The 46137-nt window shown below is 59.3% G+C and carries 41 protein-coding genes, 1 rRNA gene and 1 pseudogene; 32 read left to right on the plus strand and 11 right to left on the minus strand.

Going from position 1 to position 46137, the window contains the following annotated elements:
- Positions 1-99 (plus strand): 5S ribosomal RNA (rrf, locus tag HALO32_RS07835); the annotation flags it as partial.
- A gap of 162 nt (positions 100-261) precedes the next feature.
- Complete coding sequence (locus tag HALO32_RS07840; protein WP_151443241.1) at positions 262-462, plus strand: hypothetical protein; 201 nt, start codon at positions 262-264, stop codon at positions 460-462.
- Between the two features lie 101 nt (positions 463-563).
- On the opposite strand, the gene HALO32_RS07845 is transcribed toward HALO32_RS07840, so the two are convergent.
- Entirely contained in the window at positions 564-1364 is an 801-nt protein-coding gene (locus tag HALO32_RS07845) for a Tim44 domain-containing protein (protein ID WP_151443242.1), read from the minus strand.
- Between the two features lie 109 nt (positions 1365-1473).
- Between HALO32_RS07845 and HALO32_RS07850 the strand changes: the two genes are divergently transcribed.
- Positions 1474-2052 carry an isochorismatase family protein gene (locus HALO32_RS07850; RefSeq protein WP_151443243.1) on the plus strand — a complete coding sequence of 193 codons (579 nt, stop codon included), beginning with the start codon at positions 1474-1476 and terminating at the stop codon, positions 2050-2052.
- 7 nt (positions 2053-2059) lie between these two features.
- On the opposite strand, the gene yaaA is transcribed toward HALO32_RS07850, so the two are convergent.
- Positions 2060-2839: a peroxide stress protein YaaA gene (gene yaaA / locus HALO32_RS07855; RefSeq protein WP_151443244.1), complete on the minus strand. Its 780-nt coding sequence runs from the start codon at positions 2837-2839 to the stop codon at positions 2060-2062.
- Positions 2840-2949: 110 nt separating this feature from the next.
- Entirely contained in the window at positions 2950-3981 is a 1032-nt protein-coding gene (locus tag HALO32_RS07860) for an NADP(H)-dependent aldo-keto reductase (RefSeq protein ID WP_151443245.1), read from the minus strand.
- A gap of 222 nt (positions 3982-4203) precedes the next feature.
- Between HALO32_RS07860 and HALO32_RS07865 the strand changes: the two genes are divergently transcribed.
- Together HALO32_RS07865 and HALO32_RS07870 are read left to right on the plus strand one after the other, a co-directional pair.
- Positions 4204-4764 (plus strand): tetratricopeptide repeat protein, encoded by a 561-nt coding sequence (locus HALO32_RS07865; protein ID WP_225809841.1) that lies wholly within the window; start codon positions 4204-4206, stop codon positions 4762-4764.
- A 115-nt stretch (positions 4765-4879) separates the two neighbouring features.
- On the plus strand, positions 4880-5368 hold the full coding sequence (locus HALO32_RS07870) for a hypothetical protein (protein ID WP_151443246.1): 489 nt from the start codon (positions 4880-4882) through the stop codon (positions 5366-5368).
- Positions 5369-5475: 107 nt separating this feature from the next.
- On the opposite strand, the gene HALO32_RS07875 is transcribed toward HALO32_RS07870, so the two are convergent.
- The 6 genes from HALO32_RS07875 to HALO32_RS07900 all read right to left on the minus strand — a co-directional run bounded on the left by HALO32_RS07875 (position 5476) and on the right by HALO32_RS07900 (position 8757).
- A complete protein-coding gene (locus HALO32_RS07875) occupies positions 5476-6030 on the minus strand; it encodes an LOG family protein (protein ID WP_151443247.1) in 555 nt (184 codons plus the stop codon).
- 58 nt (positions 6031-6088) lie between these two features.
- Positions 6089-6610: a DUF501 domain-containing protein gene (locus HALO32_RS07880; protein ID WP_151443248.1), complete on the minus strand. Its 522-nt coding sequence runs from the start codon at positions 6608-6610 to the stop codon at positions 6089-6091.
- The gene (locus HALO32_RS07885) at positions 6594-6908 is read right to left on the minus strand and encodes a hypothetical protein (RefSeq protein WP_151443249.1); all 315 of its coding nucleotides are present in this window, start codon (positions 6906-6908) and stop codon (positions 6594-6596) included. The genes HALO32_RS07880 and HALO32_RS07885 overlap by 17 nt, the downstream gene beginning before the upstream one ends.
- Positions 6909-6997: 89 nt before the next feature.
- Positions 6998-7468, minus strand: coding sequence for a Cys-tRNA(Pro) deacylase (gene ybaK / locus HALO32_RS07890; protein ID WP_151443250.1), 471 nt, complete (start codon positions 7466-7468; stop codon positions 6998-7000).
- Positions 7465-7872, minus strand: coding sequence for an acyl-CoA thioesterase (locus tag HALO32_RS07895; protein WP_151443251.1), 408 nt, complete (start codon positions 7870-7872; stop codon positions 7465-7467). The genes ybaK and HALO32_RS07895 overlap by 4 nt, the downstream gene beginning before the upstream one ends.
- A 60-nt stretch (positions 7873-7932) precedes the next feature.
- A complete protein-coding gene (locus HALO32_RS07900; protein WP_151443252.1) occupies positions 7933-8757 on the minus strand; it encodes a hypothetical protein in 825 nt (274 codons plus the stop codon).
- A gap of 49 nt (positions 8758-8806) precedes the next feature.
- Here HALO32_RS07900 and HALO32_RS07905 point away from each other — a divergent pair, with 49 nt between their 5' ends.
- Positions 8807-9148 (plus strand): hypothetical protein, encoded by a 342-nt coding sequence (locus HALO32_RS07905; protein ID WP_151443253.1) that lies wholly within the window; start codon positions 8807-8809, stop codon positions 9146-9148.
- A 7-nt stretch (positions 9149-9155) separates the two neighbouring features.
- On the opposite strand, the gene HALO32_RS07910 is transcribed toward HALO32_RS07905, so the two are convergent.
- Positions 9156-9587: a hypothetical protein gene (locus HALO32_RS07910; RefSeq protein ID WP_151443279.1), complete on the minus strand. Its 432-nt coding sequence runs from the start codon at positions 9585-9587 to the stop codon at positions 9156-9158.
- Positions 9588-9633: 46 nt separating this feature from the next.
- Here HALO32_RS07910 and HALO32_RS07915 point away from each other — a divergent pair, with 46 nt between their 5' ends.
- Together HALO32_RS07915 and HALO32_RS07920 are read left to right on the plus strand one after the other, a co-directional pair.
- A complete protein-coding gene (locus HALO32_RS07915) occupies positions 9634-10812 on the plus strand; it encodes a MalY/PatB family protein (RefSeq protein WP_151443254.1) in 1179 nt (392 codons plus the stop codon).
- Between the two features lie 336 nt (positions 10813-11148).
- Positions 11149-12135 (plus strand): annotated as a pseudogene (locus HALO32_RS07920) (Rpn family recombination-promoting nuclease/putative transposase).
- Positions 12136-12494: 359 nt separating this feature from the next.
- On the opposite strand, the gene HALO32_RS07925 reads toward HALO32_RS07920, so the two are convergent.
- A complete protein-coding gene (locus HALO32_RS07925; protein WP_151443255.1) occupies positions 12495-13433 on the minus strand; it encodes a tetratricopeptide repeat protein in 939 nt (312 codons plus the stop codon).
- A gap of 451 nt (positions 13434-13884) precedes the next feature.
- Between HALO32_RS07925 and HALO32_RS07930 the strand changes: the two genes are divergently transcribed.
- The 24 genes from HALO32_RS07930 (at position 13885) to HALO32_RS08045 (ending at position 46050) form a co-directional block, all read left to right on the plus strand.
- Entirely contained in the window at positions 13885-14295 is a 411-nt protein-coding gene (locus HALO32_RS07930) for a DVU3141 family protein (protein ID WP_151443256.1), read from the plus strand.
- On the plus strand, positions 14292-16016 hold the full coding sequence (locus tag HALO32_RS07935) for a polysaccharide biosynthesis/export family protein (protein WP_151443257.1): 1725 nt from the start codon (positions 14292-14294) through the stop codon (positions 16014-16016). The genes HALO32_RS07930 and HALO32_RS07935 overlap by 4 nt, the downstream gene beginning before the upstream one ends.
- Positions 16016-16825, plus strand: coding sequence for an ABC transporter permease (locus tag HALO32_RS07940; protein ID WP_151443258.1), 810 nt, complete (start codon positions 16016-16018; stop codon positions 16823-16825). The genes HALO32_RS07935 and HALO32_RS07940 overlap by 1 nt, the downstream gene beginning before the upstream one ends.
- Before the next feature lie 154 nt (positions 16826-16979).
- A complete protein-coding gene (locus tag HALO32_RS07945) occupies positions 16980-17924 on the plus strand; it encodes an ABC transporter ATP-binding protein (RefSeq protein ID WP_151443259.1) in 945 nt (314 codons plus the stop codon).
- Positions 17925-18126: 202 nt separating this feature from the next.
- Positions 18127-19209: a chain-length determining protein gene (locus tag HALO32_RS07950; RefSeq protein WP_151443260.1), complete on the plus strand. Its 1083-nt coding sequence runs from the start codon at positions 18127-18129 to the stop codon at positions 19207-19209.
- A 163-nt stretch (positions 19210-19372) separates the two neighbouring features.
- On the plus strand, positions 19373-21205 hold the full coding sequence (locus HALO32_RS07955) for a coiled-coil domain-containing protein (RefSeq protein ID WP_151443261.1): 1833 nt from the start codon (positions 19373-19375) through the stop codon (positions 21203-21205).
- Between the two features lie 20 nt (positions 21206-21225).
- A complete protein-coding gene (locus HALO32_RS07960) occupies positions 21226-23592 on the plus strand; it encodes a hypothetical protein (protein WP_151443262.1) in 2367 nt (788 codons plus the stop codon).
- Between the two features lie 29 nt (positions 23593-23621).
- Positions 23622-23954 carry a hypothetical protein gene (locus HALO32_RS07965; protein WP_151443263.1) on the plus strand — a complete coding sequence of 111 codons (333 nt, stop codon included), beginning with the start codon at positions 23622-23624 and terminating at the stop codon, positions 23952-23954.
- 132 nt (positions 23955-24086) lie between these two features.
- Entirely contained in the window at positions 24087-25205 is a 1119-nt protein-coding gene (gene wecB / locus HALO32_RS07970; protein ID WP_151443264.1) for a non-hydrolyzing UDP-N-acetylglucosamine 2-epimerase, read from the plus strand.
- A 140-nt stretch (positions 25206-25345) separates the two neighbouring features.
- Positions 25346-26665: a UDP-N-acetyl-D-mannosamine dehydrogenase gene (gene wecC, locus HALO32_RS07975; RefSeq protein ID WP_151443265.1), complete on the plus strand. Its 1320-nt coding sequence runs from the start codon at positions 25346-25348 to the stop codon at positions 26663-26665.
- Positions 26666-26807: 142 nt separating this feature from the next.
- Positions 26808-30302, plus strand: coding sequence for a glycosyltransferase (locus HALO32_RS07980; RefSeq protein ID WP_151443266.1), 3495 nt, complete (start codon positions 26808-26810; stop codon positions 30300-30302).
- Positions 30299-32392: a glycosyltransferase gene (locus HALO32_RS07985; RefSeq protein WP_151443267.1), complete on the plus strand. Its 2094-nt coding sequence runs from the start codon at positions 30299-30301 to the stop codon at positions 32390-32392. Before HALO32_RS07980 ends, HALO32_RS07985 begins: the two co-directional genes overlap by 4 nt.
- Before the next feature lie 2 nt (positions 32393-32394).
- Positions 32395-34008, plus strand: coding sequence for a heparinase II/III family protein (locus HALO32_RS07990; protein WP_151443268.1), 1614 nt, complete (start codon positions 32395-32397; stop codon positions 34006-34008).
- A complete protein-coding gene (locus tag HALO32_RS07995; protein ID WP_151443269.1) occupies positions 34005-34886 on the plus strand; it encodes a hypothetical protein in 882 nt (293 codons plus the stop codon). The genes HALO32_RS07990 and HALO32_RS07995 overlap by 4 nt, the downstream gene beginning before the upstream one ends.
- Positions 34887-35232: 346 nt before the next feature.
- Positions 35233-35955, plus strand: coding sequence for a hypothetical protein (locus tag HALO32_RS08000; RefSeq protein WP_151443270.1), 723 nt, complete (start codon positions 35233-35235; stop codon positions 35953-35955).
- Positions 35956-35986: 31 nt separating this feature from the next.
- The gene (locus HALO32_RS08005) at positions 35987-37033 is read left to right on the plus strand and encodes a GSCFA domain-containing protein (protein ID WP_151443271.1); all 1047 of its coding nucleotides are present in this window, start codon (positions 35987-35989) and stop codon (positions 37031-37033) included.
- Positions 37030-37749: a hypothetical protein gene (locus tag HALO32_RS08010; RefSeq protein ID WP_151443272.1), complete on the plus strand. Its 720-nt coding sequence runs from the start codon at positions 37030-37032 to the stop codon at positions 37747-37749. Before HALO32_RS08005 ends, HALO32_RS08010 begins: the two co-directional genes overlap by 4 nt.
- A gap of 59 nt (positions 37750-37808) precedes the next feature.
- Entirely contained in the window at positions 37809-39410 is a 1602-nt protein-coding gene (locus tag HALO32_RS08015) for an aldolase catalytic domain-containing protein (protein WP_225809843.1), read from the plus strand.
- Positions 39407-40099, plus strand: a complete 693-nt coding sequence (locus HALO32_RS08020) for an acylneuraminate cytidylyltransferase family protein (protein WP_151443273.1) — start codon at positions 39407-39409, stop codon at positions 40097-40099. The genes HALO32_RS08015 and HALO32_RS08020 overlap by 4 nt, the downstream gene beginning before the upstream one ends.
- Positions 40096-40764 (plus strand): HAD family hydrolase, encoded by a 669-nt coding sequence (locus tag HALO32_RS08025; RefSeq protein ID WP_151443274.1) that lies wholly within the window; start codon positions 40096-40098, stop codon positions 40762-40764. Before HALO32_RS08020 ends, HALO32_RS08025 begins: the two co-directional genes overlap by 4 nt.
- Positions 40765-41081: 317 nt before the next feature.
- Positions 41082-41969, plus strand: coding sequence for a hypothetical protein (locus HALO32_RS08030; RefSeq protein WP_151443275.1), 888 nt, complete (start codon positions 41082-41084; stop codon positions 41967-41969).
- 174 nt (positions 41970-42143) lie between these two features.
- A complete protein-coding gene (gene galE, locus HALO32_RS08035; RefSeq protein ID WP_151443276.1) occupies positions 42144-43133 on the plus strand; it encodes a UDP-glucose 4-epimerase GalE in 990 nt (329 codons plus the stop codon).
- A 41-nt stretch (positions 43134-43174) separates the two neighbouring features.
- Positions 43175-44749 carry a hypothetical protein gene (locus HALO32_RS08040; RefSeq protein ID WP_151443277.1) on the plus strand — a complete coding sequence of 525 codons (1575 nt, stop codon included), beginning with the start codon at positions 43175-43177 and terminating at the stop codon, positions 44747-44749.
- A 119-nt stretch (positions 44750-44868) separates the two neighbouring features.
- A complete protein-coding gene (locus HALO32_RS08045) occupies positions 44869-46050 on the plus strand; it encodes a hypothetical protein (protein ID WP_151443278.1) in 1182 nt (393 codons plus the stop codon).
- Positions 46051-46137: the final 87 nt, after the last annotated feature.

Consider the following 46137-nt stretch of genomic DNA (forward strand, 5'->3'; position numbering starts at 1 on the left):
GCGGGAACCACCTGATCCCTTGCCGAACTCAGCAGTGAAACCGCTCAGCGCCGATGGTAGTGTGGGGTCTCCCCATGCGAGAGTAGGTCATCGTCAGGCACCTATTCAGAGAAAACCCCGAGTTCACTAGAGCTCGGGGTTTTTTCTTGTCTGGCTCCCGTTCCGTTACATGGTGTTGCAATCCGGATTGGAAAGATCGTCTTCCAGGGGCTAGGGTCTTGCACGACGCAATGGATTTCGACGTCTCAGGAGGAGATCAAGATGAAGTACGAGATGATGCGGAAGTTGGGCCTGGTGCTGTTGATCACCATGCTGGGCGCCGGCCTGGTCGGCTGCGAGGATGAGCAGGGGCCAGCGGAGAAGGCAGGCGAGAATATCGACGAGTCCATGGAAGAGATGGGCGAAAGTATGGAGGAAATGGGCGAGGAGATGGAAGAAGCCGCCGAGGACGCCCAGAATTGATCGCCAGCTTCGATGGCAGACATCAGGTGTGGCAGACAAAAGAAGAAGGCCGGGCAACTTGCCCGGCCTCATGTATATCGGCCTATCCGTTCGTGGCGGCGTCAGGCGCCGGGGTTCTGCTCGATTCCCTGTAGGTACCAAGGGGCGCCGTCGCGCAGATGGCGGGTGAGGTGCCAGGTCTCATTAAACTCGTTCTCCTCACCGTTCTCGGCGATGATGCCGTGGAAGATCACCGTGGCCTCAGCCTCCTGGCCCACTTCCCGTATGTCGCCGAGTTCGGCGAACAGCCGCACGATCTCGGTGCGATTGTTGGCCGGCTGTCGGTCGCGCTCTTCACGCAGCAGGTTGTAGAGCTCCGGCGTCACGTACTCCTGGATGCCGGCGAAATCGTTGTTGTCCCAGGCGCGCTGAAGGGTCATGAAATGCTCCTTGGCGCCGCCGAGGAAGCGCTCCCGGTCGAACCACTCGGGCTCCGAGGCGAAGGCGGTACCGCTGCTCAATGGTGCCTGCTCGGCCTGGAAGCGCTGGGGCCCTGCGGAGGCATCCGGCTGGCCGGGGCCAGTGGCCACGACTGGACGGCTCCGGGCGAACAGCTTGAAGAGCAGGAAGGCCACGCCGGCCACCAGCAGGATATCCATTATGCGCAGCTCGTCGAAGGCGCCACCGAAGAAGAGCGCGGCGAGCAGGCCGCCCGCGAGCAGGCCACCAAGCATGCCGCCCATTCGGGAGCCGGGGCGTGCCTGAGTGGCAGCAGTCTGGTTCTGGGTGGCCGCCGGTTGCTGCACCGTGCGGGATTGGCTGCCGAAGCTCTTGCCGCCACCCAGGCGGCGGGCATCGGCGTGGTCCACGGCCAGGCCGAAGCCCAGCACGCCGACCACGAGCATGACGAGAAGGTGACGCATCGGGGAGTTCTCCATCGGGGGAAGGGAATGAGAAAGGCTCGGAAGCGTCCATTCTAGCGGCTATGCTGGTCAGCCACGACAACTAACGCATAAAGAGAGGGGCCGCCCGATGCGCCTGACGCGAGAGAAAAGCCTGCTGCTGATCGTCGACTTGCAGGCCGGCCTGCTGCCTGTGATTGAACACGGTGACCAGGCAGTGGCCGAGGCCGTCTGGATGGGCGGCATGGCCGGGGAGCTCGATGTGCCCGTGTGGGTTACCGAACAGTATCCCGAAGGGCTCGGTGGCAGTGAGCCGCGTCTGCTCGAGGCGTTGCCGGGGCATCGCCTCTGGCACAAGGTTCACTTCGATGCCCATGCCGAACCGGCCTTCGCCGAGGCCATGGCCGCCAGTGATCGCCACCAGGTGGTGCTGTGTGGCACCGAGGCCCACATCTGCGTGCTGCAGACCGGACTTGGCCTGCTCGAGGCGGGCTACGAGGTCTACTGGCTGGTGGAGGCCTGCGCCAGCCGACGGGCTGATGAGGCGCGGCTGGCCAAGGAGCGCATGGTGCAGGCTGGTGCGGTGCCGGTGAGCGCCGATATGGTTGCCTACGAGTGGCTGCATCGCTGCGACGACGAACGCTTCAAACAGGCCCATCGTCACTTTCTCAAGGGACGCTCGGCGCGCCCTCTGGTGTTTTCCGGCTAGAAGGCTCTCACGCGCCCCCTTCGGCTCGAGTGAAGACCAGGGTATCGCCCTCCGACAGGGCCGCGTTCCAGGCGTAGCCCGCCACATCGAAGTCCTTGAGGCCCTCGGGGTCATCCAGGCGCTCGCGGATCATCCAGGCGGCCATCAGGCCGCGGGCCTTCTTGGCATAGAAGCTGATGATCTTAAGCTTGCCGTTCTTCTCATCCTTGAAGATCGGCGTGATCACCCGCGCCTCGAGCCGTTTGGTGTCGATTGCCTTGAAGTACTCGTTGGAGGCCAGGTTGACCAGCACCGGGCTGCCGCTCGCCGCTACGGCCCGGTCGAGTTCCCTGGTGAGGCTCTCCTTCCAGAAGGCGTAGAGATCCTTGCCTGCAGGATTCTCCAGCTTGGTCCCCATCTCCAGGCGATAAGGCTGGATCAGGTCCAGCGGTCGCAGCAGTCCGTAGAGGCCGGAGAGGATACGCAGGTGATCCTGGGCGAAGGCGTTGTCGTCCTCGCTGAAGGTGTCGGCCTCCAGGCCCATGTAGACATCACCCTGGAAGGCCTGGGCGGCGGGCTTGGCGTTATCGGGCGTGAAGGGGGTGTGCCACTCGGCGAAGCGTGCGGCATTGAGTCCGGCCAGCTTGTCGCTGATACCCATCAGCTCGCTGAGTCGCTGGGGCGAGTAGTCGCGCAGGATCTCGATCAGTTCACGGCTACGGTCGAGATGGTCCGGCTGGGTATGCTGGCTGGTAGTGGCCGGGGTCTCGAAATCCAGCGTCTTGGCGGGCGATATCACGCTCAGCATGGGGCGCTCCTGTGCCTGAAGGGATGGGCCTGATTGCAATGCAGGCCAGTATACCAAGCGGCCCGGGCGCAGGGGGCTATCACCCCGATAGCCCCTTGCGCTGGCGTCGGTCAGGGCGCGGGGTTGGGAATTCGCCGATGAACGGCCTCGATGGCGTCCACTACCTCGGCGTCGAGGCGAAGTGACTCGCTGGCCAGGTTGCTTTCCAGCTGCTCCATGGTGGTGGCACCGATGATGTTGCTGGTCAGGAAGGGTCTGGAGTTGACGTAGGCAAGGGCCATCTGGGCTGGATCCAGGCCATGGTCGCGGGCGATCCGCACATAGGCGGCCGTTGCCTCCTGGGCCAGCGGATTGGTATAGCGCTGGAAGCGCTCGTACAGGGTCAACCGGGCACCGGCCGGTCGAGCGCCGTTCAGGTACTTGCCGGAGAGCATGCCGAAGGCCAGTGGTGAGTAAGCCAGCAGTCCCACCCTTTCGCGATGGGCGACCTCGGCCAGCCCTACCTCGAAGGTGCGATTGAGCAGGCTGTAGGGGTTCTGGATGCTCGCGACACGAGGTAGGCTCAGGGTGTCGGCCAGGTGAAGGGCGCGCATCACGCCCCAGGGTGTGTCGTTGGAGAGCCCGACGGCGCGAACCTTGCCGGCATCCACCAGTTCCTTGAGCGCCGACAGGGTCTCCTCCAGCGGCGTGGTGTCTTCTTCCTCGTCATGCACATAGCCTAGCTGGCCGAAGAAATTGCCCTTCCGATCCGGCCAGTGCAACTGGTAGAGGTCCACGTAGTCGGTCTGCAGCCGGGTGAGGCTGTCGTCGACCGCCTGGTGAAGGTGCTCACGGGTCAGCCTCGGACCGCCGCGGATATGCGCGAGACCGGGACCCGCGGCCTTGGTGGCGATGATCACGTCGTCGCGGCTGCCGCGGCGCCTCAGCCAACTGCCGATATAGGCCTCGGTGCGGCCCTGGGTATCGGCCTCGGGAGGGACTGGATACATTTCGGCAGTGTCGATGAAGTCGATGCCGAAGGCCACGGCACGGTCGAGTTGCTCGTGGGCCTCTGCCTCGCTGTTCTGTTCGCCGAAGGTCATGGTGCCGAGGCACAGGCGACTGACCTCGATGCCGGTATCGCCTAGTGGTCGAGTCTGCATTCGTCGCTCCTGGCGGGGCTATTGAGAAGGCTTGAGCCGGCATGGTAGACGGGCCCGAGCAGCGCAGCAAATCCCGGGGTTGAGTCACTGTCGGGGCGCGAGTATGCTTGCCACCCCGTTGCCCCGGCGGAGTCCGCAGGGCCACTGTTTTCCGCAGGAAGTGATACCGGCCACAGGATGTTGCCGATACCAGTTCCGCACAATGGACGCAGGATTGTCGATATGTCCGAGGCATCCTCACTGTTCACCCGGCTCGAATACCGGCTTGCCCAGCAACTTTTCCATACTCGCTGGTTGCCTCGCTCGCCGCGAACTCAACGCTTGACCATGCACCTTTTCCAGCGCTGTGCCGACGCCGGTCATCGGGCGGCACTGTCACAGTATGGTCATATGCTCTTTCACCGCGGCGCCACTCCCCAGGACAAGGCCCGGGGCGCGCGCTACGTGCTGGAGGCGGCCCATGCCGGGGATGCCAAGGCCCAGTATCAGGCCGGCCAGATTCGTGAGCACGGCTGTGCCCAGTATCCCCGCCGCGAGGATCACGCCGTGACCTGGTATGCGCGGGCCGGTGAGGCGGGCCATGCCCTCGCGGCGACCCGCCTGTCCCGCGCCTACCGCAGCGGCGATCTCGGGCTGCCGGTGGATACCGAGAAGGCCGAGCACTGGCAGGCCCTGGCCGATCGACTGGTGGGATTGGCCGGCTCGCTGGATTCGGGTTTGACGGGCTCTGGTTCTCCGGGTTCTGATCCACTGGACAGGGCCGAAGGCGAAACGCAACACTAGGGACCTGTCGACCCAGACACAGATCGAGCCGCCTCTCCCGAGACGATCTGTCAAGTTCGACGAGACCCTAGCCTTCCATTGCCATCGGCCATCGCGACCAAGGACCCTCCCGCCCGTGACGCTACCCACACTGCTGGATATCGAGGCGTCCGGCTTCGGGCGCGGCAGCTACCCTATCGAGGTCGGCCTGGCCCGCGCCGATGGTAGTACCTGTGCCTTCCTCATCCAGCCGCTGGAGGAGTGGACGCATTGGGATCCCAAGGCCGAACTGTTGCACGGCATCAGCCGTGGGCGGCTGCAGCGCGAAGGCTACCCGGTGCGCCAGGTGGCCTGCTGGCTCAATGATGAACTGAGCGAGGTCGGCATCGCCTACAGTGACAGTTGGGGCTACGACAACACCTGGCTGTCGCTGCTTTTCCACCACGCCGGCATGCTGCCTGCTTTCCGCCTCGAGGCGCTTCGCATCCTGCTCAGTGAGGCGCAGCAAGCCCTGTGGAGTCGGACCAAGGAAGCCATCATCCGCGAGCAGGGCATCCATCGGCATCGGGCCGGTGACGATGCCCGCCTGCTACAGCTGACCTACCAGCGCACCCTTGGCATCTGACAACCGGCCACCCCTCGCCGCTGAGCGGCGATAAGGCCTCCTGTCAACAGCGATACCCTGCTACCCACGGGCGTTGAGCAAGCCGTTCGGCATGACGCCGCGGTGGACTAGCTGGGCAGGGCCAGACGGCTCTCCAGCGCATCCAGCAACTCGGCGGGCTCGGTGGCATCGATCAGCTCGGCTCGGGTGCGGCCATTGAGGAAGCCGTGCTTCACGGTGTTGTCGAGAAAGGCCAGCAGCGGGGCATAGAATCCGGCGGTATCGAGCACGCCGATAGGCTTGTCGTGCAGGCCCAGGTAGTGCCAGGTCCAGGCCTCGAAGAACTCCTCCAGGGTGCCGATGCCCCCGGGTAGCACGATGAAGGCATCGGCGTGGGCGGCCATGCTCGCCTTGCGCTCGTGCATGTTGCGAACCCGCACCAGTTCGCTCAGGCCGTGGTGGGCCTGCTCGCGCTCGACCAGGTGGTCGGGCATCACGCCGATGGCCTCGCCGCCGGCGGTCATCACCGCATCGGCCAGGGTGCCCATCAGTCCGACGCGCGCGCCGCCGTAAACCAGGCCGTGGCCGCGTTGGGCCAGCTCGACGCCGAGCCGGCGCGCGGCCTCGAGGAATTGCGGGTCATGGCCCTCCCGGGACCCCAGATAGACGCAGAATCTCGACATGCTCTTCTCCTTGGCAAGGCCTTATGCTCACAGCCACGCAGGGACGCGAAAGCCCGAGTCAGCGCAGGCAGTCGGCTATCCCATAGGTCGCGTCGAGCCATTGCCCGATGACGTTCTCGCCACAGAGGTGGTGGGCATACTGGGTGTGCAGGCAGCGCACCTGGTCGCGGTTGGTGATGCCGCCGATGCCGCGCTCGGTGAGCACGTCTTCATAGCCCAGCCGCTTGACCTCGGCCTTTTGGGCCTCGCTCATGAAGGCCCACCGGGCGGCCACATAGGCATCGTGACAACGGTGGTAGGCGGCCAGGAAGTCAGGGTCCTGCTGCAGGCGGGTCTCCAGCTGCTTGATCACCCCGGCGGCCTCGAGATGCGAGATCTCGACCTTCAGGCGCTCGGAGCAGAGCCAGTAGAGCGTCGGGAAGGGCCTGCCATCGACGATGGGTGCCATGCGCAGCACCAGCGGAGTGCCCTCACCGTCGGTGGCGGCCAGGGCCTCGATGCCGCGGGGGGCGCGGCCGAGCTGCTCGGCGATGATGGCCAGCTGCCGCGCGTCAGGTTCGAGGTCAGTGCGGATCACCATCGTCGTTATCCCGTATGAACTTGTTCGAGTTCCCCACGGCGAGGAAGAAGGCGCGGTTGAGCTGCTCGGGGGTGGGCACATAGTGCCATTCACGCTCGCAATACTCGCCGGCCCGCGCCATCAGCACATCGTAGAGGCGATTGAACGGCGCATCATAATCATAGGGGTCGGCACCGAACAAGCGGATGTGGGGGTAGTCGGCGAAACGCTCGATGAAATAGCGCTTCAGGTCGGCTTCGACGGCACGATGCCGGAGGGTGTCGTCCGGATCCAGCCAGAGGGTGTAGCGGATGGCCATAGGGGCTCCCGTCGGTGGATGGCGGTCTCGTTGTGACACCCTTGGCCAAGGTTCGGCTCGTGGGTGACCTCGGTATAGTGTTGAACGGTTCAGCGCCGTGCCAGGGGTACGCACCGAGCGCCTGTCAGCCTTGCCAGGTCGTTTGGTGCCAGGCTGATCTCCAGCCCGCGGCGACCGCCGCTGACGTGAAGCGACGCGAGATGCTCGGCGCTGGCGTCGAGGAAGGCGGGCAGGCGCTTGCGCTGGCCCAGCGGACTGATGCCGCCGACCACGTAGCCGGTGGCACGCTCGGCATCGGCGGTTTCGGCCAGAGTGGCCTTGCGGCCCCCGGCCGCGCGCGCCAGGGCCTTGAGGTCGAGCTGGGCGGAAACCGGCACCATGGCCATCACCAGGCGGCCGTCGTCGAGTCGGGCCAGGAGGGTCTTGAAGACTTCCTCGGGGGAGAGGTCCAGCGCCTGGGCAGCTTCCTCGCCATAGGCCGGGCTGCGCGGGTCATGCTCGTATTCGACCAGGCTGAACGCGACTCCTGCCTTCTCGAGCAGTTTCACGGCCGGGGTCATGCGTCTGCCGGCTCCGCCTGCAGGTGGGCTTCAAGGGCCTCGCGCAGCTTACCCTCGATGGGGACAGCCTTCTTGGTCTCGTGGTCGAAATGCACCAGCACGGTGTGGCCGAGGTTGGTCAACAGCCCGTCCTGGCGTGCCTCCTGGCTCACCGTGAAGGAGCTGTTGCCGAGCCGCGAGATGTAGGTGCGGATCTCGATATCGCGGCCGTACTGCAGCTCGGCCCGGTAGTCGACCTCCATGCGCGCCATGATCAGGTGCCACTTGCGCGGATCCAGGTCCGGCGTGAACAGCCGGAAGATATCGTTGCGGGCCAGCTCGAACCAGGCCGGTAGCCGGGTGTTGTTGACGTGGCCCAGGGCATCGGTGTCGTAGAAGGCGGGCTCGATGGTGCGGGTGAACATCGGGGGGAGGTCCTCTGATTTATTGTGAGCCTGATAGCTTTGCCCCGAGCAAGCGCTCGGTCAAGCCCTGGCGCGAGGGCGTGCAGCCAGGCGCGCGGCTCGCCAGGCCAGCAGGCGGGTCCAGGCCAGCAGCCAGGCGGTGGCGACCGCGAAGCCAGTCAGGGTGCCCAGCAACAGCCCCAGGCTGTCATAGGTCAGCGAGACGCACAGGGCGTACCAGAGCAGCGCACCGAGCCCGGCCGGGTAGTGCTTGATCACTGTGGCCACCGGGGCAGCGCCGTGGGTCAGGTGCAGGATCACCAGGAAGGGGTACATGGTCACCGGGAAGGCGGCCATGACCCCGGCCCAGGCGGCCGGCATCACGTGGGCGAGACCGGTGATCAGGAAGATGATCCCGGCGGCCAGCGCGGCGCGCAGGCCCAGCGCGCCCCAGCTGAAGCCGCCCCGGGCGCCGGTTGCGGTTTCCGGTACCCGACGGTATAGCTGGATGAACACGACGATCGCCAACAGGGTGGTCAGGGTGCCGGTCAGGCGCGTGAACTCCACCTGGGTCAGTAGCAGGCTCACCGCCAGCCAGGCGGCCAGCCCGCCCGCGGTGCCGGCGAGTACGCCGGCCAGGCCGTCGCGGCGGGCGCAGAGCAGATAGCCGCCGCCCAGCGCCAGGGTGGCGGTGAAGCCGGCCAGAGTATGCACGGCACTCTGGGTGGCGAAGGTTGGCGAGATCTCCAGGCCGATGAAGAACAGTGCAATGGCGGTGCCCAGCGGGTAGCCGGCAAGCAGGCCTGCCACGCGGGTACTCACCCGCTCGGCGATCACCGAGAGGCCGAGTACCACACCGATCGATACCAGCAGCTTGGCCAACTGCCAGCTCAGCGGAACTTCCATCCTGTTTTCCTTATCCCTTCGGGAGTGTCCTGGAATCTCGGAGGCTCACATGGCCGACCACGACCTTACCCCACCGCCGCGTCCCGAGGCCTGCGAGCTGTGTGGGCGCGCCGCGCCATTGACCCGCCACCACCTCATCCCACGAGCGTTGCATGGCAAGGCCCGCTATCGGCGTCGTTTCGACCGGGTGGAACGGCTTACCGCCATCCTGTGGGTCTGCCATGCCTGCCACAAGCATCTGCATGCAGTGCTTGGCGAGCGCGAACTGGCCGACCATTATCGCAGTCGGGCGGCGTTGATGGCCCATCCGCAGATCCAGACCTTCGTTGAATGGCTCTCTACCAAGCCCGACGGCTTTCGGCCAAAGAAGCGGGCGTCGCGGCGTCGCTAGGCGCCGGTCAGACCAGCCGCAGCCCCTTGAGGTCGGTCCAGGCGGCCCGCAGGGCGGCGGCCAACGGCTCCCGAAGGTGCTCGGGGAGCGCCTGTTCGGCGGCGGCGAGGTCCTCGAAATCGCGGTTGCGCAGCCAGCAGTAGGCCCAGGCACAGGCCTCGTCGTCACTCGCGGGCAGCGGTCGAGCGGGCATCTGTACCAGCAGGAAGGTGGCGGTGCGCGCCGCCCACAGGGGCGGTTCCTCGCCCTCTGGGCGGCTCCAGTCGACGAGCGTATCACCACCGGGGGTAGTCTCGGGGAGGCCGATCCGGGTCACCCGCGCGGTCTCGGCGAGCAGCAGCGCCAGGCGATCGGCATCACCCTGGCCGAGCGTCAGCCACTGTGCCACCAGCGCGGGCAGGCCGCGGCGGACCTTGGCATAGAAGCTGTCTTGGGGCATGGTCTCGTTCATCTTCTTGCTAGCCTTCTGGGATCGGGAACTGCACATGGAATTCGATTTTGCCACGCCCGTCGAGCGTCGCCACCCCTCGGGCGGCGACTGGCCCTCGCAGAAATGGCATCGCTACGGCGACGATGTGCTGCCGCTGTGGGTCGCCGACATGGACTTCACTTCGCCCCCCGCGGTCATCGAGGCGCTGCAGGCCCGGGTCGCCCATGGCGTCTTCGGTTACGGCCTGGTGCCCGACTCCTTGCGCGAGACCCTCTGCCGATGGAGCGCCGAGCATTACGGCTGGCGCATCGAGCCCGACTGGCAGCTGTGGCTGCCGGGCGTGGTGCCGGCGCTGCACATGGCCAGCCTGGCGCTGACCGAGCCCGGCGACGGCGTGCTGACGGTGACGCCTATCTATCCACCCTTTCTCCGGGTAGCCGAGCGTACCGGGCGCACGCCGCAGCAGGCGGCCATGCAGCCACCGACGACATCCGGCAAGCCGTGGCGGCTCGACCTTGCGGCGCTGGAGGCGGCCATCACCTCCGAGACCCGGCTATTGCTCTGGTGTCACCCCCACAACCCCACCGGTCGGGTGTGGACGCAGGAGGAACTGGCGGGGCTTGCCGAACTGGTCGAGCGTCACGATCTCTACGTGGTCTCCGACGAGTTGCACTGCGACCTGCTGCTCGATGAGGGCGCCCGCCATGTGCCGCTGGTGGCCGAGTTCCCCGAGCTGGCCGAGCGCACCCTGACCCTCTGGGCGCCGTCCAAGACCTTCAATCTGGCGGGTCTCACCACCGCCTGCGCGGTGATTCCTGACGTCGACCTCCGGCGCCGCTTCGCCGGGGGGATCAAGGGCCTGCAGCCTGACGGCAATGTGCTGGGGCTGGTCGCCGCTGAGGCCGCCCACGCCCATGGCGAGCCGTGGCGTCAGGCGCTGCTCGCTGTATTGCGTGTCCATCGGCAGACGCTGATCGAACGGGTCGCCGGCTGGCCCGGCGTTGCCATGAGCCCGCCCGAATCCACCTACCTGGCCTGGTTGGATCTGCGCGACGCGCGAGCATTCGAAGGGCTGGCGGAGCCACCGCAGCAGTTGCTGCTCGAACGCGCCGGCGTCGCCCTTTCCGATGGCGCCGATTTCGGCTGGCCGGGCTTTGCCCGCCTTAATTTCGGCACCACGGCCACTCAGTTGGAAGCCGCCCTGGCGAGGCTGGATGGGGTGCTTAGGGTGTGAGGGGTGAGCGCGCTGCGCGCTGGTGAGTAGTGAATAGTGAAGGGCTGGTAGGTTGATTACGAGTGTAGGAGCACAGCTTGCTGGGCGAAGGGGATGTTGCCGGGCTTGGGTGGCTTCACCTTCGCGAACTGAAGCCGGGGCGCCGGACCGTCGCTCCCACACTCCACACCAGCGAAGCGCTAACCACTCACACCCACGTATAGGGTCTCCACTTGTCAGCGGTGTGTCCGATATTGCCATTGAATCAAGGGTTTATAAAGATAGCATGGTCGTTGGGCTGACCGAGAGGAAGAAAGGCGTGGTATCCTGTCGGCCATTCATCGCCAGGGGCGCCACATGGCCAGCAACCACCACGATACCGGCTACAAGGAGCTGTTCAGCCACCCTGAGTTTGTTCAGCAGCTGATCGAGGGCTTCGCGCCGTCCGATATCGCGGGGCTGATGGACTTCTCGACGCTCAAGAACCACAGCGGCAATTACATCACCCCGCTGTTCGAGGAAAAATTCGAGGACGTGGTGTGGTCGGTGGAGGTCACCTAGGAGGGCGTGACCCAGCGAGTGTTCCTGTACATCCTGCTGGAGTTCCAGTCCTCGGTGGATCACACCATGCCGATCCGGCTGATGCACTATGTTGCCTGCTTCTACGACCACCTGCTCAAGATCAGCGAGACCACGCCGGGCAAGGGACTGCCTCCGATCCTGCCCATCGTGCTCTACAACGGCTCCCGACGCTGGACGGTTCAGCAGGACATCTACGCCATGGTAAAGCCCGAGCCGCCGAGTTTCCTGCGGGTCTACCAGCCCCACCTGCGTTACTATCTGATCGACGAAGGGCGTTATACTGATGAGCAACTGGGACTACTCCAGACGCCGCTGAGCGGAGTGTTCAGTGTAGAAAACGCCGGTAAGAGCTGGGAAGCCTTGCAGCAAGCCGTTGACCGGATCGTGGCAATCATCCAGGCCGATCCCCACAAGGAGCGTACTGATCGGATCATTACCCGCTGGATCAAGCGTCACTTGCAGTGGCTCGGGGCTGGGGTCAACCTGGATCAGCTCAACAGCTTGGTGGAAGATAAAGATATGCTGGCAGAGAATTTAGAGAACCTGGTGAAGAAAGAGCGACTGGAAGGGCGTCAAGAAGGGCGTCTTGAAGGGCGTCTGGAAGAGGCTCGCGATGTTGTGCGAACTCAGCTCAGCTTCAAGTTTGGTGAAGTACCCGGGTGGGTAGAGGAACAGCTCGCGCAAGCCGACCATGATCAGCTGAAAGGTTGGATGCGCGACGTGCTGTTCGCCGGTAGCCTGGAAGACATGTTCAAGCACTGACCCTCAGGCGGATCACGGCTCGATCCTCCACATACCCCCTTTTGGCGATCCCTTCGCCTTCAGAAGGCGCTGTGCTGCTGAGTGTTACGCGCTGAACGCGCTGAGAGGGGTTGCTCCTTACTCCTCACGTCTTGCTACGGCACTTGAACTCGGCGTCGGCCGGATAGGCCAGAGGCGCATCCAGCGTGGAGCGGCACTTGGGTCCGGTGGATTCCGCCATGGAGGCCTTCGGCCTCTATTCGCGCAGCAAGCCGGGACGCTGGTCCGTGTGCTCCTACATACATGACCGGCTTGCCAGCCCTTCACCACTCACCCCTCACAAGCCCGAAGGGCGCTCCTCCCTCACAGTGCAGCCGGACTCAGTAAAGCAGCGCAAAGAGCTTGCGGCGATAGGCAACCGTCAGCGGGTGGTCGGCACCAAGGGCATCGAACACCTGCAGAAGGGTGCGGCGGGCGGCATCTTCCCCGTAGGTGCGGTCGTGCTTCATCAGCGCGAGCAGGGCATCCAGGCCCGCCTCGTAGTGGCCGTCAGCCACCTTTCGGAGGGCGCGCTTGTACTGGGCCTCGCTGTCGTCGCGGCCTTCCAGGGCGGCCAGCTCCTCCGCGGAGGGGGCCTGCTCGCCGAACTCGATGCTGGCGCGCACGCCGCGGGCCGGTGCGGCATCGCGCTCCTCCGGGGGGAGGTTGTCCAGCAGGTCGCGGGCCTGTTCGGCCTGACCCTCGGCCACCAGGGTACGAGCCAGCTCCACCTGATAGGGGGTATGCTGGGGATACTGCTGCACCAGCTCCTGGTAGATGCTCCGGGCGGTGGCGGCATCGCCGGCGGCCAGGGCCTCGGCGGCCTGATCCTCGGGGCTCTGCGGGGCCTCTTCCGGTGCCGGGAAATAGCGCCCCAGCCACTCACGCACCTGCTTCTCCGGCAGAGCTTCCTGGAAGTGGTCGACCAGGCCGCCCTGGCTGATGAGCTTGACGTCTGGCACCGCGCGCACGCCGAGCTGGCCGGCGATCTCCGCGTTCTCGTCGATGTTGAGCTTGGCCAGGATGAAGACGCCCTGATACTCCCGGGCCAGCTTCTCGAGGATCGGCATCAGGGTCTTGCTGGGCTCGCTCGCGGCCGCCCAGCAAGCAAGCAGCACCGGCACTTGCATCGAGGTCTCGAGCAGCTGCTGGATGTTGCTGGCGTCCACGTCGAGGATCATCTCGGCGTTCTGTCCGCCGGGAGAGGTGGTCTCGGCATTCTCGCTGGCGGTTAGGTCGCCGGTGAGCGGCTCACCGGTGCGGGGATCGACGATGGGCATGATCGCTAGCCTTGCATAAGGATGAATTTGCTCTCTAGATGCGGGTGATCGCCCGCCACTTCAAGGGGATATGGTCTTTGCTGCGAGGAATTGTGCGTGTGGTCTCGGGACTGACCGTGGTGCTCGCCCTGCTGCTGGCCGAGGCGCCGGTAAGCCTTGTACGAATTCGCCTACATTCGTGTAGGAGATCGCCTGAAGATTGATCTGGCTCCCGGATTGCGGGTGGTCGCTGACAGGCACAGGGCCTAGAATAGGCAGCCGTTTCCGTTGAATCGCAGCTTCCGCTACAGGATGTGGCGGTGCAGCATATTGATTTTTAAGGGCAAGGGAAAAGCCCGGCACCAATCCCCGGGCGGTAGCGTGTCTGGCCGTTTTCCCGTGCCGTACGGTTCGGTGCCGTTTATCCTCATCAAGCGAAGCCGCGCCCGTTCTCCGACATCAGAGGCTATTCATGACGACCCAAGACGCTCACAAGAAAGTGAGGGACGGCACGCGCCTGGCGGCAACCCTTGCCCTGGTGGCGGTGCTGGGTGGCTGCGCCCTGCAGCCCGCCCAGCAGGCCCATGATGCCGGCTCGGTCCTGGGCGGCGGCAAGCCGGTGGATGCCAACCTCAACGGCTTTCTGGCCCAGTCCAGAGGCGGGGCCGCCATCCAGCTGGCCAAGAGCCCCTGGGGGCGGGACGTCGAAGTGCTCGCCGAGACGCCCTATTTCGCCGCCAGCGGTCGCCCCTGTCGCGAGCTCAGCATTCGCCGCCCGGGCCGCCAGGCCGAGCAGGGCGCCATCGCCTGTGAAACCGCCAGCGGCAACTGGGTCGTGCGCCGCCAGGTCACCCAGGCCGTGAGCCAAGGAGGCCGCCGATGAACCCCATGCCCCGCCCCCTGTCGCACCTGCTCATGGCGCTCACCCTGCTGGGCCTGCCGGCCCTGGCCAGCGCCCAGTCCGTCAGCCTGCCCGGCGAGGTCGTGCCGGACGAACAGCGCAGCGGTGGCACCCCCGAGCAGGTGGAGGAGGGCCCCCGTGCCGACTGGCGCAGTGCCAACTATGGTCCAAACCTTCGCGGCCCGGTGCCTCAGAACAGGCTGGACGATGCCGCCGAGGAACTGCCGCCGTTCGGCGCCAACCTCTTCGAGGGCGGCTTCCGCGGCACCATGGCCGATGGCCTCAATCCCGGCTACACCATCAAGCCCGGCGACCAGGTCACCCTGCGTGCCTGGGGCGCCGTGGACATCGATCAGGTGGCGCCCGTGGACGCCCAGGGCAACATCTTCCTCCCCTCCATCGGCCCGCTGCCGGTGCAGGGCCTCAACAGCCAGCAGCTGGATGCCACCGTGCGCCGGGCCATCGAGTCCGTCTACCCCGAGGACGTCCAGGTCTACACCAACCTCCAGGGCGTGCAGCCGGTGGGGGTGTTCGTCACCGGCTATGTGGAGAACCCCGGCCGCTACGCCGGCACGCCGAGCGACTCGCTGCTCTATTTTCTCGACCAGGCCAGCGGCATCGACAACGCCCTGGGCAGCTACCGCGACATCCGCGTGATGCGCGGCAGTCAGACCATCGCCCGGGTGGATCTCTACGACTTCCTGCTTGACGGCAACATCCCCCGCCCGCAGTTCCGCGACGGCGACACCATCGTGGTGGAGGAGCGCGGCCCCTCCATCGCCGTGGTCGGCGACGTCAAGCGCGAATACCGCTATGAGCTCACCGGCACCCGTCTCACCGGCGCCGAGGTGACCCGCCTGGCCCGGCTCGACAGCGGTGTTTCCCATGTGCTGGTGCGCGGCAGCCGCGACGACGGCCCCTTCGCCCGCTACTTCCCGCTCAACGCCTTCGCCGGCCAGGGCGTGAGCAGCGGCGACGAAGTGCTGTTCAGCGCCGACCAGCGCGACGACACCATCGTCGTCGAACTTGAAGGCAGTTACTACGGCCCCTCGCGCTACGCCCTGCCGCGCGACGCCCGCCTCGGCGAGCTGCTCGACGCCGTGGCCGTGCCCAAGGATATGAGCGCCGTGGAGAGCATCTCGCTCAAGCGCGAGAGCGTGGCGAAGCGCCAGGCCGAATCGCTGCAGGAGAGCCTGCGCCGGCTGGAGACCACCTACCTCGGCGCCTCCTCCGCCACCAATGAGGAGGCACAGATCCGCGTTCAGGAAGCCGAGATGATCCAGAGCTTCGTCGAGCGCGCCCGCGAGATGGAGCCCAGCGGCCGCCTGGTGGTGGCCCACAATGATCGCATCAGCGATATCCGCCTGCAGGACGGCGACGTCATCACCATCCCCGAGATCAGCGACTCCATCCTGATCAGCGGCGAGGTGGTGGTGCCCCAGGCCGTGGTCTACCGGCCCGGCATGAGCGCCATGGAGTACATCGACGGCGCCGGCGGCTTCACTCAACGCGGCGACGACGACCATATCCTGGTGGTGCGCCAGAATGGCGCCGTGCGCGACGCCCATGACGTCCGCCTGCGCCCCGGCGACGAGATCCTGGTGATGCCCGAGGTGCCTACCAAGAACCTCCAGCTTGCCACCAGCTTGACGCAGATCCTCTACCAGATCGCCGTAGCCACCAAGGTGGCGGTGGACCTTTAATGCCTGACGAGACCTCAAACAGCGTCGGTGCCCGCACCCCCTGGCAGGTCACACGCAGCGTGTGGTACGCCATGTTCATGCGCGAGGCCGTCTCGCGCACCATGGCCAACCGCATGGGCTGGTTCTGGATGATCTTCGAGCCAGTCGCCTTCACCACGATCATGGTCGCCATCCGGGGTTTCATCCGCGGCGACCGCTTTATCGTCAATGCGGAATATATCCCCTGGTTGATCACAGGGCTAATGGGCTTCTTCCTGATCCGCGAGGGTATGCTGCGTGGGCTCGGCGCCATCAATGGCAACAGCGCGCTCTTCGCCTACCGCCAGGTGCAGCCCGTCGACCCGGTGCTGGTGCGCAACGTGCTGGAGGGCCTGCTGCGCAGCTTCGTCTTTCTGCTCTTTATCGCGGGAGCGCTGATGCTCGGGACCGACCTGCTGCCCGACAATGGCATTCGCGCCCTCGGCTGGTGGTTTTCGCTCTGGACGCTGGGGCTGGGCCTGGGGTTGATCACCTCGGTGGCCGGCACCCTGGTGCCGGAGGTGGGTACCGTGATTCGAATGATCAACATGCCGCTGCTGATCCTCTCCGGGGTGATCTTCCCGCTCAACAATCTGCCGCACTGGCTGCTCGAGTACCTACTTTACAACCCCATCGTGCATGGCCTGGAGCTGATGCGCGCGGCCTTCTTCGAGGGCTATCAGGTGGTGAATGGTACCAGCGCCACCTATTTCTGGCTGTTTACCCTCAGCACCCTGACCATTGGCCTGCTGATGCACCTGCGGTTCAGGGAGAAGCTTAAAGTCAAGTGAGCGCTGCGCTTGTGAGCACTTCGCTTGTGAGCGCTTCGCTTGTGAGTAGTACTACTTACCACTCACAAGCCCGAAGGGCGCTCACCATTCGCCATTCGCCATTCGCCATTCGCCATTCACCATTCGCCATTCACCAGCGCGCCCTCCCCAACCAATGATCGAAATCAACGGCCTCTACAAGCGCTACCACCTCCAGCGGCGGGTCTACGACTGGGTGCTGGAAGATATCAACCTGACCATCCCCCAGGGGGTGAGCGTGGGCCTGTTGGGGCGCAACGGGGCAGGCAAGTCCACCCTGCTCAGGCTGATCGCCGGCATGGATACCCCGGACCGCGGGACGATACACCGCCACTGCCGGGTTTCCTGGCCGATTGGCCTGGCTGGGGGCTTCCAGGGCAGCATGACGGGGCGCCAGAACGTCAAGTTCGTGGCCCGGGTGCATGGCGGTCGCGGTGACGTGCACGAGATCATCGAGCGTGTACAGGCCTTCGCCGAACTGGGTGACGCCTTCGACGAGCCCATCAAGACCTACTCCAGCGGCATGCGCGCACGCCTCAACTTCGGCCTCTCCCTGGCGTTCGACTTCGACATCTATCTCTCCGACGAGGCCACCTCGGTGGGCGACCGCGCCTTCAAGGCCAAGGCTACCCAGGCCTTCAAGGAGAAAGTGGGCGAGGCCAGCCTGGTGATGGTCAGCCACAGCGAAGGCATCTTGAAGGACCTCTGCGACTCCGGCATCTACCTCAAGGATGGCCATGCCACCTGGTATGACGATATCGACGACGCCATCGCCGTCTACCATGAGGAAACCGATGCCGCCCGCGCCGCTAGCGGCAGTGCCGAGCCCGCCGCCACACCAGCGGACAGCCCGCCCGTTACCCCGCTGCGTGAAGCCCAGAGCCTGGACGACGCCCGCGCCCAACTGCGTGAGGTCAAGGCCGAGTTCGACACCGCCCGGGCCGAATTCGAACGCGCCCAGCGCGACGACGACATGGCCCCGCGGGAGCGCCAGACCTATGGCGATGCCTTCCGCGCTTCCCGGGAACGACTCCACGATGCACGCCGGCAGGTGCAGGCGTTGCAGAAGGGCGAGGAGTGAGGGGCGAGGAGTGAGGAGTGAGGAGTGAGGAGTAATCCCTCACAAGCGCGCAGCGCGCTCACCACTCACAAGCCCGAAGGGCGCTCACCCCTCGCTCCTCACACGCGCGAAGCGCGCTCACAAGCCCGAAGGGCGCTCACTCCCTACTCCTCACAAGCGCGAAGCGCGCTCACCACTCACAAGCGAAGCGCTCACCCATTACATGAAAGCATTCATCAAGACCCACCCTCACTGGGCCCTGGCCATCCTGGCCATCGTCCTCGTCAGCGGCTACTGGTTTCTGGTGGCGCAGGAGCGCTACCTCTCCCGCGCCACCGTGGTATTGGAGAGCCCGCAGATTGCCCAGCCCGACATCAGCTTCTCCTCCATGCTCACCGGCACCAGCGGCAACCAGGACCTGCTATTACTGCGCGAGTACCTGCTCTCGGTCGACATGCTCAAGCGCGCGCAGCAGGAGATGGATGTCCGCACCCACTTCAGCGAGAACGGTGACGTCCTGGCCCGGCTGCGCGACGCCCAGGCGCCCATCGAGGACCTGCACCAGTACTACCTGCGCCGGGTGACGGTGGAGATGGACGAGTACGCCGGCGTGCTCAACGTTCGCGTGCAGGCCTACAGCCCCGAGTTTGCCCACGATATGGTGGCCTTGCTGCTGGAGGCCGGCGAGGCGCACATGAACGAGATGGGCCGGCGCCTGGCCGAGGAGCAGGTACGCTTCCTGGAAGAGCAGCTGCGCCGACTGGAAGGCCGCCTGGAAGACGCCCGTGCCAAGTTGCTGGAGTTCCAGAACCGGGAAGGCTTGGTCTCGCCCACCAGCACCGTGGAAAGCATCAATCAGGTGGTGGCCACCCTGGAGGGCGAACTGGCCAGCGTGCAGGCTCAACGACAGGCGCTCGGCAGTTACCAGAGCGAGCAATCCTCCGAGATGCGCCGCGTGCAGGCTCAGATCAACGCCCTGCGCGACCAGATCGAGAAGCAGCGTGACCGCCTGGCCCAGGCCACCGGCGAATCGCTCAACCGCATCTCCGCGCAGTACGAAACCCTGGAGCTCAAGGCCCAGTTCGCCCAGGAGACCTACTCCAGTGCCCTGGCCGCCCTGGAGAACACCCGCCTGGAAGCCGCCCGCAAGCTCAAGCAAGTGAGCGTGCTGCAGAGCCCGCTGATGCCGGAATACGCCACCAAGCCCGACCGCCTTTACAACAGCACGCTGTTTGCCATCGTCACCCTGTTCCTGGCACTTATCGCCAGCATGCTGGTGCTAATCGTGCGCGATCATCGTGATTAAGTGAATGGTGAATGGTGAATGGTGAGTGGTGAGTGGTGAGAGGTGAGAGGTGAGAAGTACCACTCACAAGCGCGAAGCGCGCTCACAAGCGAAGCGCTCACTCCTCACAAGCGCGAAGCGCGCTCACCACTCACCTAACGCCCATGTCTCTACTGGCCACCCTATGAAGATCAAACTCGGGGTCACTCCCAACAGCGATTGGCAAAACCTTATGCCCTGGCTGCAGGCGATGGGCTGCCAGCCCGACGGTGCCAATGCCACCACCTGGTACCTGAGTAATGACACCCCTGAGTTCGAGGCAGAAGGAGTGCTGCTTGCCTATCAGCCGCCGGCGCTGGCGGTTCAACATGCCATGCAGCAGGGGGAAAAACCTGAAGCGGCCCTGCAGCGCTGGTGCGACCACGCCAAGCGCCTGCTGGCCTACTTCAAGGCCCACCGCAACACCACGGTGTTGATCGACATCCGGGCCGTGATGCAAGTCCCCCACGAGGCAGCCAACAGCCTGGCCAACCACTGGCACGTGACGGTCGACCTGCCCGAGACGTTCGATCTGCCGGCACTGCTGCATGCCGAGGGCCTGAACCAGGCCTTCTACCAAATGCTTGCCCTGCAAACGCTGCAGCAGCACCGCGAGATCAAGGGCCTGCTGGCTCAGTTGGAGGCCTGCAGCCTGCCGCTGATCGCCACGCCGCTCGAACCGCAGGGAGCTCTTTCGGCGGATGCGTTTTATGAGCAGTGGCAAGCCGAACAGCAGCTCAGTTTCGAGCAGGCACGGCAGGCTGTTGCGACCACTCGGGCACTCGATACCCTGCAGGAACAGCATGATGCCCTGAGTCAGGAAACCTCAGCGCTCAAGGCGCAGCTTCAGCAGCGTGACGCCGAGTTGGAACGGCAAGGGGCTCAGCTGACGCGGGAGCAGCAGGCCTACGCGCAGGCCAGCCGGCGCCACGCCGCTCAGGAAGAGGAGAGCCACCTGCTTCTCGAACAGCTGCATAGGGTGCAGGTAGAACTGGAGCAGATGCATCATCAGTGCCAGGAGCAACAGCGCTGCCATAAGGCTCTGGCAACCGAGAAAGCCGACCTGGAAAAGCAGCTAGAAACCCGTGATGCAGACCTGGCGCAGCTTAGCAAACAATGGCACACCTGGCAGGCTGATCTCGAGCAGCTCAGGAATGTGTTGGAAGAGCAGCAGAAGGCCTCCGACCAGGCGGCTCAGCGTGCCAGCGACGCCGAAAAGGCATATCAGCAGCACATTACGCAGCTGGAAACCGGCCACCAGTCGATGGCCTCCCAGAAGGCCACCCTCGATAAGCAACTCGAGAGCCAGAAGGCCACCATCCAGCAGCAGGCCAGCAGGCTCGATATGCTGGAGAGTGTTGAGGAAGAAAACACCCTGCTGCTTGAACAGTTGCATCGGGTGCAGGAAGAGCTGGAGCGTGTTGTCGTGGAACGCCAGCAGCGCGAAGCCGCCGCAGCGCAGGAGTGCCGGTTCTTGCAGCATCGCTTGGCACGGCTGAGCGAAGTCAGCGAGTCGCGCGCCAGGGAGCTGAGCGCCAGGCAGCAGCAACAGCAGCAGGCCGAGCGCGACCACGTTCTGGCGCTTTCTGCCGCGCATCAGAAGGGAAGGCGTGGCGAGGGCCGGCATGCCAGGCGGGCACTCAAGCAGGATTACCAACATATCGCGGCCTCATCACTGTTCGACCGTGACTGGTATCTTCGCCACTATCCGGATGTGGCCGAGGCCGGTGTGGATCCCATCAAGCATTACCTCAAGGCCGGTGCGCAGGAGGGCCGCCAGCCAGGCCCTGAGTTTGATACCGTCTGGTATCTGCTGCACTACCGCGACGTGGCCACCAGCGGGGTCAATCCGCTGGTGCATTTCCTGCGCTTCGGGTATCGCGAAGGGCGCTCTCCTCATTCCAGCTATCCGGCGCTGCCGGCGCCCGAGCCCCCCGCGGATGAAGCCCGCGCCGAATTCGTCAACGGCCAAGGCTGACGGGCCAGGGAGACACGCCCATGCACACTCTTATGCACATCGGCGCGGGCCACGGCAGCGAGCTGGCCGAGTGGCTGGCCAGCGACGCCGAGCGTATCGTCCTGGTGGAGCCACACCCCGAGCTGGCCGAGCAGCTGCGCATCATGGCCGAGAACGAGGCCCGCGTTACCGTGGTAGAAGCGGCCATCACGCCGGATCCCAGTCGTCATGAGCTGCTGGCGTTCAACCTGCCTGACGCTCACAGCCTGCGCGAGCCCACCGCCCTCACGCAGCTATTCCCCGGCCTCAAGCGGGTGGAGCGCCACCCGGTGCAGACGATGCCCCCGGCCGAGCTCTTGGACGCGTCCGGCCCTGGCTCGGACGAGCCAGGCGCCACCCTGATCCTGGAAGCCCCCGGCGAAGAGCAGGCCATCCTGCAGGCGCTGATCGATGGCGACCGGCTGCAACGCTTCAGTCAGCTGCGGCTGACCGCCAGCCCCGAGCCGCTCTTTGAGGGCAGTGTCGGCGCGCCCGAGCTACTGCAGGCCCTGCAGGCCTACGGCTACGAGATCACTGCGGAGGACCAACAGGACCCCGACTGGCCACGCTGGCAGTTGCAGCTCAACCCGCTGAAGCGCCATCTGACACAGCTGCAGGCGGAGCTGGCCGCCACCCAGCAGGCCCGGGACGAGGCAGAGAAGGCCATTGCCGATCGCCAGGAGGCCCATGCCGAAGCCCAAGCCACGCTTAATAAGCAGCTCATAGAGCAACTCGAGGCGCTGGTGCAGAAGGAAAAGGCCCTCACCGAGCTGATGGAGCAGCGAGACCAGCAGGACGAGGCCCTGGCAGAGCAGAAGGCGCAACGCGAAAAGCTGGATACGCAGCTCAAGGCTGTACAGGAAGAATTGACCGCCACCCAGCAGGCCAGAACCGAGGGAGAAAAGGCCAAGGCCGAAGCAGAAAAGGTTATTGCTGAGAGCCATCAAGCCACCCAGCAAGCGCAGCAGGAGGCCCAGGCGGCCAACTCCGAGCTTGCCAATCTGAAGCAGCAGCTCACAGAACAGCACGAGACGCTGGCGCAGAAGGAAAAGGCCCTCACCGAGCTGATGGAGCAGCGAGACCAGCAGGACGAGGCCCTGGCAGAGCAGAAGGCGCAACGCGAAAAGCTGGATACGCAGCTCAAGGCTGTACAGGAAGAATTGACCGCCACCCAGCAGGCCAGGGCCGAGGCAGAGAAGGCCATGGCCGAAGCAGAAAAGGTTAGCACCGAGAGCCAGGAGGCCCGGGCCGAGACGCAATCCAAGCTGGAGCAGACGCACACCTGGTTCATGAATCGCAAGCAGCAGGCCGAGGAGCAGGCGGATACGCTGCAGGTGCGCGACGCCGAACTGGCTAGGCTGAAGCGCGAGCATGAAGCGCTGCAGGTGCAGCTCAGCGAGGCAGAGAAGGAGCGCGACCAGTACCAGCGCTATTTCCAGAATCGCAAGAAGGAGCACCAGGCAGCGCAGGCCAGCCTGGAAGAGGTGGGCAAGGCGCTGCGCGACAAGGACGCCGTGATTGCAAGGCTCAGCGAGCAGCTGGCCGCCCAGCAGCAAGGCGAGGACGCCACCCGCAGCCGCCTGGGCGAGCTCGAGGGCAAGCTGGATCAGCTCTTTGGCGAGCAGCGCCATTACATCCAGCAGACCACCAGCGCGCTGGGTCAGCATGTTACCCGCAGTGCTCGCCAGCAGCGTGATGAGCAGGCTCTGGCACACTACCTGCACCACGGTCGGCGCCTGCCCGGCGCCGAGGTGCTGCCGGCCCAGGCCCTGGCCCTGCTGGAGTACCACCAGCAGCAGCGCCACGACCTGGTGCTGGTGTTCGGCATGGCCTCGCTGACTGAGCTGCTGGCCCGGGTGGCCATGCCGGACCCGCGCCTCGAAGGGTCGCGCGACAATTCGGCAGGCCAGCAGCGTATCGCGCCCTCCCAGGGTGACCTGCCCCAGCGCATCATCAGCGTGGAGCACCGCCAGCAGGCATGTCGCGAGCTGGAAGGCTTGCTGGCCTCGGCCGGCACTGCGGGCGCCGTCACCGTAAAGCACGCGCCCTGGGTTGCCGCAGCGTCAGATCAGCTCTTCTACGCCTGCGAGCCGCTACTGGAGCGCCTTTACGGCTGGCTGGACGACGCGGCCCGCGTTCTGGTGGTGGTGGGGCAGGCGCTACCCGAGGCCGGGCACTCCCGCCAGGCCGCCCTGGCCACCCTTCTTCAGCGCCTGCCGACCCAGCGACTGGACCTGGTGCTGCCCCATGCCGATGGCCATCACGAGGAGGCCCTGCCCGCTCAGTGGCAGCGCCTGCTGGACGCGCGCCAGCGGGAATGGTCGCGCCTTGACGTGCCCCAGGCCAACGCCTGGCGCATCGATGGCTGACATTGCACATGACCCCCTGGAGACCGCCCATGAACGCCGCAAGTGAAGCCCCTGTCAGCGCCGACACTTCCTCCTCGGCCACCGGTTCGCCCGGTCTTGCCCGCCGCGCGGCTAGAGCCTTCCAGAAAGGCGACTATACCCACGCGCTGGGGCTCTATCGCGAGGCTGCCAGCCAGTATGGCGACGCCCTGTTTCGCGCCAACATCATCCTCTGTGAAAGGCGCCTCGAAGCGCCCAAGGCTGCGGCGTCAGTGCCGGAACCCCAGGCGCTGAGTCGCCAGCTGGCCGAGACCCAGCGCCTGCTCGAGCACTACTTCAACCGCTGCGAGACGCTGGAGCACCGGCTTCTCGAGCGGGGCTGATGCCCCGGCGGAGGAGCACTCGGCCGGGCTGGCCCTGTGGCGGGCCCGGCGCATCATCCCCGCCACCTTTTCCTTTTTGCTTCTTCACCCCTCTCACCATGGAAACCGGCCCTACGGCCAAGGAATGCAGTCGTGAAAGTCCTCACCGTTTTCGGTACCCGGCCCGAAGCCATCAAGATGGCGCCGCTGGCCCTCCAACTCGCCACGGATGCGCGTTTTAATTCCCGGGTCTGCGTGACCGCCCAGCACCGTGAAATGCTCGACCAGGTGCTGGCGCTGTTCGAACTCGTCCCCGATTACGATCTCGATCTGATGAAACCCGGTCAGGACCTCAACGATGTCACCACCGGCATCCTGCAGGGCATGAAGAGCGTGCTCAGCGACTTCCAGCCGGATATCGTGCTGGTGCACGGCGACACCGCTACCACCTTCGCCACCACCCTGGCCTGCTACTACCAGCAGATCCCGGTGGGCCACGTGGAGGCCGGCCTGCGCACCGGCAACCTCTACTCGCCGTGGCCGGAGGAGGGCAACCGCAAGCTCACCGGTGCACTCGCCGCTCAGCACTTTGCCCCCACCGCCACCTCCCGCCACAACCTGCTGGAAGAGGGCGTAGACCCGGCCCGAGTTCACGTGACTGGCAATACCGTGATCGACGCCCTCCTCGAGGTGACCGCCAAGCTGAAAGACAATGCCCCGCTGGCCGCCGAGCAGGCCGCCCGCTTCCCCATGCTCGAACACGACAAGCGGCTGATCCTGGTGACCGGCCACCGCCGCGAGAGCTTCGGCGACGGCTTCGAGCGCATCTGCCAGGCCCTGGCCGAGACGGCCCAGGCCCACCCGGATACCCAGATCCTCTACCCGGTGCACCTCAATCCCAACGTGCGCGAGCCGGTCAACCGCCTGCTGGGCAGCAACGCCAACATTCACCTGATCGAGCCCCAGGACTACCTGCCCTTCGTCTACCTGATGAACCGCGCCCATATCATCCTCACCGACTCCGGCGGCATCCAGGAAGAGGCGCCCTCGCTGGGCAAGCCGGTACTGGTGATGCGCGACACCACCGAACGCCCCGAAGCCGTGGACGCCGGCACCGTCAAGCTGGTGGGCACGGACGTCAGCACCATCACCGGCGAGCTCACCCGCCTGCTCACCGACCCGGCCGCCTACAACGCCATGAGCTATGCCCATAACCCCTACGGCGACGGCAAGGCCTGCCAGCGCATTCGCGATGCACTTGCTTCGCGGTAAGCGCCGCTGCGCGGCTTGTGAGCGCTTCGCTTGTGAAAAGTGAGTAGTCAGCGTGCTTCGCGCTTGTGAATGGCACTATCCACCACTCACCATTCACCACTCTCAAGCCCGCAGGGCGCACACACATCACGGAAGTATCTATGCAATTCAACACCATCTCCATGATCGGCCTGGGCTACATCGGCCTGCCCACCGCCGCCGTCTTCGCCTCCCGCAAGAAGCAGGTCATCGGCGTAGACATCAACCAGCAGGCCGTGGATACCATCAACCGAGGCGAGATCCATATCGTCGAGCCCGAGCTCGACATGGTCGTGCATGCCGCTGTGAAGGAGGGCTACCTGCGCGCCACCACGACATCGGAACCGGCAGATGCCTTCCTGGTGGCCGTGCCCACGCCTTTCCATACCGATGAGAATGGCCAGAATCACAAGGCGGACCTCAGTTACATCCAGGCCGCGGCCCGGTCCATCGCCCCGATGCTACACCCCGGCAACCTGGTGGTGCTGGAATCCACCAGCCCGGTGGGTGCCACCGAGCAGATGGCCGAGTGGCTGGCCGAGGCACGCCCCGATCTCAGCTTCCCCCAGACCCACGGCGCGGCCTCGGATATCCGCATTGCGCACTGCCCGGAGCGGGTACTGCCCGGGCATGTGATCCGCGAGCTGGTGGAGAACGACCGCGTGATCGGCGGCATGACGCCCAAGTGCGCCGAGGCGGCCTGTGCGCTCTACGAGATCGTGGTGGAGGGGGAGTGCGTGCCCACCACCGCCCGCACCGCCGAGATGGCCAAGCTCACTGAGAACAGCTTCCGCGACGTGAACATTGCCTTCGCCAACGAGCTCTCCACCATCTGCCACGAGCTGGAGATCAACGTCTGGGAACTGATTGCGCTGGCCAACCGCCACCCCCGTGTGAACATCCTCACCCCTGGCGCCGGTGTGGGTGGCCACTGCATCGCCGTGGACCCCTGGTTTATCGTCGATGCTTGCCCGGAGCAGGCCCAGTTAATCCGAACGGCGCGTAAGGTCAACGATGCCAAGCCCCTCTGGGTACTCGGCCGCGTTCGCGAAGCACTGGAGGGGCATCACGAGGCCAATCCCAATGCCCGCCGCAGCGATCTCACCGTGGCGTGCCTGGGTATCGCCTTCAAGCCGGATATCGACGACCTTCGAGAAAGCCCCGCCCTCGGCATCGTCCAGCAGGTGGCCGAACTGGGCTGCCGTGTCCAGGTGGTGGAACCCAACATCGAAGCACTGCCGGAAAGCCTGCAGCGGCCTAACGTCGAACTCGCCTCCCTGGACGAAGCCCTGACCCAGGCCGACGTGGTCTGTGTACTGGTCAAGCACAAGTCATTCATCAAGCAGACCGAGGCCGTACGCAGCAAGGCCACCCTCATCGACGCTGTCGGTCTTATGGGATACGAGCGACGCGCTGTCTACGATCGTCGCGACCCCTTGTAGGATCGCAGCCCCGCCCTCCTTGTGGGAGCACAGCTTGCTGCCGGTTCGACGCTTCGACGATTGGCGCCGCAGGCGCCCAAGGCCACTGTTACACGTTACTCCCCACCAGCACAAAGCGCGCTCACTCCGCACGTAGGTACCCATGGACGACCTTCTCCACCTCGCCACTCAACTCGCCGACCAAACCACCACGCCCCTGTTCGCCCCGATCCAGGGGCGTGTCGCCTATGTCGTCAGCCACGGGGCCAGCTACGCCAGCAACGGCTATGCCGTGCGCACCCAGGGCATCGCCCGGGCGCTCAACCAGCAAGGCCTGGAAACCCTGTGTATTGTGCGCCCGGGGCGCCCCTGGGAGCTGGGTACCGAGCAGGGCAGCCTGGCACCGGAGGCCGAGATCGACGGCGTGCGCTATTTGCATAGCCGTTGGCCCCAGGGCAGAACCCCCGCCGGCCCCCGTGAGCACCTGGAAGCCAGCGTAGCGCGTCTTGAGGAGTTATTTCGGGTTTATCGCCCGACAGCAGTGTTGGCGGCCTCGAACTGGATCGTGGGCCTGCCGGCCTGGATTGCCGCCAGGCGCCTGGGGCTGCCCTTCTACAACGAAGTGCGTGGTTTCTGGGAGCTCTCCCGCGAGGGCCGTGAGCCGGGCTACGCCGAGGGCGCCGCGTTCAAGCAGGAAGCCGAGCTCGATGCCTTCGTGGCCCGCCAGGCCGAGCAGGTGTTCACCCTTAACCAGCCGATGAGGGAGGAGCTGGCGCGGCGTGATGTAGACCCCGCCCGAATCGAGATCGTCCCCAACGGCGTCAGCCAGCTGCCCGAGCGCAAGCCCGCAGAACCGGCCTTGAAGCAGAAACTGGGCATCGCCGAGGACGAGCGCGTGATCGGCTACGTGGGCAGTTTCAGCCCCTATGAAGGTCTGGATGTGCTGTTTGATGCCTGCTCGGAGCTGGTGCAACAGGGCGAAAAGCTCAAGCTGCTGCTGGTTGGCGATGACCAGCCCCTGACCCTGAAAAACCACAGCGGGGCTTCAGCTGCCCACCTAGCCGATACCGGCTTGAAGGAAACCCCACCCTGGCTGATTCAGGTCGGGCGGGTGCCGCATGCCCAGGTAGCGGACTACTACGCGCTGCTGGATGCCGTGGTGATCCCCCGCAAGCCCCTGGCGGTATGCCAACTCGTGCCGCCCATGAAAGCCGCCGAGGCCCTGGCCTACGGCAAGCGGCTGGTTGTCTCGGATGTAGCACCCCTGGCGGAGTACGCCGACAAATATGAAGGCGTGGTGAGTTTCGAGGCCGGCAGTGCCGCAAGCCTGGCGACAGCCCTTCAGAAGTCATTGAATCTGCCAGCGCCCAAGCGAAGTACGGAGCTGCTGTTCTCTGCGCATACCGAGCCGATGGTGCGGGCGCTGAAGGGGGAGGGGAGTGAGGAGGCTTCGACAGTACAAGGCCAGGAAGAAAGGTCGGGGCAAGGCAGCGGTACTAAAGCACTGCTGCAACACCCCGAGCCGATTACGCTTCAGCCGATAGACCCGACCTGGTTCACCTTCGAGGTCACCGGAGGGCAGCAGCTTTCGATCTCGTCCGAGGTGGAGTATCGCAATATCGCCGAAGGGCAAAAGCGTAAGGCGGTGCTGCTGCTGCAGGGGAAGGATGCCAGCGGTAACCGTGTCGACAAGCCCCTTGGAAAGCTCGCCAAATCGGGCCACCTGAAGTCGCACTTCATGTACTTGGTACCATCTGACGGTAGAGCTTCACAACAGCACAAATTTACTGTGCCCGCTGGTATCACCCAGGTCTCGCTTGGTCTGTGTGCCTTCAACCACCAGCAGGGTGAAGAGGTCGTGGTGAGTGATCTTCGCGTTCAGGGTGTAGGTGTACATGCGCCGGAGCCGGCGAACGTTGAGACCACCGAGCAGGAGCTGACCAAAACACCGCACTGGAGCCGCTTTTCGGTCGATGAGCTGTTACCCCACAGCGTCACGGCCAGGCTGGACTTTGAGGGTAATGAAGGCCGGCATACCAAGGCCGCTATCGTACGAGTGGTCTACTACGACAAGGATCAACAGGAGATCCCGCCGCCCTATTCAGGGCTGCCGCTGTCCAACACGGTCGGTGCCTTCTCCTATATCAGTGAGGAAGGTGATCGACTGGTGCAGCTGATGCCACCTCGGGGGGCCACAGAAGCTGCCATCGGGCTGCAGCGCTGGAACGCCAAGGGCAAATTGTGGTTGAAGAGCGAGGTCGCCTGCGAGTCTGAAATTCGGCCCAGGGAAGCGCCGGCCAGCTCCATCGTGGCCCAGAGCGACGGGCCCAGCATACCCGCCCGTAGGCTTTCCGATATCAAGGTCGCCGCCATTCTTGATGAGTTCACGATGGAATGCTTCAAGATGGAGGTGGACCTGACGGCCATCACGCCCGACGATTGGGAAAGGCAAATGGAGGAGGCCCAGCCAGACCTCCTCTTCGTGGAGAGCTGCTGGTTCGGCAACGGTAACACCTGGAGTGGCCTGATGTATGGCTACACCTCCAACGGTCCCAACCGGATGGACGATCTGCTCAAGGTCATTGGCTATTGTCGCAAGCGGGGCATTCCCACCGTGTTCTGGGCGAAAGAGGACCCGGTCCACTTCAGTCGCTTCGGGCCCACCGCCAAACTCTTTGACTATGTCTACACCACCGATGCCAACATGGTGCCGGAATACAGGAAGGAGTATGGGATAGAAGCCGAACCGCTCTCCTTCTTCAGTCAGCCTCAGGTGCACAACCCTGTGCCCTGGATTGCACGCAACGACAAGGCAGCCTTTGCAGGCTCCTATTACAGCGACAAGGTCGAACGCTGCGAGAACTTCCATGCCATCATGCAGGGGCTGGAAAAAGCAGGTGTGGACTATGACATCTATGACCGCTGCCTCAAGCGTGGCGTGGCGCATCTGGAGTTTCCGGAGCACTTCAAGAAGCATGTGATCGGCTACCTGGAACCCCACGAGATGTGGAAGGCCTACAAGGGCTATCGTTACACGGTCAACCTCAATACCGTGAAACATAGCCCTACCATGTTCGCGCGCCGGGTCTACGAGTCGCTGGCCTCCGGCACGCCGGTGATCAGCAACTACTCCGAGGGGGTCATTACCCAGTTCGGGGGGATCGTCTGTGCCAGCGATCGACAGGAGGAGATCGTCGCGTATGTCGAGCGTCTGCGCGACCCTGAAGCCTATGCGGCAATCAGCGCTCAGGGGGTCAGGGAAACGCTGGGCAGGCACACCCTGGCAGATCGCCTGGAGCAGGTGTGTGAAAGGTTGGGTATCCCTGTAGTGCCCCACCTGCCCCTGGCCAATGCGGTCTACACGGCGGGTACCGAGCAGCAGGTAGAGCAGGCCAGGGCTCACTTCCAGGCGCAGGGCTATCACCGCAAGCGCCTGGTGGTCAATCTGGAAAACAGCAACGTGCTCTATCCCTATCTCAACCGAAACTCCGAGGAAGAGGTATTCCGCGTGCTCACCGAGTTCGCCAAGCCACTGGAAGGCATCGAGGTACCCATGAGCCTCGACCAGCAGTATCCGGAAACACATCTGGAAGATGCCGCGATCAAGACACAGTACAAGAGTGATATGCCTGTGGAGCTCAAGGAGGTGGCCGTATGAAACACCTCAAGCTGCTGGTGTATGGCGACGTCAACCTCAACATCATGGATGGCTCTTCGGTATGGCTGGCAGAGCTGCTGCGGCTGCTGGCCAGTGACCCGCGAGTCGAACTCGATTTTCTGCACAAGGCACCGGACCAGGGTGGACCGCTCAACGAGCAGGTGAGGGCGATTCCAGGGATCAACCGAATCGAGAAGCACCCGCGGCCCATGAAGCCCGAGCAGGTGGTCGAGGCGATTCGCTCACTGGATGCCGAGCATCGCTATGATCGTGTCTTCGTGCGTGGCAATATCGCCATGGGCAAGGAGCTGATCAAGCTGCTGCCCGGGCGGCTGGCCTACTACACGCTTGAGCCGTTCCAGCGCCTGGGGGAGCTGACCGGCCAGGAAAAGGCCGAGATTGGCGAGATGCTCAGTCGGACGGCCTTTGCCGTGGTGCAGAGCGAGCGGATGCGCACCAGCTACAGTCGTGAGTTCGGCATTCCCGAAGAGCACCTCTACATTCTGCCGCCGCTGATTCCTCCCATCCTCAAGAACCCTGGCTTTCGCAACCGCCTGAACAGCCTCTGCTACACGGGGAAGTTCTCGGAGGAGTGGGGTACGCCAGGACTGGTCGATACCTTCAAGCGGCTCAAGGAGCTGCTGCCATATGCCAAGCTGAACATTGCCGGCAACAAGTTTCATGGCGACCTGGGAGGACGCAAGAACGACATCGAGACATTTTTTGCCAACGATGAAAGCGTCAACTGGGTGGGGGTGGTGTCTCGTCAGGAAAGCATCCAGCTGTCGCGAAACTCCGATATCGGCTTTGCGCTGCGTTCCAACCTGATCGACAACGACGATTCCCAGGAGCTATCCACCAAGCTCTTCGAGTACATGAGTGCGGGAAAGCCGGTGATCCTGCGCGCCACCAAGGTACACAGGGCCTTGATGGGGGAAGATTACCCGTTATTTGCCGAAACACCGGAGCAGGCCGCCGAGAAGTGCGCTAAAGCCTTGACCGATGTGGCGCTGTATAGCCAAGCGGCCAGAATGTCCTACGATGCCTATAAGCGCTTTGCGAAAACCGTGAACCACGGGGGGATTGTCGAGCGTTTGCTTCAGGGGCAAAAGACCACCATCCTCTTTGCCGGGCACGACCTGAAGTTTCTGACCGATACCATCAATGCCTATCAGGAAGATGACAACTTCCAGGTGTTGATCGACCAGTGGCAGGGCCACACCAAGCACGATGAAACGGAAAGCCTGGCCAAGCTTGAGCAAGCGGACATCATTTTCTGCGAGTGGGGGCTGGGCAATATCCGCTGGTACTCACACCACAAGAAGGCGGGCCAGCGGTTGGTCGTTCGCATACACCTTCAGGAAAACAGCCAGCCCCAGTACCTCAAGGAAGCGGACAGGGAGAAGATTGACCGCTATATCTTCATTGCGCCGTATCGCTATGAAGAGTTTGTGGAGATGCACGACCTGCCACGTGAGCGTGCCAAGCTGGTGTTCAATACCGTCCACGTCGAAAAGTTCAACCTTCCCAAGCACCCGGAAGCCCAATATACACTGGGGTTTGTAGGAATCGTGCCCTGGCGCAAGCGCTTCGACAAGGCGCTGGAGCTATTTGATAAGCTTTGGCACAAGGATCACCGCTATACGCTAAGAGTCAAGGGTAAGCTGCCGGAAGACTTCCCGTGGATGAAAACCAACCCCAACTTTCGGGAAGAACTCGCACTGTATGACGGGCTCTATAAAAAGATAAAGCAGGCTCCGTGGTGTAATAACGTTTTCTTTGACGGTCACGGAAACGATATGCCGAAATGGTATCGAAAGATTGGCTATATCGTTTCTACCAGCGACTTTGAGGGAAGCCACCAGGCGGTTGCCGAGGGCATGGCATCGGGTGCGATACCCTTGATGTTACCGTGGGCAGGCGCTGAAACCGTATACCCCAAGGAGTTTGTTTTCTCTGATGTGGAGGAGATGGTTGGCTTCGTGATGGAAAAAGAGCTTGAGGTTGATAATACTAGCTATGCTTATGAGCATTTTTACCATGAAGCAATCGTCCGTCAGTTAAGAACTCAATGTGAGATGATGGTATAATAATGTCAAAGTCAAGTTGTAGCTTGCCGAACCCGGTTTCCGATCTCCTTGGCGCCCTTCTAAGCCGATCATACAAGTTCATTGTGGGTGAGGTTGGTGGAAGTAATTCAGTCGCAAAAAAATCTCTCGAGAAGGCAGTCAATGAGAAAAAGGTTGAGATTAAAAGCTTCGAAGATACGGATCTCGACTTCCTGACATTCGACTGGTGTAGCCCTGACAAGGACAGGAACTGGTGGTGGCAGATGCAAGCCCTGCCGTTTCTCGACTGGTTTTCTCGTTGTCATCAGCTTCTTGATGAGCGGGAGCTTGAGCAGTATTTTGATTTTTGTGTTGCCGCGCTATTGCAGTGGCTTAAACAAGAACCGAACAGCGATCAGTCCCCTCTGCGCTGGCATGACCATGCAACGGCCTACAGGCTTACGCATCTTACCAACTGGCTAATTGTCGTCTCAGCGAACGAGGCACTGGTTGAAAAGCTCTTGAGCGTGGAATCAACTCTCAATCTTCCGGAAGTGTTTTCCAACCATGTAGCCTGGCTAAGCGAGGAAGAGAATTATTCCAAGCACACCAACCATGGTTTTGACCAGGCGATGGCGGTGTTTTCCCTTGGGCTCCATGCTGGGAGAAAGCTGTGGCAGGCTGAGTCGGACCTTGCCGAAAAAAGGTTGATTGACGAGGTGAAATTTGCCTTTACCGAAGAGGGCGTGCACAAGGAAAATAGCCCTGGCTATCATGTATTCATGATGCGTCGCCTAGAGAAACTGGTACGGCTGGAGCAGCTGGGTGAGACGACGGTTGGTATCGAGGCCAGAATAATACAGGAAGATGCAGAACGGTTTCTGGAAGCGATTACCCTGCCGGATGGCACTCTCCCTATGGTAGGAGATACGCGTGGCGGACAGAAGGGAAAGATGACAGAGATTGAGGAAGGTCCTGTTGTTTATGATTTCTCCAAGTCCGGGTATGTGGTTATAAAAGGGCTGTATAAAGAAAAACCATACTATCTCCTGTTTAAAAACTGCCATGACTCCAATTACCATCGGCATGATGATGATTTAAGTATTTATCTTTACTATAACGGCCGAACGCTGCTTGGGGATGGTGGGCTAGGCTCACATAACGAAAATGATCCGAAGCGCAAGCAGTTGCGCAGTTACAAATCACATAATGTGCCTTATGTGAAAAGTTTGGCTGTGCGAAATAGGGAGCAGCTAAATAGGCCGCCTAGCGTTGTTGTGAATGAGCATGGTGTTACCGGCATGTCAGCTATGTTTGGCCAGGTTATTAAGCGTACTGTTGACTGGAAGAATGTTCATAGCGGAAGAATAGCTGTTCGAGATAAAGTGGCTAACTTCAAGCCGGATCAAGTTTTTGGAGCTGGTTTTATCACAGAATATCAGTTTGAGAAGAAAGGTGATAACAAAAGTTATGACATTCTAGGTGGCGGCATTGTTTATGCTACCATCACGCCAAGGATCAAGGTTGATGCTGAAAACCACCAAGCGTTGATATCAAAATCCTATGGAGATTTTGAGCTAGTTCATAGCATGAGTTGTGAGTCTATGGGAAGTGACGCAATTAGTTTTGCAATCAATCTTGGGGGCGCGACACCATGAAGATAAAGGCTATTCTCACAACCTTGGTGGAAAGCCCTGAGTATTATTGGGAAGACAACCCACGGCAAATGGAAAAGCTGAGGAAGAGAGTAGACAAAGCCATTGAGAAGCTTGGATTGACACCGGGTGAGCTGGTCGATGAAGTTATTTTTCTATCTGAGTTAAGGCTTAAGGCGAAGGCAAAAACAATATTCTTGTCAAATATTGGTTCTTCAGGATCACACCTTTTCCAAGCATGTATCGCTAGAGCATGGCCAAGCATTCCTCTAGGTGAAATTTATTTACCAAAAAAGCTTATCCAAGATGTAGAGCCCCTGAGTAAAGATGAGAAAAACCTGGTGTGTGAGGCGTATCTCCTCTTACACGACTACACCTATTCAGAAAGATATAATACCACGGCTTTTCTGATTAATACATTGCACCATCCTAAGCTTTCTAATTTCAGACGGTGGTCTGCAAATTACAGATCTGCCTTGATACTAAGAAACCCTGTGGATATAGTGGTTTCAAGAACTTTCAGGAAGAATGATTACAAGAGTTACTTAGGGAAAGATGGTTGCTCTGACAAAGAGTACCTTGCTGTAAATGTTGAAAAGGTTGACAGTTTTTTAAGAAGTGCGAGCGATTTCAATTATAACGTAACAATAAAGTTTGAGGACCTTGTAAAGATCAAGGATGGTGTCATTGATAGTTTACAGGAGTTGACTGGGTCACCCATTCCAAAAGAAGCTTTACGGCAGTCAGTTGTTTCCGCCATAGGGGATGGGAATGCCACAAATAAGTTTTCAGGGGAAATTAAAAAAGTGCCAGATGAGCTAATATTTGAGATCCGTTCTCATCTAGATTGGTGTTGTGTAAAGTATGGATATGTCGAATAAGTTTTAGTTTAGGTATCGAGCCTCGAGGATCGGTTTAGTTAGATGTATGCTTTCTGGAGGTTGTGGACTGGAGCTTCATAAAGCACGCGACCTCTGGAGCTTAGCTTGCCAGCGCTCAAGTTTGATACCAACGGGAATTTTCCCTTTAGTGTATGTAATCGACGATTTTCAAACCAGGAGTCCATGTGTTTGTAGTGACCGGGTCACGCATGAATGATGCGATGTTCGGCTGTTTATCAGCTTAGCGCAGAAGCCGGCCAGGAGAAAGCATTGGTGTCGATAGGCTGGCGTATTAAAGGATATAGGATCGTTCAAATTAATATATTAATGTGACGGGGAATGTTAAGTGAATTTATATGATGAATTTCTTGCTATAAGTGTGAGGCCGAACGATCCTCGAAAGGTGATCTCGCTGTGTGAAGAGATAATGGATAAAAATGATTTACCCCTAAATGAATTGGTCTGTGTTTTAGTTGTAAGGATTTATAAGTCTATAGAAGTGAGAGAAGGTTCTTGCTCTGAGTTATTGGCTGATGAAGTGAGCTATGTGGTATCTGAGCTAGTTTCTAGGCTGAACAGAAATGCAGCGTTAGGGGTAAGGACTGATTGCAATCACTTATATATTTCATTGCTAACTGCCAAGTGGCATCTTGACATTTTTCGGCGTGGTTGTCCGCGTTCCACTTTCGATGACTTGATGAAGTTTATCGATATTGACCAAAAGAGATCTGTGGCCACATCTCAAAATTTGTCACGTGGTGCCCTCGTGTATAGTTATCGGCTTTTTATTGAGGGTGATTTTTCTAAGTTCGAGGAACTTTCAGTAAAGTTAAAAAATTATCTTGTGGATTGTTTTGGTAACCTTGGTGCTTTTCCTTATAAAAGTACCTATGTTGGTGATTTTGTCTGGTCAGTGAAAATGCTTCAGTGTATGTATGCTGGGCTTGAATTTTTGGAAAGTGACGAAGGTAAGCGTAATAAGATATGGTCAGCTGATTATATTTCGGCTATCGCTCCTAGAGTAAAGTCTGATTCGTTTAAATTGGATATGATCAGGTTCTTTGATTGATGCTATTTGTTTGTAGTTTTAAGGAGGTTTTGTGAATCCCTATAGAGCTCTGGGAGAGTATAAATTTTGGCGCTCCGCCATCGCAAATAAGAGTATTTTTAATATTGAAAATATTTGGTTGCCTAAGTTCTCTATAAAGCCAAGAACCCGAATTTCCACTTACGGATCTTGCTTTGCACAGCATATCGCTCGGCACTTTCGCGAAAGAGGATATAAGTGGGTTAACAGGGAGCCTGCCCCTAAAACTCTATCTGATGAATCAAAAAGAAGATTCAGTTATGAAATATTTAGTAGTCGCTCAGGAAATATTTATACCACTTCATATCTTTACCAGCTGCTACGTTATGCTTTCCAGTTAGAGACTCCTCCAGAATTGTTATGGGAAAAGGGTGATAGGTTCTATGATCCTCTCCGTCCGTCAATAGAGCCTGATGGGTTTTTAAGTAAAGAAGAGTTGTTGCGGTCCCGTGAAGTTTTTCTTTCAAGTTTCAGGGAGTCAGTCGTAGATTGTGACGTCTTTGTCTTTACGCTGGGGCTTACGGAGTCTTGGTTTGATGTGAGTGGTTTCGAGTATCCGATATGTCCAGGTACTGTCGCTGGGGAATTCGATCAAGATAGACATCTTTTCAAGAATCAGGGTTATAATTCGGTAAAAAGAAGTCTTGTTGATTCGATTAAGCTAATGCGTGAACACAATCCACGGCTGAAGTTTCTCCTTACCGTGTCACCTGTTCCGCTGACTGCAACGATGTCGGGACATCATGTGTTGCCGGCAACGACTTACTCAAAATCAACCCTACGTGCCGTGGCAGGAGATTTGGCGGAGTCAAGACGGTATGTCGACTATTTTCCATCGTATGAGCTTATATCATCAGCCCATACTAGAGGTATTTTTTACGATACTAACGCCCGTACGGTTGTTCCCAATGGTGTTAGCTTTGTAATGGATAAGTTTTTCGAGTGCCTCGGACCTGTTGACAGGAAAGGGACACATGCTCCGCCCAGAGTCAGTGCCACCGATGATGTTCTCTGTGATGAAGAAATTCTCGATTCGTTTTCTACTTCGGAGCGCCCATGAAAATATGCTTTATTGGTAATAGTCATGCCGGAGCGATCAGAAGAGGACTTGAGCTCGTCGATGATAGCTTAAAGGATGGTATTGATATTACATTCTTTGCCTATGGAGGGCGTGGGTTTTCGAGGGTCTATGCTGAAGGGGAAGCATTGGTCACTGATAACAGTTCATTAAGAGAAGGGTTGCGCTTTACCTCTGGTGGTTTAGAATCAATTGTGCCAAGCGAGTATGATATCATAGTTATTTATGGCCTTGGGTTTTATTCGTATTTTCCTTTTGATGCATCTAGATATTCTGATGCTGTTTTACAGAATTCCTGTTTAGACAGTTTTTCTAACTCATTGGCAGGTCATTTGTATAGAGAAGTTTCAAAAACTTTTCTGACTAATAGTATTAAAAAAATATTAGCTTGTTCTACGCCCTTCCCTGCCAAAAGTGAGAACCATTCAAAAGAAGAAATTGAACGGCACTTTGATCGGTCTTCTGAGTGCTACTCGAATGCTTTAAGGCGTATAGGGTGTGATTTTTTTTATCAGCCATTACAGACCTTGTCTGGCGTAGAGTGCACTAAAGAATCATTTTCAAAAGGCTCCCTGAAGCTCGCGACTGGTGATGAAAACGATGATCTTCCTCATGATATATCTGACAAATCACACATGAATGAAGTTTTTGGTAAATATTGGATTGAGCACTTTTTAAAGAAGCTTGGCAGTAATTGATGCTTCTGTTTATTGAGAGATAGGGTGTTTGAGACAGTAGTTTACCTATGAGGAAAATCATGTTTCTAGATTGCACGTTGCGCGACGGCGGTTATTACAACGCCTGGGACTTCTCCTCCGAGCTGATCCACCAGTACCTCGAGGCCATGCAGGCCGCCGGGGTGGATGTGGTGGAGCTTGGCTTCCGAACGTTGAAGAACCAAGGCTTTCAGGGCCCCTGCGCCTTTACCACTGATGAGTTTATCCGCAGCCTGACGATACCGGCCGGGCTGACGATTGGCGTGATGGTCAACGGCAACGAGCTGGTGGGGGAGGTGCCGCAGGAGGAGGCGCTGCAGCGGCTGTTCCCCAACGCGGCGGCGGACTCGCCCGTGGACCTGGTGCGCATCGCCTGCCACGTTCATGAGTTCGAGAAGGCGCTGCCGGCGGTCACCTGGCTGAAGGAGCGTGGCTATCAGGTCGGCTTTAACCTGATGCAGGTGGCGGTTCGCACCGAAGCGGAGGTGAAGGCGCTCGCCCGTCAGGCCAAGGCCTACCCGATGGATGTGCTCTACTTCGCCGACAGCATGGGCAGCATGAACCCGGATCAGGCGGCGCAGATCATCCAGTGGTTCCGCAGCGAGTGGATCGGTGCCATGGGCATCCATACCCATGACAACCTGGGCCTGGCGCTCTCCAACACCCTGCGGGCGCTGGATGAGGGGATGACCTGGGGCGATTCCACTGTCACCGGCATGGGCCGTGGGCCAGGCAATGCCCGCACTGAGGAGCTGGCCATCGAGATCGCCGAGCGCCGCGGCAAGCCTGCCAACCTGGTGCCGCTGATGGTGCTGCTGCGTGAGCACTTCAAGCCCATGCAGGCCCACTACGGCTGGGGCACCAACCCCTACTACTACCTCGCCGGCAAGTACGGTATCCACCCCACCTATATCCAGGAGATGCTCAGCGACTCCCGCTACAGCGAGGAAGACGTGCTGGCGGTGATCGAGCACCTGCGGGTGGAGGGCGGCAAGAAGTTCAGCCTCAACACCCTGGATGCGGCGCGCCACTTCTATCGCGGCGAGCCCAAGGGGCAGTGGTCCCCAAAAGAGCTCTTTGCAGGGCGCGAGGTGCTGCTGCTGGGTACCGGGCCGGGCGTGGCCCGCCACCGCGGGGCTCTGGAGCGCTATATCCGCGACTACCGGCCGCTGGTGCTGGCCCTTAACACCCAGAGCGCCATCGAGGCCGAGCTGATCGACCTGCGCGTGGCCTGCCACCCGGTACGCCTGCTGGCGGACTGTGAGGCGTATACCAAGCTGCCCCAGCCGCTGATCACCCCCTACTCCATGCTGCCGGGGGATGTGCGCGACTCCCTGGCGAACAAGGAGGTGCTGGATTTCGGCCTGAATGTCCAGGCGGAGTGCTTTGCGTTTGCCGAGACACACTGTACGGCGCCAACGTCACTCGTGATGGCCTACGCCTTTGCCATTGCCGCCAGCGGTGGGGCGCGTACGCTTTATCTGGCCGGCTTCGATGGCTATCCGGCAGAGGATCCGCGCAATGCGGAAATGAACCGCGTGGTGCAGCAGTTTCAGGAGGCCAACGACACGCTCCCTCTCATTGCCATCACACCATCGCGTTACGATGTCATCAAGCAGAGTGTGTACGGGATGAACTCATGACAGATAAGGTGACCTGCTTTCTGCCCTGTCGTGCCGGCAGCCAGCGCGTAGTGAGAAAAAATATCAAGCCATTCGCAGGTTATGAGTTTGGGTTGATTCAGGTAAAGCTCCGCCAGTTATTGGCTGCTGAGCTGATTGATGAAGTTGTTCTGACGACCAACGATGCGGACATCTTGGCGTTTGCCGAGTCGTTGCAAGAGCCTAGGCTGCGTTTACATAGAAGGGTTGAAGAGTTGTCGTCGGGCGCCACTAGCACGGACCAATTGGTAGCTCATGCGTTCGACCTAATCCCTGAAGGTCATATTCTTTGGACGCACGTGACATCTCCCTTTATTACAGGGAAGCACTATGACCAAGTGATCCGTGTTTATTTTGATCAGTTGCATCGAGGCTATGATTCGTTGATGACCACCACGGCTATTCATGGGTTTCTTTGGCAGGATCAGAACCCCATGAATTATGACCGCGAGATAGAAAAATGGCCACGTACTCAAACGATGAAGCCTGTCCATGAGGTTAATAGCGGTGCCTTCCTGGCCCCAGCCGACCTCTATCGTGATTTGGATGATCGCATTGGCCGGCGACCCTATCTTTACGAATTGGACAAATTCACCAGTTTCGATATCGATTGGTTCGAAGATTTTGTTGTCGCAGAGTGCTTAGTAGAAAAAGGCTTGGTTACGATATGAGTCAGCAGATTTCAGTATCCGACTACACCACCCTAGTCTTCGACTGCGATGGTGTCGTGCTGGACTCCAACCAGGTTAAGACCGAGGCTTTCTACCAGGCCACCTTGTCCTACGGCGAGGCGGCCGCCCAGGCCATGGTCAACTACCATGTCGCCCACGGCGGGATATCACGCTACAAGAAGTTTGCCCACTTCCTGGAGCAGATCGCACCGCTTCATGCCGAGCAGCAGGGCCCCGATCTGGAGGCGCTGCTGCAGGCCTATGCCGGTCATGTGCTCAAGGGCCTCTTGAGCTGCGAGATGGCCCCGGGGCTGGAAGCGCTACGCCAGCAGACCCCCAACGCCCGCTGGCTGATCGTTTCCGGTGGCGACCAGGCCGAGCTGCGCGATGTCTTTGCCCAGCGCGGCATCGCCGGGTGGTTTGACGGTGGTATCTTCGGCAGCCCCGACACCAAGGACGAGATCCTGGCCCGTGAGCTGGCCTCCGGAACCATCCGGCAGCCGGCGCTGTTCCTGGGTGACAGCAAGTACGACCACCAGGCGGCCAGTGCCGCCGGGCTGGACTTCGTGTTTCTGAGCGGCTGGAGCGAGGTTGAAAGGTGGAAAGTTTGGTCTGATAGAAATAGAATAATATCTATCCCTTCTCTTGCCAACATCTCTGCATAGTTTTTAGTTTTTATGCAATTGTTTAAGGTTTCTCTTTTTGAAGGCGAGTCTTTAGTTTCTTTATTCACGTTGACATTGAGTTATGAGCTTCATTGTTTTGTGTGATTTTTAGAGCTTGAAATTTTTGCATGTACTCTTTGGCGAGTAATTGTAGATGAATATTTTAATACTTGGTGAGAGTAATAGTGTGATAAGGGGGGGGGTGGGTCTGTGGTTTTAGCTCAAAACAAAGTTGCGGGTGGAGATTTAATAAAAGAGCCATAGGTGGATCAGGAATCCTTAATATCATTTATCAACTGTGTGACTTGGGAGATGATGTGTATGGCTATGATGCCGTTATACTAGATCATTCACTAAATGACCTGGTTTTCTATAGCGAAAGAGTTGGTCAATATAAAAATATATTAGCAAGGCTTTATGATTTTATTTTCAGTCTAAATATTCCATGTCTAGTTATTGGCTTTCAGCCAATGAGCTTATTTCTTTCTGGAGGTGATAATAATATTATTGAGTTGATTAGAAGTGAGGCCTTGTCAAGAGGTTTTTATTTTTTTGATTTCAACTCTGAAATGCTGAAGTTGTTGAGTGGGGGTGTAGATTGTTATAAGAAATTTTTTATGGATGATACACATCCAAAGCGTGAGGTCGCTTTCGAAGTTGGTGGCATGATTGCTGATGAGCTGTTTTTTATTATGGATCATACACCTTTTGAGTGCACGGGAGTCCGTGAAAGATATAGAAATTCATCTCGCCAAGCTTTCCCATTTTATTTTGTCGGCAATGATGATGTTGAAAATGGCTTCGAGGGTTTTAAAGTAGAAAGTTCGATCGTCTCTGTTTCTGGATTCAAAGTCGAGCGTGAGTGGTTGGAGGTTAAAGCAGCCAGTGCGGGTGTTTTGATCGGTATTTTTCTGGATTCACGTAACTCCTATGGTTTTATCGAATTTTCTTCTGAGGGGGGGGGGGTCGTAAAGAATCTTGTATTCAAAGGGGCTGTTTTTCGCTCTGACAATTCAAAGCCCCTCGTTTGGTTTAGGCCAATTAATACATCTTTGGAAGTTAGGGGAAGCTTTGTGGTGAGGTGTAGGGAATCCGGCTGTTTATCTAGCGGCTATGAAGAAACTCCTGCAACTATTGGTAATTTAAAGAAAGTTTCACTTTTCAGGCCGCAGGTTTCAGTGGTGGGGTTTTTGGTGATGTGTTAATTTTTTCCCAAGATTTTTTTAGTTCTTATGTTGCCTGAGTGTTAAAGATTTAGTTTGTCAAGAGGTGTTGTTTTCAATTTCCGGATTGGTGAGTGATTATGACGATTTTTATAGTGTCTATCTATGTCTTCCTCTGCCAATTTGGTTTTATGGAAAGTAAAGTATGGTGTCTATATGAACGTTATCCTCATTGGCGGCGCCGGCTATATCGGCTCTCATATGGTCAAGCAGCTGGCCCGGGCCGGTCATTCGGTAGTGGTGCTGGATAATCTCACTACCGGCTTCCGCGAGTTGGCCTGCCATGGCGAGCTGGTGGTGGGAGATCTAGCAGATACCGCGCTGCTGGAAAGGCTGTTTGCCGAGCACTCCTTCGACGGCGTGATGCACTTCGCCGCGGCGAGCCTGGTGGGCGAGTCCATGCAGGATCCGGGCAAATACTATCGCAACAACGTGGCCAATACCCTCAACCTGCTGGAGAAGATGGTTCGCCACGAGGTGAAACACTTCATCTTCTCCTCCACCGCGGCGACCTTCGGCGAGCCGGAATACGTGCCCATCGATGAGGCCCACCCGCAGAGGCCCATCAACCCCTACGGGGCCAGCAAGCTGATGGTGGAGCGCCTACTGCAGGACTTCCACGCTGCCCATGGCCTCAACTCGGTATGCCTGCGCTACTTCAATGCCTGCGGGGCAGACCCCGAGGGTGAGCTCGGGGAGTGCCACGATCCGGAAACCCACCTGATCCCGCTGATCCTGCAGGCGGCCTCGGGCCGGCGCGAGTCGATCACCGTCTTCGGTCGCGACTACGCCACCGAGGATGGCACTTGCATTCGCGACTATATCCACATTGAGGACCTGTGCAGCGCCCATGCCCTGGCGCTCGATGCGCTGGTTCAGGGTGAGAAACAGGGTGCGCTGGCTTATAACCTTGGCAATGGCCAGGGCTATTCGGTACAGCAGGTGATCGAGGCGGTGGAGCGCGTCGTGGCCGAGGATGGCCGTACGCTGAGAGTGGAGGAGGGCGAACGGCGAACCGGCGACCCGGCCCGGCTGGTGGCCGATGCCACTCTGGCCCGGCGCGAGCTTGGCTGGCAGCCGCAGTATGCGGAGCTCGAGACCATAATCCGGCACGCTTGGGCATGGGAGAAAAAGTTAGCTGGCTGATCTGCTATAATAAGTGGTTTTATGGCTAGCTAGAAAACATAATGAAAAGCGATATTCTTACCTCTGCCAAACCTGACACCATTGATGAGTGGTTGCTTGATACGCAAGCTCAAGAAGAGTTCGTTAATTCACTTGTCATTTACTTGGCCCATATTCTAGCTGTTGAGATTTCCGGAGTGACTATAAAGCAATGTGTTGTTTTTTTTCAAAGCAAGCTTGCGATAAAACAATTCGAGCAAGATCCTGATGCAGATGGTTTGGAAGAACTGGACATAGAGCTTTCCCGTAGTGATAAATCTCTTTTGGTGCATGGGGTTCATTTTCCGGCCAGTGATCCACGTTTGGGGTGCGATTACCATCTTTTGTTGGAGTCGATCCCTGGCTTGGTCTTCGTTAATTGTCACTTCTATTGTGAGTCATTGTTCGATAGATATACGTCAACTCGCTATCGCTTCCAAGACTGTACTTTCCATTTTCCTTGGTCTCAGCAAGAAGAAACGAGTGGGCCAGGGCCTGACTACGTACTTTTTGAGGCATGTGACTTTAAACAGGGAGTAAGTTTTAGCGGTGATGATATTGGCAGTGAGCCATTGCATAGCTGTCGTGCTCTTTTTCAAGATTGTTTCATTGATGGCGAGCTATCTCTCTATGGCTTAAAGTCTGATATTCCAGTCTTTTTTAATAATAAAGCCCACAAGCAAAAAATCGAAAAGATTGCCATAGAAGGTTGCGAGTTTGGCAGGCGATTTACGTTGGCTAACACTGATAAAATAAGAGAGATAGATCTTTCTAACACGGTTTTTAATGATAAGTTCGCACTGATCAATGCCGAAATATCCTGCTTGCGAATTCGGAACGTGAACTTCAATGGGTTGGCAGATCTCTTTCAGTCGAAATTCGGCAGCTTGCTGGTCAGGAAATCCATTTTTCGAGATTTTGCCGGCTTTGAAAATTGCCAATTTGGTGTTGCAGCAACAGAGAAGAGTAAGATCCTCCTCCAGTATGTAAGCTTTTATAGCTTTACAAACTTCCGGGGTGGGCGTTTTTTACTACCTCTTGATTTGCGTAATACCAATTTTAAAGAGCAGCCAAATTTTCTTGGTTGTCATTTTGATACAGTAGCAAGGAAGCAAACTGATCGCGAAACCTTTCGCATCATCAAGCAATCTTTTGAAGCGGTCGGTAACCGTATTGAAGCCAATGCCTTTTATGCCTTGGAGATGGAAGCCTACCGCCGAGAGCTTCGTTGTTCCGCCAAAGAACATGGCTGGACCTGGCGCTATTGGGAGCGGCTTCTGGTAAAGATTAACTATGTCATTTCTCTGCACGGGCAGAGTTACTGGCGTCCGCTCCTGCTGATAGTGTTCCTAGTATCGCTGGTCTCCTTGCAGCGTGCCAATTATGAACAAGGTTGGCTAGTCCTACCTGCAGCGGTATCTAGCCTCGTGACCCCAGTTGTTGATATCTTGAATGCTTGGGCTAATGGCTTTGTGCTATTTCGATCTCTTTATACGCATTACCCCGGCCACGAAGCTTTTATCCTATTCATTTCCTTTCTGCTTTCCACCTGTGTTTGGCATTTTCTGGTAGCTGTTCGGCGTCACCATCGTCGGTAAAAGTTTTTATTGGTGCTGAAGTGGTTGATCAAGATATTTGTTATTTTTTCTCGAGATAATACAGGATAGCTGTTTACATTCACGGTATAGAGCTTGACCATTAGGGATCATTGTCAGTAATGAAGTTTCTGTTGCCAGTCGACTCTCGAATTGCCAATACTCAAGGGTTTTCTGTTCTTGATTGTGTGACCCAGAATGTTAGCTATTTTCGAACGGACGAGTGTTACTCTTTCTCACGCAAGGGATTCCGCGGTGCGTGTATGGTTGGAAGTACACTGTATATTTGTAATTCCTTTTCGGTGAAAGCGTATCACTTTGAAGCCGTTGGCGAAGACAATTATAGCTTTTCTCTGCTTTGGCAATTGCAGCAACCGGAGTGGTTGATGGGGCGTGCAGCGAATGCAGATTTGCATATGCTGCACTTTGATAGCTCACAGTGTGTTTTGCTACTGGCTAATTCCTTTATGGATTCGGTTGATGAGATATCGCTGGATGGTCGTTTCTTGGGCCGCCAATTCCTTTGGGAAATATCTGACCGTGTGCGCGACTTGGTCGTCGTGCGTGATCCTTCTGCACCCGATCTTTGCCATATCAACCACATCTCGACGGCTTTCGGTCAAACCTTCTTGACGTTGGGCAATTTGAACCTGACAGGCAAAGGGGCGATAGTACATAGAGAGACGGGCGAATTTATAATTGATGACCTTGAGCGGCCGCATGATGGCGTGTTCTGGAAGGATGAGTTCTGGGTAACGGAAACCTCTGCATATCGATTGCGAGTTTATACTGGTATTCATAGTGCAGATGACTTGGGTAAAAATGAGTATCGGCTTATTGATTTGTCTTTGCATGTAAATAACGGCAGTATGTTTTGGTGTCGTGGCCTTCACGTGACCGAAAACAGTGTTTTTGTGGGGTGCAGTCAGTTTCAGGATAGGCGGAAGGACAGCTCGGACATGCCTCCGTCGCATATTCTTGAAATTGAGAAAACGTCAGGCGCGGTTGTGAACCGTTTTGAGGTGCCTGGCTCCGATGCTTTGCGCCGGCCTGTACTGTTCAGCTTACTGCCTATCGTCACCGTGCCGGATAATGGCAATCAACCATCGCTTAATTCCCCAGAGCACAACAATGAGAACGCTATGGAAACGATGACCGAAGAGCTTGCCTCCTTGGAAAAGACCCTGCTTCAGGCGAGCAAGGATAATGCGGGTAAGTTCACTAAAGACTTGATCACGGTCCAGAACCGCCTGTACGCACAATTGGAGAGTCTGTCCTGGTTGCAGCGCCGCTTAAGTGACTAGGCAGATATTTTCATGCATAGTGCCGATAGGATTTCAGCTTAGGACGGCAGCATGGCAAGTCGCTTCATCTCTCCCCTGGCAGAGGAC

The organism is Halomonas lysinitropha (assembly GCF_902500215.1).
Taxonomy (GTDB): Bacteria; Pseudomonadota; Gammaproteobacteria; order Pseudomonadales; family Halomonadaceae; genus Halomonas; species Halomonas lysinitropha.

Excerpts from the sequence above, each read along its gene's own strand:
- HALO32_RS07840 (WP_151443241.1), top strand. The coding sequence starts at position 262 with ATGAAGTACGAGATGATGCGGAAGTTGGGCCTGGTGCTGTTGATCACC.
- HALO32_RS07845 (WP_151443242.1), bottom strand. The coding sequence starts at position 1,364 with ATGCGTCACCTTCTCGTCATGCTCGTGGTCGGCGTGCTGGGCTTCGGC.
- HALO32_RS07850 (WP_151443243.1), top strand. The coding sequence starts at position 1,474 with ATGCGCCTGACGCGAGAGAAAAGCCTGCTGCTGATCGTCGACTTGCAG.
- yaaA (WP_151443244.1), bottom strand. The coding sequence starts at position 2,839 with ATGCTGAGCGTGATATCGCCCGCCAAGACGCTGGATTTCGAGACCCCG.
- HALO32_RS07860 (WP_151443245.1), bottom strand. The coding sequence starts at position 3,981 with ATGCAGACTCGACCACTAGGCGATACCGGCATCGAGGTCAGTCGCCTG.
- HALO32_RS07865 (WP_225809841.1), top strand. The coding sequence starts at position 4,204 with ATGTCCGAGGCATCCTCACTGTTCACCCGGCTCGAATACCGGCTTGCC.
- HALO32_RS07875 (WP_151443247.1), bottom strand. The coding sequence starts at position 6,030 with ATGTCGAGATTCTGCGTCTATCTGGGGTCCCGGGAGGGCCATGACCCG.
- HALO32_RS07880 (WP_151443248.1), bottom strand. The coding sequence starts at position 6,610 with ATGGTGATCCGCACTGACCTCGAACCTGACGCGCGGCAGCTGGCCATC.
- HALO32_RS07885 (WP_151443249.1), bottom strand. The coding sequence starts at position 6,908 with ATGGCCATCCGCTACACCCTCTGGCTGGATCCGGACGACACCCTCCGG.
- ybaK (WP_151443250.1), bottom strand. The coding sequence starts at position 7,468 with ATGACCCCGGCCGTGAAACTGCTCGAGAAGGCAGGAGTCGCGTTCAGC.
- HALO32_RS07895 (WP_151443251.1), bottom strand. The coding sequence starts at position 7,872 with ATGTTCACCCGCACCATCGAGCCCGCCTTCTACGACACCGATGCCCTG.
- HALO32_RS07900 (WP_151443252.1), bottom strand. The coding sequence starts at position 8,757 with ATGGAAGTTCCGCTGAGCTGGCAGTTGGCCAAGCTGCTGGTATCGATC.
- HALO32_RS07905 (WP_151443253.1), top strand. The coding sequence starts at position 8,807 with ATGGCCGACCACGACCTTACCCCACCGCCGCGTCCCGAGGCCTGCGAG.
- HALO32_RS07910 (WP_151443279.1), bottom strand. The coding sequence starts at position 9,587 with ATGCCCCAAGACAGCTTCTATGCCAAGGTCCGCCGCGGCCTGCCCGCG.
- HALO32_RS07915 (WP_151443254.1), top strand. The coding sequence starts at position 9,634 with ATGGAATTCGATTTTGCCACGCCCGTCGAGCGTCGCCACCCCTCGGGC.
- HALO32_RS07925 (WP_151443255.1), bottom strand. The coding sequence starts at position 13,433 with ATGCCCATCGTCGATCCCCGCACCGGTGAGCCGCTCACCGGCGACCTA.
- HALO32_RS07930 (WP_151443256.1), top strand. The coding sequence starts at position 13,885 with ATGACGACCCAAGACGCTCACAAGAAAGTGAGGGACGGCACGCGCCTG.
- HALO32_RS07935 (WP_151443257.1), top strand. The coding sequence starts at position 14,292 with ATGAACCCCATGCCCCGCCCCCTGTCGCACCTGCTCATGGCGCTCACC.
- HALO32_RS07940 (WP_151443258.1), top strand. The coding sequence starts at position 16,016 with ATGCCTGACGAGACCTCAAACAGCGTCGGTGCCCGCACCCCCTGGCAG.
- HALO32_RS07945 (WP_151443259.1), top strand. The coding sequence starts at position 16,980 with ATGATCGAAATCAACGGCCTCTACAAGCGCTACCACCTCCAGCGGCGG.
- HALO32_RS07950 (WP_151443260.1), top strand. The coding sequence starts at position 18,127 with ATGAAAGCATTCATCAAGACCCACCCTCACTGGGCCCTGGCCATCCTG.
- HALO32_RS07955 (WP_151443261.1), top strand. The coding sequence starts at position 19,373 with ATGAAGATCAAACTCGGGGTCACTCCCAACAGCGATTGGCAAAACCTT.
- HALO32_RS07960 (WP_151443262.1), top strand. The coding sequence starts at position 21,226 with ATGCACACTCTTATGCACATCGGCGCGGGCCACGGCAGCGAGCTGGCC.
- HALO32_RS07965 (WP_151443263.1), top strand. The coding sequence starts at position 23,622 with ATGAACGCCGCAAGTGAAGCCCCTGTCAGCGCCGACACTTCCTCCTCG.
- wecC (WP_151443265.1), top strand. The coding sequence starts at position 25,346 with ATGCAATTCAACACCATCTCCATGATCGGCCTGGGCTACATCGGCCTG.
- HALO32_RS07980 (WP_151443266.1), top strand. The coding sequence starts at position 26,808 with ATGGACGACCTTCTCCACCTCGCCACTCAACTCGCCGACCAAACCACC.
- HALO32_RS07985 (WP_151443267.1), top strand. The coding sequence starts at position 30,299 with ATGAAACACCTCAAGCTGCTGGTGTATGGCGACGTCAACCTCAACATC.
- HALO32_RS07990 (WP_151443268.1), top strand. The coding sequence starts at position 32,395 with ATGTCAAAGTCAAGTTGTAGCTTGCCGAACCCGGTTTCCGATCTCCTT.
- HALO32_RS07995 (WP_151443269.1), top strand. The coding sequence starts at position 34,005 with ATGAAGATAAAGGCTATTCTCACAACCTTGGTGGAAAGCCCTGAGTAT.
- HALO32_RS08010 (WP_151443272.1), top strand. The coding sequence starts at position 37,030 with ATGAAAATATGCTTTATTGGTAATAGTCATGCCGGAGCGATCAGAAGA.
- HALO32_RS08015 (WP_225809843.1), top strand. The coding sequence starts at position 37,809 with ATGTTTCTAGATTGCACGTTGCGCGACGGCGGTTATTACAACGCCTGG.
- HALO32_RS08020 (WP_151443273.1), top strand. The coding sequence starts at position 39,407 with ATGACAGATAAGGTGACCTGCTTTCTGCCCTGTCGTGCCGGCAGCCAG.
- HALO32_RS08025 (WP_151443274.1), top strand. The coding sequence starts at position 40,096 with ATGAGTCAGCAGATTTCAGTATCCGACTACACCACCCTAGTCTTCGAC.
- galE (WP_151443276.1), top strand. The coding sequence starts at position 42,144 with ATGAACGTTATCCTCATTGGCGGCGCCGGCTATATCGGCTCTCATATG.
- HALO32_RS08040 (WP_151443277.1), top strand. The coding sequence starts at position 43,175 with ATGAAAAGCGATATTCTTACCTCTGCCAAACCTGACACCATTGATGAG.
- HALO32_RS08045 (WP_151443278.1), top strand. The coding sequence starts at position 44,869 with ATGAAGTTTCTGTTGCCAGTCGACTCTCGAATTGCCAATACTCAAGGG.